Genomic DNA, 49,357 nt, shown 5'->3' on the forward strand with positions numbered 1-49,357 from the left:
GCGACGATGTTCGCGGCGAGGTCGGTGTGGGCGACGTAGCCGGTGTCGATGACGGCGACGGTGACGCCGGAGCCGGTGGTGGTGCTCCAGGCGCCGGGGACGTTCATGCCGGCCGTGGACTCGAACAGGTCCCACTGCTTGGCGTACTCGGTGTCGTTCGGGTCGGCCTGCGGCGTGTTCAGACGGTCCGGTACGACGTAGGCGACCTGCGGGTCGGCCTTGTACTCGGCGACCACGTCGGCGACATCGGTGCGGGTCAGGTCCGCGCCGAGGTCGACGAGGGCGGCACCGGTGCCGAGACGGCGCTGGAAGTCGACGTCCTCGCCGGCCTCCTTGCCCTTGGCGGCGGCGTCGGCCTCGGCGGCCTTGTTCGACTTGGCCTCGGTGGCACCGGACTTGTAGCCGACGATGAGGCGCTCGGCCGCGATGCCGGGGGCGGCCTCGGTCTGCGCGGTGGGGACCGCGGCGGCCTGCGGGGCGGCCGACTCCTGGGCCACGGCGACAGTGGTGCCGGCCGCCGAGAACAGCGCGGCGGAGACCGCGGCGACGGAGACCAGCTTCCGTCGCAGGGAGGGGGAGGTACGCAAGGGCTTGCCTTTCGTAGCCGTCTCCGGGCAGCGCGGAGCGGCGGTCTGATCGCTTCGTCGGTGAAGCGGCGGGGGGTAGATCGAAAAGCGGCGCGGTGGCCGGCCAAGCGCGTGAGCCGAATCGTTGAAGGGGTTACCTGTGGTTCGGCTGTGGTCGAACGATAGGCAAAGGGAAGGTCATGTGAATACAGGGGAAACCCTCGATCCGGCGGGAAACCCACCCTCGCCGTCAAGGAGTTGAGAGGGAATGAACACTTTCGCCCCCTGCTGTCCCGCACTGAACGCGCCGGGCCGGATTTCCGTACTGCACGGGAGCAAACCGTTCCCGCGTCGGCCGAGGAGACGTCCCGGATGCCCCGGATGACCGCATACCGCACCGTTCTGGCGGCCACCGCCGCCGCCCCGCTGCTGCTCACCGTCTGGGCGGCGGGTCCGGCACAGGCGCACGGAGCGCCGACGAATCCGGTGAGCCGTGCCTACGCCTGCTCCCCCGAGGGCGGCGAGCGGGCGGCTACGGCGGCCTGCCGTGCCGCCGTCGCCGCGAACGGCAGTTCCTTCGCGGCCTGGGACAACCTGCGGATCGCGAACGTGAACGGCCGCGACCGGCAGACCGTTCCCGACGGCGAGCTGTGCAGCGGCGGCCTGCCGGCCTACAAGGGCCTCGACCTGACCCGCACCGACTGGCCGTCGACACGTCTCACTCCGGGCGCGTCGATGACGATGACGTACGCCTCGACGATCCCGCACACCGGCACGTTCAAGATGTTCCTGACCAAGCCCGGCTACGACCCGTCGAAGCCGCTCACCTGGTCCGACCTGCCGTCGCAGCCCTTCGCCGAGGTCAAGGACCCGGCGTTGACGGGCGGCGCGTACCGCCTGCCGGCGAAGCTGCCCTCCGACCGGACCGGTCGCCATGTGCTCTACACGATCTGGCAGAACAGCAGCACGCCGGACACCTACTACTCGTGTTCCGACGTGATGTTCCCGGCGGCTGCGAAAGAGAACGCCAAAGAGAAGACGAAGGAGCCGGGCACGGCGTCGCCCTCGCCGTCCGTGACCGCTGGCGCGAAGGCCGCCGCGAGTGCCTCGCCGAGCGCCGAGCCCCGGACGGCGACACCTTCACCGACGCCGTCGGAGGCGAGCCCCGACACCACTCCCGTGGCCTCCACACCCACCGCGGACTCCGGCCCTTCGGCCCCGCTCGTGGCGGGCGGCGCCGCCGCGGTGCTGGTGATCACCGGGGGCGCCGCCCTGGCGCTGCGTCTGCGTCGACGCTGAACGCCGTGTGCGCGAAGGTCAGTTGACGAAGACCGCCGCACCGTCGGAGGTGGCGACCGGGGCGTACTTCGCGGTCCAGAAGCCGCTGCTCGGGCAGAGCGAGGAGCCGGAGCTCCTGGTGAACTGCTGGTTGGCGAACTGGATGCTGTTGTCGGTGTTGGAGGCCGCGCCGGTGAGGCTGCCGTTCGTCGCCTGGTAGACGCAGGTGACGCTGCCCAGCAGGGTCCTGAGCACGACGGTGGTCTGGATGGCCCCGGCGGTCCCCGGCGCCACGGTGACGGTGCCGTCGGAGGCCACGGTGGTGGTGTACCCCAGGTTGTTGACCGTGACGCTGGTGACGCCGAGCACGCCCACGTTGTTCGAGGTGCAGTTGCTGAAGGTGTGCGCGGTGAGGGACTCGGAGGCCGTGCCGGGAGCGGCCGGGTTGCTGTCGACCGTCGCGGTGAACTGCGAGGTGGTGCAGGTGATGCCCGTGGTGCCGGTCGCGCTGGAGTAGAGCGTGGCCGTGGTGCCGCTCGCCAGGGGTGCGGTGAGCGTGGTGCCGTCGGCGACGGCGTCGCCGCCCGCGGATCCGGTGGTGAGGACGTTGTCGGCGGCCGACGCCGGGGAGATCGCCGGGAGGGTGAAGGCGGCGAGGGCGGCGGTGAGGGTGAGCAGGGTTCGCGTACGCATGCGGGGGTGCCTCTTTTCCGAGGTGGGGGGGCTGAAAGGGGTGCGGGGACGCGACGCGGCGTCCACCGTCACCGGCTCGTCACGCCTTCTCCGTACGTGACGGACCGGCAACGGCAGCCGGCCGGTGACCGGCCGGAGAACCGTGGGGTGGCCTCCGGCCGGGCCGGGCGGAAAGGCACTCGGCACGGACCGAGGGGGGAAGCGACCGTGTGGGTGCCTGGGAGGAGGCGGGCACAGGAGGTGCCCGGTACGGACAGGACGTCCGGGAGACGCGGGCAGTGCCGCGTGACGGATCCGGCGCCACGGATCCGGGTGAACCAGTGAGAGTTGTAGACCTGATGCTCAGTCAACGTCAAGGAGAAACAAGCGAGTTGACGATCGTTCAATGGTTTTGCCGGGACACTGGAATTCCTTGACGCACAGGCGGGGCACAACCGGCACCCTTTTTTCACAACTCCCTTGACCCTCGAAAGTAACCCCGGGTAACTTCCTCAGCGGCTACTGCGGAGTAGCGAGAAAGCCCTTGCGTCCGCCGGGAGTTGTGAGGGGTCGCACACCGCATGCGCTGTCCGCGCCAGGACAACGTGCCAGTGAGATGCCAGACCGCACTTTCTATGCACCTGGGAGCAGACATGGCCTCGTCCTCGGACGTCTCGTCGTCCGCCGACAACACCCCCGAGAACCCGGAAAGCGGTTCCTCGCCCGACCCCGTCAGACGCGGACGGGTCCGGGCCCGCCGGGCCGCCGTGATGGCGGTGCCGGCCACGCTGGTCGCCGCGACGCTCGCGGTTCTCACCGCGGAGGGCGCGCTGGGCGTGCAGTTCGCGATCTCCGGGATGCCGTTCACGGTCACCGCCAAGGAGCTGAACGGCACCGGGTTCGAGCAGTTCGGCGGGCTCGACAACATGGCGCCGGGCAGCCCCAACGAGGGTGACACCGGGGGGCAGGTGCTGGTCGTGACCTCCGCGATCAAGAGCGCGACCCTCGACAGCCTGTGCCAGAGCGTCGACCTCGGCGGCACCAACCTGCTCATCAAGGCGGGCAGCGGGTCGCAGAAGGTGCAGGCGACCGACCTGACCACCGACTCGACCGAGCTGTCGGGCGACGCGTCCTTCACCAACATCGAGATCGGCAACGACGCCAGCACGCTCACCAAGGCCGGGGTCAAGGGTCCGATCGGTGTGTTCAGCCAGCAGTCCGACACCGTGCGCATCGCCAACCTGCGGCAGACCAACTACGCGACCACGGCCGCGGTGTTCAAGCTTCCTGGTCTCAAGCTCAGCTTCAGCAGCACGGGTTGCTGATGTCGGACACTCCAACTCCACGTAGGGGAGTGCGGTCGGCCTTCCGTGCCTGGCGGGCCGACCGTCCGTTCTGGGGTGGGCTGTTGCTCACCCTGGGCGGGGCCTGGATCCTGCTCACCGAGAAGGCGTCGCTGAAGGTCATCCTGCACATCGGCATGCAGGGGCTGGCCGGCTATCTTCTGCCGGCGCTGATGGTGGTGCTGGGGCTGCTCATCCTGTTCAACCCCACCCAGCGCCTCTTCTACTCGATCACCGGGGTACTGCTCACCCTGGGCACCTGGCTCACCTCCAACCTGGGCGGCTTCTTCATCGGGCTCCTGCTCGGTGTCGTCGGCAGCTGCATGACCTTCGGCTGGCTGCCGGACCAGGAGCCGCGCGTGAGCCGCCGCAAGCGGCGCAAGGCCGCGCGGGCGGCGGCGCCGCAGGGCTCCGCCAAAGAGCAGCCCGCCTGACCCCGCCCCACCACCGACTCCCTCTGAGCCACCGGCTGCCCACCCCGACCCACCTGACGTGCGCGGGATGAACAGCCGGTGTTTCAGGGGGAGTTCGTGCATGGAGAGAGGGTCAGCGGAACGTCCCGTGGCGGGGGTGCGTCGCATCCACGGCACGCCGAGGCCGGCCGTCGCCGTACGGACCGGAAGGGCTGAGCCGCTCCGCGCAGGCGAGGCCCGATCCTGGCGGCACACCGCAGGCCGCCGCTGGGAACAGCGCACCATCGCGGGTCGCTCACCGACGCACCACGGCAAGGGCATGCCGAACCGGCACCGGACATGCCGGGAAGACCGGAGGGGCCGGACCGGTCTGTGCGGGGACACCACCGCGGACCGCGATCCGGAGCGGCACGCCGTTGCGGCCGCTCCGCGCAGGCGAGGCGATCCTGGGCCGGCACGTCGGCGTAGGCCGCGGCCCGCCCGGTGCGCCGCCGCAGGTGCGGGTCGGTGTCGGTGTCGGTGGGCGGCCGGTCGGGGCGCCCGGAGTCAGGTCGTGGGGCCCGCCGCCTGGGTGGTGGCCGGTGGCTCCGTGACCGTGGCCGTGGTGTCGTCGTCCTTCAGCGCCTTCGCCTCGCTCTTGAGGATGCGCATGGACCTGCCGAGCGCTCGTGCGGTGTCGGGCAGCTTCTTCGAGCCGAACAGCACGATGACGACTATCGCCACGATCAGCAGGTGCCAGGGTTCCAGTCCGTTACGGAGCACGGCCGCGACCTCCTTCTTCGGAGTTCTTCTCAACTCACTCTTACGTCGGTCGGAAACACTTGCCCCGGCCGCCCGTCGGATGACGTTGCTTCGGTGCGCAACTGTACAACTCAGGGCGAACATGACAAACCCCCGCAATACGCAAGAGGGCGCGCATGACGATCACCAGCACGCGAAGGCCCGCGCCCCCGCGGCACAGGCAGAGCGGCCGCCGCCGGGCCGGACGTCGCCGGGGCCGCCGGATACGCCTCGCGCTGCTGATCTGCCTCTCCGTACTGGTGCTCGCGACCGCCGGTGCCGGCTGGCTCTATCTCAAGCTGGACGGCAACATCAGCACCTTCGACGCGGGCGGCCTCTCCGACCACCGCCCCGACGCGGCCTCCCAGAAGGGCGAGAACGTCCTGCTGATCGGCTCCGACGCCCGCACCGGAGGCAACGACAAGCTCGGCGGCGGCGACAAGGACGACATCGGGCGCTCCGACACCACGTTCCTGCTGCACATCTACGCCGACCACCAGCACGCCCTCGCGGTCTCCGTCCCCCGCGACACCCTGGTGAGCATCCCGCCGTGCAAGCTCCCCGACGGCAGCTGGACGAAGACACGGACCGACACGATGTTCAACGCCGCCTACTCCGTCGGCGACACCGCCAAGGGCAACCCGGCCTGCACCCAGAACACCGTCGAGCAGCTCACCGGGCTGCGCGTGGACCACACCGTCGTCGTCGACTTCAAGGGCTTCGCCCGGCTGACCGAGGTGGTGGGCGGCGTGAAGGTGTGCCTCCCCAAGGACGTCTACCAGAACGACCTCAACCCCAACCGCACGACCCCGGGCAAGCGGCTCTTCAAGAAGGGCGAGCAGACCGTCTCGGGGCAGAAGGCGCTGGACTACGTCCGGATCCGGCACGGCATCGGGGACGGCTCCGACATCGGCCGTATCAAGCGCCAGCAGGCGTTCGTGGCCAGCCTGCTCAAGGAGGTGAAGAGCAGGGGTCTCACCCCGACCAGGCTGCTGCCGCTCGCCGACGCGGCCACGAAGTCACTGACCGTCGACTCGGGTCTGGGCACGGCCGACAAGCTCATCTCCTTCGCCATGGCCCTGAAGGACATCGACCTGCACAACACCAAGTTCGTGACCGTGCCCTGGCGGTACGAGGGGTCACGCGTCGCGATCGTGCAGCCGGACGCGAGCGAGCTGTTCGCCACGCTGAAGGCGGACCGGACGATCGACGGCAAGAACGCGGGTGGAAAGAAGAAGGCGGTGCCGACCGCCTCCGCCTCGCCCGTCTCCGGGGCCGGGATCGACGTCTCCGTCTACAACGGCACCACGGTGACCGGCCTGGCCGCGCGGGCCGCCGCGACGCTCACGTCGGACGGGTTCACGGTCATCGGTACGTCGACGGCGGCCGCGCAGGACCACACCGGCACGTCGGTCGAGTACGGTCCCGGCGAGCTGTCCCGGGCCCGTACCGTCGCCGAGGCGTTCCCGGGTGCCGAGCTGGAGTCCGTCACGGGGGCCGGGATCAGCGTCGTACTCGGCCGGTCGTACGCCGCCACCCCCACCGCGACACCGACGGCCGTACCCACCGAGGTCGCGGACGGCGCGCGGTCCGCGGATGACGATCCCTGCTCGAACCTGACGTACGGATGATGTCGCCGGGAGGCCGGACACGTGCTCGATGACCTGGACCGTGGTCTGATCCACGCGCTGCACGTCGACGGGCGTGCGTCCTTCACGCGTGTCGCCGGTGTGCTCGGGGTCTCCACGCAGACCGTGTCCCGGCGCTACGGGCGGCTGCGTACCCAGGCCTCGTTACGGGTCGTCGGGCTGACGGACCCTCATCAGGCGGGGCGTACCCAGTGGTTGGTGCGGATCACCGCCACGGCCCGGTCCGCCCAGGACATCGCCCGCGCCCTGGTGCGCCGGCCGGACACGTCCTGGGTGAAGCTCGCCTCCGGGGGCACCGAGATCGTCGCGGTCGTCCACGCCCCGACCGAGGCGGCCGGGGACAACTCCCTCCTGCTGCACGACATTCCGCGCACCGGCGGCATCACCGCGGTGTCCGCCCACTGTCTGCTCCACACCTACCTGGGCGGTCCGGCGAACTGGCGTCGCAGCGCCGACGTACTGGACGAGGAGCAGCAGCGGGCCGTACGGGCCCGGACCACCCCTGTGGCCGCGCCCCGCAGGCCGGGGCCGGAGGACGCCGGGCTGCTGGCGGCGTTGCAGAAGGACGGGCGGGTCACCCTCAACGAGCTGGCCGCGGCCACCGGTTGGACTCCTGGCACCGTGGCGCGGCGGCTGGCGGAGTTGCGAGCGGGCGGTGCGCTCTTCTTCGATGTCGAGGTCGACGCCGGCGCCTTCGGCGTCACCACCCGGGCGCTGCTGTGGATGTCGGTGCGGCCCGCCCGGCTGGAGCGGGTGGCGACGGCCCTGGCCGGCCATGACGAGCTGGCGTTCGTGGCCGCGACGACCGGCCCCGCCAACCTGGTCGCACAGGCCCTCTGCCGCGACCCGGCGGAGCTGCACCGCTATCTCACCCGCAGACTCGGCCCGTTGGACGGAATCCGCTCACTGGAGTCCAGCCCGGTACTGCGCAACCTGAAGGCGGCCAGCCCTGCCCTCACCGATCTGCCACGGCCGAGGCGCCGGTAACGGCCCCGGCCCTCAGCGAGCCGCGCGACGGACACAGCCCCCACCGACCCACGCGACTGAAGTAGCCACGACCGCCCGGGCATCCGGTGACCCGCACGACCGAAGTGCCGGCGCCGATCCCGCCCCCACCAACCCGCACGACCGAAGCACCCGCGACAACCCACGCACCCAGCGACCCGCACGACCGAAGCACCCGCGACGGCCCCGCCCCCCATTACCGTCTTCGTAGCCCCGCGACGGAACCTGCTACGAGCCCCGGCCGGCCTCAGCTGGCTGACCCTCAGCGGTCTCGCCGCACACGGGGCAGTCCCGCTCGTCGACCGAGTCCATCACGACCGGATGACCACAGAAGTCGCACGGCCGCATGCTCTCGCCCGCCAACTCTCGAACAGGCATGTCATCACTCACGACAGCCACGCTGCCACCCGACCATCTTGACCAAAGACATAGGGGCACCCCCCCACGACCGAGACCTCCGTGACACCCAGGCGCTCAGCGTTCACCCTCGGCGGAGACATCCGCGACCGCCATCACCCTGCTCGTCACAAGGCTCACCCCCACCAGACACACGGCCACCCGGAACGCGGTCTGCGGTGCGCCGCCGTCGAGGTAGACGCTCCCCAGCACCGCGACACCGAGCGTGGCGCCCAGTTGTTGGACGGCGTTGAGCAGTCCGGCCGCCGAGCCGATCTCGCGTGGTGCCAGCGGTGCCAGGGCGGCGGTGAAGAACGTGGGGCTGAAGAGTCCGGCGCCGAGTCCGATCACGGCCAGCGCCGGTAGCAGGAGACGGGGGTGGGAGGCGTGGTACGTGGCGATCGCGCCCAGCATTCCGGCGAGGAGGACGCCGAGCCCGATGGGCATCAGGCGGTGTCCGTGGCGTCGTACGAGATGCGCGCCCGCCGCCCAGGACGCCACGGCGAGCCCGGCCGACCACGGGGTGAGGCTCAGCCCTGCCGCCAGCACGCCCTCACCCTGGTCGAGTTGGAGATCCAGTACGACGACCGTGGACAGCCCCGTGGTCACCGCGAAGAAGCACAGGGAGGTCACCAGGGCGGCCGGGAAGGCGCGGTGGCGGAAGAGGCTCGGTTCGATCAGCGGAGTGCGGCCGGTGCGGCGCTGCTGAAGTGCGAAGGCGGCCGTCAGGGCCACTCCCGCGGCCAGGGACGCCCAGCCCGGGGCCGGCAGTGCGGCTAGGTCGGTACCGATCAGCGGGAGGACCAGGAGGCCGGTACCGGCCGCCACGAGGGCCGTGCCGGTGAGGTCGAGGGTGGGGCGGTGCGGGGCGCGGTTCTCGGGGAGAGCGGTCGCGAGGGCGAGGACGGCCGACGAGAGGGGGACGTTGACCAGGAAGGCCGCGCGCCAGGACGAGCCGAAGAGGTCGGCGTGGGTCAGGACCCCACCGAGCACCGGTCCGCAGACGGCGGCGAGGCCCATCACGGGGCCGATGCTGCCTAGGGCGCGGGAGAGTTCCGGTCCCGAGAACATCGCCTTGATCAGCCCGATGGTCTGCGGGACTACCAGGGCCGCCGCCGCGCCCTGCACCGCGCGGAAGCCGATCAGCACGCCGGGCGTGGGCGCCAGGGCGCAGGCGATCGAGGCGAGCGTGAACCCGATGACGCCCAGGACGAAGACGCGGCGCCGGCCGGCGATGTCCCCCAGCCGCCCGCCGGTGATGAGCAGCACCGCGAACGGCAGGGTGTACGCGGTGCCGAACCACTGGACGTCGGAGACCGGCCCGCCGAGGTCCGCATGGACGGCGGGGGCGGCCACCTGGACGACGGTCGTGTCCAGCAGGTTCATGGCCTCGCCGAGCAGCAGGGCGATCAGGGCGGATCGGCGTCGGGGGTGGGGGTGGGGGTGGGGGTGGCCTGGCAGGACGGTTTCGGCCGTGGTCATCGGGGGCTTCATCGTGGGTCCTCTCCCTCGCCGGATGACGTCAGCGTGGGAGCGCGGGCGGAGCCGCTCCAGCGAGCGGCCGGGGATCGGGGATTCGTTCCGTCGAAGGCACCGGGGATCGTGATTTCTCACGTGGGCGCACAACTGCCCCGCGTTTGATGGGAAGTTGAACCTTGAACTCGTATTCCACGCGACGGGAGGGGCACATTGCCCGCCAACGGACGGCCCACCGACCGCATCGACACCGAGACCGCGCACGCCGCCCGGATCTACGACTACATCCTCGGCGGCAAGGACCACTACCCCGCCGACCGGGAGGCGGGCGACGCCATGTGCCGCGAGTGGCCCGCGCTGCCCGTGCACATGCGGGCCAACCGCGACTGGATGAACCGGGCCGTGCGGTGGCTCGCCGCGGAGGCGGGGATACGGCAGTTCCTGGACATCGGCTCCGGCATCCCCACCTCGCCGAACATCCATGAGATCGCCCAGTCGGCGGCCCCTGACGCACGTGTCGTGTACGTCGACAACGACCCCCTGGTCCTCGCGCTCTCCGAGGGCCTGCTGAACAGCACACCGGAGGGCAGGACGTCGTACGTCGAGGCGGACATGCGCGACCCGGCGGCCATTCTCGACTCCCCGCAGTTCCGCGAGACCCTCGATCCCGGCGAGCCGGTCGCGCTGACGGTCATCGCGATCGTGCACTTCATGCTGGACGAGCACGACGCCGTGGGCATCGTCCGCCGGCTCCTCGAACCGCTGCCCCCCGGCAGCTATCTGGCGATGTCCATCGGCACCGCCGAGTTCGCCCCCGAGGAGGTCGGTCGCGTCGCCCGTGAGTACGCGGCCCGGGACATGCCGATGCGGCTGCGCACCCACCCGGAGGCCGCCGAGTTCTTCGCGGGCCTCGATCTCGTCGCCCCCGGGATCGTCCAGGTCCACAAGTGGCACCCGGACGGCACGGACACGGAGCCGATCCGGGACGAGGACATCGCGATGTACGGGGCGGTGGGGCGCAAGCCGTGACCCCTTCCACGAACAAGCCGTGGCCGTTCACCACAGAGTCCCCACGCTTTACGGCTGGTCCGCACCTGAACATCACGAAGCGGCACCGACAACTCACATAAAGTCGCTGCTCACTTGACTATCGACGGCCTCACGCGATTGGCTCCGCGAGCGAGAGTCACCCGGACGGCGTACGACGCATCGGACGTCTGCCGGGTGCTCCCTCTCGTCGTTCCTCCAGCTCGGCCGCACAGCGAGGTGCCGCACCATCATGATCACTCCTCCCCCACCTCCCGTCTCTCCCAGACGCGTTGCCGCCCTGGCCGCCGCCGTCTGTCTGCTCGCGGCCGGCTGCTCCGCATCCGGTGACTCGTCGGACTCCGCCGCCTCCGCCGGCAAGGCGGGCGGAGCCGGGCTCAGGATCGCGCTGATCACGCACGCCCCCGAGGGCGACACCTTCTGGGACCTGGTGCAGAAGGGCGCCGAGGCGGCCGCGGCCAAGGACGGCATCGAGCTGACGTACGCCGGCGACCCCGACGCCACCGGACAGGCCGAGCTGGTGCGTGACGCGATCCGCGAGAAGGTGGACGGCATCGCGGTGACCCTCGCCAAACCGCAGGCGATGCGGGGACCCGTCGCCGCCGCCAAGGCGGCCGGCATCCCCGTGGTCGGCCTCAACTCCGGTATCGACTCCTGGCAGTCCGGCGGGCTGCTGGAGTTCTTCGGCCAGGACGAGAGCGTGGCCGGGCAGGCCGTCGGCGACAAGCTGGACGACCTCGACGCCGAACACGCGCTCTGTGTGATCCACGAGCGCGGCAACGTCGCCCTGGAGGCCCGTTGTGCCGGGGTGAAGAAGACCTTCACCGGCGAGACGGAGAACCTCTATGTCGAGGGCACCGACACCAAGGCCGTCGCCGCCGCGATCACGGCCCAGCTGCGGCAGGACCCGACGGTCGACGAAGTCGTCACGAACGGCGCGCAGTTCGCGCTCACCGCGGTCGCGTCCGTGAAGGACGCGGGCAGCAAGGCGCGCGTCGCCACGTTCGATCTCAACAAGGATCTGGTGAAGGCGGTCAAGAGCGGTGCCGTGGAGTTCGCCGTGGACCAACAGCCCTACCTCCAGGGATACCTCGCGGTCGACTCGCTGTGGCTGTACCGGACCAACGGCAACATCAGCGGTGGCGGGGTGGCTCCCGTCCTCACCGGTCCGGCGTTCGTGACGAAGGCGAACGTGGACGCGGTGGAGAGGTTCGCGGCCAACGGAACGCGCTGACCGGCCGGATCACGCCCCTCCCCTCGCTCTCCCACGGTATCGCCCACCCGCTCACCCCCCTTTTTTCCCACCCCCTCCCCGCTTTCCCACCCCCCTCCCTGCTCATCGCCTAGGACGACGAATGTCTCCACGGACAGGTGCCCGGCGCCGTCTCGGCTCCATACGTCTCTCCCTGATCCTGCTGGCCCTGGTGCCCAGCGTCGCGCTCAGCGCCCTGTGGGGTGTGACGACGACGCAGATGTTCACCGAGGGCCTGCGGCTGCGCGGACAGACCGAGTTGAGCCGGTCGACCGGTGCCATGGGCACCGACGCGACGCTCGCCCTGCAGCGCGAACGCAGCCTGTCTGCGGCCCTGCTGGCCTCACCGCGCGGTTCCCGGGTCGCGCTGGACGCGCAGCGCGCGGAGACGGACCGGGCGGTCGCCAAGCTGGTCGGGCAGTCCGACGCGATCGCCAAGGCGCCGTCGCGGATCTCGGACCAGCTGTACTCGGTGCTCGGCTCGGTGGGCAGCCTGGAGTACTACCGGGACCAGGTGGACGACCCGACCGACATCACCCCCGCCCAGGTGCTGGACCAGTACAGCTCGATCATCGACGACCAGGTCCACGCCTTCCAGGAGCTCTCCCAGGTCGACGACGGCGACCTCACCTCACAGGCCGGACCGCTGGTCGCGCTGGAGCACGCGGCGGAGCTGGTCTCGCAGGAGGACGCACGGCTCACCCTGGCCTGGCCGACCGGGCATCTCGGCGAGAAGGAGTGGATCGCGTTCGCGCAGCTGGTCGACGCCCACCGGTGGCTCGTCGAGGACCAGATCGTCCCGCAGTTGAGCGGCAGCGCGAAGACACAGACCGAACGGATCCTGCAGAGCCCCGAGTGGCGGACCCTGACGGACATCGAGGACCAGGTGCTCGCCGCGCGGACGAGGGCCACCGACGGCAAGGTCGTGCTGCCCGACGCGCAGAAGAAGTGGACCGCCGCGCTGGACAAGGTCGCCGCCGCGTACACCCGGCTGATCCAGGACCAGACGTCCGGGCTGCTCGACCGGAGCGCGGACAAGGCGGACAGTCTGCTGCTCACCGCCGCCTCGCTGAGTGCGGGCGGGCTGTTCGGGCTGCTGCTGTGCGTGGGCATGTCCTGGCGGATCACCCGCTCCCTGTCCCGGCGGCTGCACGGCCTCCGGGAGGCCACGCTGAGCCTCGCCGAGGAGCGGCTGCCCGACGTGGTGTCGCGGCTGGAGCGCGGCGAGACGGTCGACGCGGATCTCGCGGCGCCGCCGCTGGACTACGGCGGTGACGAACTCGGCGCGGTGGCGCGGGCGTTCAACAAGGCGCAGCGTACGGCGGTGCACACGGCGATCGAACTCGCCGACACCCGGCGCGGCTTCCAGAAGGTGATCCTCGGCATCGCCCGGCAGAGCCAGAACCTGGTCAACCTCCAGCTCACCAAGCTCGATGCGCTGGAGCGTCGGCACACCGATCCCGAGGTCCTCAAGGGTCTGTACGAACTGGACTCCACGGCCAGCCAGTTGCGGCGGTACGAGGAGAACCTCGTCGTCATCAGCGGTGAGCGGCCGGGACGCAGCTGGCAGGAGCCGGTCGCGCTGATCGACATCCTGCGGAGTGCCGTGGGCGAGGTCGCCGAGTACCAGCGGGTGGAGGTGCACACCGAGGAGGACGTGTATCTCGCGCCGCCCGCGGTGGCCGACGTGATCCATCTGCTGGCCGAGCTCATCGACAACGCGACCGTGTACTCGCCCGCCCCGGCGCCGGTCACGGTGCAGGCCTCGTCGGTCGCCAAGGGCCTGGCCGTAGAGGTCGAGGACCGTGGCCTCGGCATGTCGGAGGAGGACTACGCCTCCCTCAACTCCCAGTTGGCGGTGCCCCCGAAGTTCGACGTGGTCGCCCTCGCCGACGACCTCCGCCTCGGCATGTTCGTCATCGGCCGCCTCGCCACCCGCCACGGCATCGCGGTCACCCTGCGTCCGTCGCCGTACGGCGGCACGACGGCGATCGTGCTGCTGCCGCAGGAGATCGTCGTACGGGACGTCGCGGACACCGATGTGCCGGGTACGCGGGAGGCGACCGGACCGGGCACGACCTGGGGTACGACCGCGAGCCGGGCCCGCATCGGAACGGGAGGCCCGGTCCGGCACACCGACGAACCCGCTGCGGCGGGGGGCACCCCTGAACTGACCCACGCCGCCAGGGGAGTCACTGCCCGGAGCGGCACCACGGACATCGACGAGTCCGGTACGCGGCGGGGCGCGCCCACGGGGGCTGTCGAACAGACGAACGCCGGAGCCCTCGGCCGGCCCGGAAGCACGGAAGCCGACGGACCCGGCGTGGAGCAGGCCGCCCCCGAACCGGCACGCAGCAACGCCGAAGGACTCCTCCGACACGGCGACTCGGGGACCGACGGAGCCGATGGGGCGCGGAGTGCGACCACGGGGGCGGCTGAACTGACCGGCTCCGACACCGCAGTCGCTACCCGGCACGGCAGCACGGACGCCGGCGCACCCGGGGTGAAGCAGAGTGCGACCAAGGGAGCTCCTGGACACACGGACGTCGAGGACCGAGTTCCCGCCCGGCAGCGGCGTCCGGAGGCCACGGGACCCGACAGGCAGGCGCGGGACGCCGAGACCCCCGTCCCGCCTCTGCCCGCGCGCCGACGAGGCGCACAGGGCGACTCGGAGCACTCCCGCGCGGGTGAGACCGACCGGCCTGGAGGACTCAGGGTCCCTGGTGACGTGGATCGTGCGGGCGAGGTCGGACACCCGGGGCGCCGCCCGGGCATGGCCCCGCTCCCCCGCCGCGTCCCCCAGACCAGCCTCGCCGTCGAGCTTCGCGAGGACGCCGCGCCCGCCGAACAGGACGGCTCGGACGAGGAGTTCACCGCGGAGCGCGCCGCCTCCTCACTCGCCTGCTTCCAGCGCGGCACGTTCCTCGCGCGGGGCGAGGACGCCGAGGCGTCTGACGGCCAGGAACCGGAAAACCTCCACCCCCAACCCTCCACCCCCACCGATGCGCCGTACGGTCAGGAGGAAGCAACCACACCGGACAGCCCCGGCCCCCAGCCCCCGGCCACCGGCACGGACACCCCAGCCGACCGCTGACCTTCCCGCCCCTCTCTCCGACCGCCGCCTCTCCCACCCCCCGCCGCCGCCCGCCGACGAAGGACGCCCTCATGACACGCCCCACCCCCGCCACCCACACCCAGCTCGACCAGCTGCTGACCGGACTCGTGGAGCGGGTCGCCGAGGTGAACCATGCCGTCGTGCTGTCCGAGGACGGGCTGGTCGTGAGTAAGTCGACCGGGTTCCTGCGTGATGACGCCGAGCGGCTGGCGGCGACCGCGTCCGGGCTCATGAGTCTCAGCAAGGGCGTCAGCATGGACTTCCGCGGTGGCCCGGTGCGGCAGGCACTGATCGAGATGGCGCACAGCTATCTGATCCTCACCTCCGCCGGCCCCGGCGCCCACCTCGTCGTCCTCACCAACCAGGGCGCCGACGTCGGTGTGGTCGCGTACCAGATGAACATGCTCGTGAAGAAGATCGGCGAGCACCTCAGCGCCGCACCGCGGGCAGGCGTCGGCCCCACCGCCGACTCCGGCGCGTGAGGTGAGCGGAGGCGACACGGCGGGCCGTCTCGTACGGCCGTTCGCCCTGACCGGCGGACGTACCCGCCCCAGCCGCGCCGACTTCACCCTCATCTCGACGGTGACCGCGGTGGACCCGCCGCCGACCCGGGCGCCCCGCCCGCAGCCGGAGCATCAGCGCATCCTGCGCCGGTGTGCCGAGCCGATCGCCGTCGCGGAACTCGCCGCTCTGCTCGACCTTCCGATGAGCGTGATCGTCATCATGCTCTGCGACCTGCTGGAAGCGGGCCGCATCACGGTCCGCCCGCCGCATCCGGTCGCCGCCAGCGTCGACCTGGACCTGCTGCAGAAAGTGAGGGACGGCCTTGGCCGACTCTGACACCATCACCCGGCCGGCACCCGACACGGTCAAGATCCTGATCGCCGGAGGGTTCGGCGTCGGCAAGACCACCATGGTCGGCTCGGTCAGCGAGATCGCCCCGCTGCGCACCGAGGAGTCGCTGACCGCGGCGGGCCTGGGCATCGACGACCTGAACGGCATCGAGGAGAAGAAGGCCACCACCGTGGCCCTGGACTTCGGCCGCATCACCATCAGCCGGGAGCTGATCCTCTATCTCTTCGGGACCCCCGGCCAGCAGCGGTTCTGGTTCATGTGGAACGACCTGGCCCTGGGCGCCCTGGGTGCCGTCGTCCTCGTCGACGTCCGCCGCCCGGAGTCCAGCTTCGCCGCGATCGACTTCTTCGAACGCCGGGGCATCCCCTTCGTCGTCGGCGTCAACGGCTTCCACGGTGACCACCCCTACCCGCCCGACGAGATCCGCGACGCGCTCGCCCTGCCGGACCATGTCCAGGTCCTGCTCTGCGACGCCCGCGACCGCGAGTCCTCCCGGGACGTACTGATCGCTCTCATCGACCAGTTGATCGCCACCGCGGTCCGGTAGCGGGCCACCGCTCCGCCGACAGACGACGCGGGTGCCCTCCGTGTCGGAGGGCACCCGCGTCGGTCGGCCCGTGGTGTCCGGGGTGGGGCGTCAGGACAGTCCGGCCGACTTCAGCCAGGCCTGGGCGACGTCCAGCGGGTCCTTGTTGTCGAGCTGCACCTGGGAGTCGAGGTCCAGGAGCGTCTCCGTGTCCAGCTTGGCGGAGACCGCGTCGAGCGCGTCCACGCCCTCCTGGGAGAGGCCGGACTTGTAGGCCAGCGGGGTCACGTTCGCGAAGCCGAAGAGGTTCTCCGGGTCCTTCAGGACGACGAACTTCTCCTTGGTGATGGTCGGGTCGGTGGTGAAGATGTCCGCGGCCTGCACGGTGTTCTTCGTCAGCGCCGCCTGGGTCAGCGGGCCGCCCGCGTCGAGCGCCTTGAAGGACTTGAACTCCAGGCCGTACACGGACTTCAGGCCGAGCAGGCCCTGCTGCCGGGTCTGGAACTCGGGCGAGCCGCCGATGACCAGCTCGGGAGCGACGTCCTTGAGGTCGGCGAGTGTGGACTCCGCGGTGAGGTTGTACTTCTTCGCGGTCGCCGCGTTGACGCTGACGGAGTCCTTGTCCTCGGCGGGCGACGACTCCAGCAGCGTCAGCGTGCTGTCGAGCTTCGTCTTCACCGCGGCGTTCACCGCCTCGGCCGTCTTCTGCTCGGCCTTGGGGTCGAGGTAGGACAGCAGCGAGCCGTTGTACTCGGGCAGGACGGTGATGGAGCCGTTCTTCAGCAGGCCGTACGTGGTCTCGCGGCTGCCGATGTTGGGCTTGTAGGTGACCTTGATGCCCTTGGCCTTGAGGGCCTCGCCGTAGATGTCGGCGAGGAGGATGCTCTCGGCGAAGTTGTTGGAGCCGACGACGACGGTGTCACCGCTGCCGCTCCCCTTGTCCTCCTGGAGCGGGTCGGAGGTGTCGTCGGAGGAGCCGCATCCCGCCAGCAGGGCCGCGGTGGCGGCGACCGCGACGGCGGCTACGCCGGGATGCTTCCGGATGGACCTGCTGCGTGGGGCGTTGGAAGTCACGATTCCCGTTCCGGGCTGTGTGGGCTGATGAGAAACAAGCTCTGACACTGATCCAATCCAGCCAGTTCTCGGTCAGTCAAGTGCACCCTGGTCACCAATTGGCGTCAATGCGCGACCGGTTGTGAAAAGGCGCCAAGGTCCCGTCATCCAGGTGCCGTCCCGTTGTAACGGATTCTTGACTCAGGGTGGCATGATCGATCTTCCGAAGAGACGGTAGTCTCCGGGTCGTTGGCGTTCGGACACACTGGCGTGCCGGTGCCCCATTGGTGCATTTCGGCACCATCCGACACGATCAGAATCGGTCACGTGAGGTCTTCGCGCGCCGTCATCCCCCATGAAGGAGGCCTGGTGTCCACGAGCGAGTCGGCTCCGCCTTCGGCCCCGGGTGGCGTACGAGGCTTCGCCGATCGTCGGCCGTTCCGGCACAAGCTCAACGTGCTGGTCGGCGTACCGCTGACAGTGGTCGCGGTCCTGCTCGCCTACCTCATCACCGACCAGGTCCAGCAGTCCTCGGAGGCGGCCGACGCGGCACGGCTCGTGCGCACCAGCACCGAGGTCGCCACGCTGGTGGACCGGCTGGAGGCCGAGCACCAGCAGGCCATCCTGCTCTCCGTGCGCCACGAGGCCACCAACGACGGCGGCACCCCCTCCCAGACCCCGTACCGCAAGACGCAGTTGGCGGTGGACAACCAGGTCAAGGAGGTCCGCAGGGCCTTCGGTGACCGGCTCCCCGCGGACGAGGCCCGGGCCCTGCGGGAGATCGAGGGCCTGGAGAGCCTGCGCAACACCATCGAGCAGGCGTATCTGCCCGCCGACAACATCGACCCCGCCTACACCAGTGCCGCAAAGGGCCTGATCGACGGCCTCGGCCTGGACCGCAACACGGCCCTGGCGACCACCTTCACCGGCAACCTGCTCGACTCCCTGCTGCGCGCCGACGCCGCCCACAGCTCCTTCGAGACCGGTGTGTTCTCCGCGACGACCGGTGACTCGAACGCGCTCATCGAGTTCATCGGCGCGATCGGCTCCTACGACGAGTACACCCACCAGGCCGACCGGTTCGCGCGGTTCGCCACCGAGGAGCAGACGGAGCAGCTCGCCGGGATCGAGCACAACACCCCGCAGGCCGCGATCAACCGGCAGTTCGCCGAGCTCCAGATCGACCCCAGCTCCCTGCAGGCCGACTCCCCCGCCGAGATCCGCCGGATGTTCGGGGCGGCGCTCGACGCGTACCCCTCCTACCGCAAGCAGGCCGCGATCCGGCTGGGGATCACCACCGCACTGATCGACCAGATCGCCGACCGCGCCGACCGCGCCTCCGACGAGGCCCTGCGCAACGCCGTCCTGCTGCTGGGCCTCGCCCTGCTCGGCTTCGTCATCTGGCTCGCGTTCTCGGTGGTCGTACGCCGCTCCGTGGTCCGGCCGGTCCAGGCCCTGACCCATGCCGCGCAGCAGGTCGCCGAGGACGCCGAGCGCGAGCTCGCCCGGGTGGCCGACGACGACGCCGAGGACGACCGTCCGGCGCAGCTGCGGGAGATGCCGGCCACGGCACGCGACGAGATCGGCGATCTCGCCGAGGCCTTCAACCATGTGCAGACCACCGCTGTCGCGCTCCTGGAGCGTCAGGTGCTCAGCCGCCGCAACGTCGCCGAGATGTTCGGCAACGTCGGCCGCCGGGTCAGCAACCTGACCACCCGGCAGCTGGCCCTGATCGACGCGGTGGAGCGCGGCGAGACCGACCCCGAGCTCCTCGAACGCCTCTACAGCATCGACCACATCGCCGTCCGCCTGCGCCGCAACGCCGACAGCCTGATGCTGCTCGCCGGCATCCGCGAGACCGTCCTGGACGCCGGGCCGATCGCGCTGACCAACGTCGTACGGGCCGCGCTCGGCCAGATCGAGGGCTTCCGGCGGGTCCAGCTGCTCGCGCGGACCGAGGTCGCGGTGGCGCCCGACATCATCGGCGACCTGACCCTGATGGTGGCCGAACTCGTGGAGAACGCCGTGTCGTTCTCGCCCGCGGACAGTCCCGTCGAGGTGTTCGTGCAGAACTCGGCCGAGGGCGCGGCGATCGTGGTCGCCGACCACGGCCTGGGCATGGACCCCGAGCGGCTCGACGAGGAGAACGCCCGTATCGTCCGCCGTGAACGTCTCGACCTGGTGCCTTCGAAGGTGCTCGGCCTCTTCGTGGTCGGCTCGCTGGCGCGTCGCTGGGACATCGATGTCGCCCTGTCCCGCACCCCGGGCGGCGGTGTCACGGCCGAGGTGACCCTCCCGCAGTCGCTGCTGCTGACGGCGGCCGCGGTGCAGCCGGCGGCACCGACCACACCGGCGGCGGCCACGGACGACTCGGGCCCCCGGCCACCGGTCCCCACCGACGAACACGACGGACCCCTCCCCCGCCGGGTACGCCGCGAGGAGGACCCGGCCGCTCCGGACGGCCTGCCCTTCATCCCCAAGGCCCGCGCCGAGGAACCGGCACCCTCCGACGACGCCCCCGGCACCGCCCGCCCTCTGCGCCGCCGCGTCCGCGGAGCCACCCTGCGCACCACGGCCGACGCCGCCCCCGCGAGCACCCGCCAGGCACCCCGCCCCGCCGACGCGGAGGCCGTCCGCAGCGCCCTCGATGAGTTCGAGGCCGCGGTGGAACGCGCCCATCGCGACAGCGACACGGAACAGACCCCGCACCAGACCCCCCGCAAGCACGACCAGAACCACCTCCCGGAAGGAGCGGATCAGTGAGTACGTCGACAGGTGATACTCCGACGGGAAACACACCGGCCGAACTGAAGGCCGCGGCAGCCGACTTCACCTGGCTGTTGAATCGTTTCGCCACCGAGACCGCGGGCGTCGTGGACGCCATCGCCGTCTCCTCGGACGGACTGCTCATCGCGGTCTCCGAACTGCGTGAGCAAGCCGACTCCGAGCGCCTCGCGGCGATCGTCTCCGGCATCACCAGCCTGGCCGCCGGCGCGTCCGGCAACTACGGCCTGGGCGGCCTCAACAAGGTCATCATCGACCTGGAGGGCGGCCACGTCCTGGTCTCCGCCATCGGCAGCGGCGCCGTCCTCGGCGTGGTCACCGACAAGGAGGCCAAGCTGGGCAACATCGCCTACGAGATGACGCTGTTCGCCAATCGGGCGGGCAGCGCGCTCAGTCCCCAACTGGTGCTGGCGCTGAAGAACAGCGTCGGCTCCCCGTCGGCGCTCTGACCGGGACCGGGACGGACACGCCATGGCGGACGGCTCCTCAGCCCCGGGGCAGGACCCGGTCGGGCCCGCCTCCGCCGTGCGGCCGTTCCTGGTCACCGCCGGCCGGGTGGCGCCCAGCGCAGCCGGCCGGCCGATGCCCGTGGAGACCCAGGTGGTGGCCACCGTCGAGGGTCTCGACGCGCTCGGCGGGCTCTCCTTCGAGCAGCACGACATCGTCGCCGCCTGCCGCCGGCCGCAGTCCATCGCGGAACTCGCGGCCCGGCTGCGGCTGCACCTCAACGTGGTCCGGGTGCTCGCCGAGGACCTGCGCGCGGAGGGGCAGCTGACGGTGCACGTGCCCGACTCCGACGACACGCACGACGCTTCCGTCCTGCGAAGAGTGATCGATGGCCTGCGTGCCATCCCCGACTCCCGAGGGGTACTCCGTGACTCCGACTGAACCGGCCACCCTCCACGGGTCCGGTCCGGCAGCCGCCGTGCGGCCACCGCTCCCGGTCAAGATGGTGATCGCGGGCGGCTTCGGCGTGGGCAAGACCACCGCCGTCGGCGCCATCTCCGAGATCGAGCCGCTGACCACCGAGGCGGCCATCACGGAGGTCGCGGCGGGCGTGGACGACCTCACGCACACCCCGCGCAAGACCACGACGACGGTCGCGATGGACTTCGGCTGCATCACCATCGACCCGACCCTGAAGCTGTATCTGTTCGGCACGCCCGGGCAGGAGCGGTTCGGCTTCATGTGGGACGACATCGTCGAGGGCGCGCTGGGCGGCCTGGTCATCGTGGACACCCGCCGTCTCGACGACTGCTACGCCGCGGTCGACTACTTCGAGCACCGGCAGATCCCGTTCGCGGTGGCCGCGAACGCGTTCGACGGCAAGGTCGAGCACACGCTGGAGGAGGTCCGCTGGGCCCTCGACGTCGCGGACCACGTCCCGGTCGTCATCTTCGACGCCCGCGAGCGCGGCTCGGTCCGGGACGCCCTGCTCGTCGTACTCGAACTGGCCCTGGCCCGTACGGAGAGCTGACGCGGGGCCCCGGAACGGGCGGGCCGGCACGGGGGTTGTCCCCCTGACCTGAGCCACGACGAGCGCACCATCACCAACCCGCCCGCCCTGCACGACCCGACGCCCTTCGGCTACAGCCACGCCGTCTCGGCGCCCGGCGAACTCGTCTTCGTCGCGGGGCAGTACGCCTCCGACGCCACCGGCACCCCGGTGCCGGGCGACTTCGCGGCGCAGGTGGAGCTCGCCTTCGACCGGCTGCGCGCGGCCCTGGAGGGCGTCGGTCCCGGTTTCGAACACGTCGTCCGGCTGGGCTCGTTCGTCGTCGAGCACGACCTCGCCAAGCTGGGGACTCTCGGCAAGGCCTGCACGCCCTCCCCCCTCTCGGCTTCGCTCGAGCGGGAGGTGCCCCCATCGGCGACCTGCTCCCGGCCCAGACCCTCAGCGGGGTCGCCGCCCTCGCACCGCCGGGCATGGTCTTCGAGGTGGACGCGGTGGCCGTCCGGCCGGTCCGCCAAGTGCTCCGCTGGAAGTGCCGCGATGGGTTTGCGGTTCGCCTGCGGCGGCGTCGTGGCCGGTCGCGCGGTTCCCCGCGCCCCTTCCGGGCGCTGCCGAACCGTGGTCGACTCCGCCCGGACTGCTCAAGCGCTCCGGCGCACTCCCCTGGACACGGTGGCCCTTCCCACCGCCCAGAACACCGCCAGTGTGAGCAGCGCCAGTCCCGCGACGAGCGTGGCGCCGCCGACGACCTTCTCGTAGTTGCGTTGGTAGAGCCCGTCCACGATGTAACGGCCGAGGCCGCCGAGGCTGACGTAGGCCGCGATGGTCGCCGTGGAGACGATCTGGATGGCTCCGGAGCGCAGGCCGCTGAGGATCAGCGGGAGCGCGGCCGGGAGTTCGACGTGGAAGAGGACCCCGGCCTCGCTCATGCCCATGCCCCGCGCGGCGTCCACCGAGGAGGGGTCGACGGTGCGCATCGCCTCGTACGTGGTGACCAGGATCGGCGGGATGGCGAGAATGACGAGCGGGGTCATCACGTTGACCAGGCCGAAGCCCACCAGCAGGGTGAGCAGTACCAGCAGGCCGAAGGTGGGCAGGGCCCGCCCCGCGGTGGCGATCAGGGAGAGGACGGTCCCGCCGCGCCCGTAGTGGCCGGTGACCAGTCCGACCGGCATGGCGATCGCGGCGGCGATGAGCAGCGCCTCCAGCGTGTACTGGAGGTGCTCCGCCACCCGCGTGGGGATGCCGTCGTAGCCCTGCCACTGGGCGCTGTCGTTGAAGAAGTTGCCGATGTGGGTGAGCAGGTTCACCGTGCTGCCTCTTCCAGGACGGGGGCGGCCTTGCGCTTCCCGCGCTGCGGGCGCGGCATCCACGGCGTCAGCAGACGGCGCAGGAGCACCAGCGCGGCGTCGGCGAGGATCGCGAGGGCGGCCATGGACAGCACGGCGTTCACGGCGAGTTCCGGCCGGTTGTAGATGGTGGCGTCGTTCAGCAGGTTGCCGAGGGCGCCCTGGTTGCCGATGAGGGTGCCGACGCTGACGAGGCTGACGCTGGACACGGTGGCGACCCGCAGCCCCGCGATGATCGCGGGCACGGCGATGGGCAACTGGACCTGGACGTACCGGCGTACGGGTCCGAAGCCCATGGCCTTGGCGGCGGCGAGGGTCTCCTGCGGGACCGAGCGGACGGCGTCGACGACGGCCGGGACCAGGACCACGAGGCTGTAGACGGTGAGCGGGATCATCACCGTCAGCTCGGTCATGCCGGTGTAGTCGATGAGCAGCACGAAGAAGGCCAGCGAGGGGATGGCGTAGAGCACGGTCGTCACCCACAGCACCGGCGGGTACAGCCAGCGGAAGCGCACGCACAGCTGGGCCAGCGGCAAGGAGATCAGCAGTCCGGCGAGCACCGGCAGCAGGGCCTCGCGCAGATGCAGCCCGACCAGGCCCAGCCAGCTGTGCTGGAGGTCGCTGGGGATGTCGAACATACGGTCCCAGTTCATCCGGCGACCTTCGCGTCCGTACGACCCTGCGCGTGCGCACCGCGGATGGCCTCCGCGATGGTCTGCTGGGAGACGACCCCGGCGACCTTCCCGTCGGCGTCCACGGCGACCGCCCACCCGGTGGGCGACAGCACCGCGCAGTCCAGCGCGGCCCGCAGCGAGTCGGTGCCGGCGACGAACGGCCGCCCGTGCGACAGCAGTCGGCCGACCTCGACCTCGCCCGCCGTCAGGTGCTGCGGCTCGCTCCAGCCGAGGGGCTTGCCGTCGGTGTCGGTGACGAGGAGATAGGGGGCGTCCGCGATGTCGCGCGCCCGCTCGGCGATCTGCTCGGCGGTGGCGTCGACCGCGACGACCGGCCCGGTCGACAACTCCAGCCCCGCGGACGGGAAGAAGGAGAGGCGCCGGATGCCGCGGTCGGCGCCGAGGAAGTCCTCGACGAACGCGTCGGCCGGGCTCGTCAGCAGCTCGGCGGGCGGCGCGTACTGGGCGAGCCTGCCGCCGGTGCGCATCACGGCGACCATCGTGCCGATCTTGACGGCCTCGTCGATGTCATGGGTGACGAAGACGATCGTCTTTCCCAACTCCTCCTGGATACGGAGGAGTTCGTCCTGGAGTCCCTTGCGCACCACGGGGTCGACGGCGGAGAACGGCTCGTCCATGAGCAGTACCGGCGGGTCGGCGGCGAGCGCCCGGGCCACGCCGACGCGCTGCTGCTGGCCGCCGGAGAGCTGGTAGGGGTACCGCTTGGCGAGCGCGGCGTCGAGTCCGACCCGCTCCATCAGCACACGGGCCCGTTCCCGGGCCTTGTCCTTGCTCCAGCCGAGCAGCCGGGGCACGGTGGCGATGTTGTCGATGATGGTGCGGTGCTGGAAGAGGCCGGCGTTCTGGATGACGTAACCCATGGACCTGCGCAGGGTGTTCACCGGCTGCCGCAGGATGTCCTGGCCGTCGAGGAGGATGGTGCCCTCGGTGGGTTCGACCATGCGGTTGATCATGCGCAGAGTGGTCGTCTTGCCGCAGCCCGAGGGGCCGACGAGGACGGTGATCGAGCGGTCGGGTATCTCCAACGAGAGCCGGTCGACCGCCACCGTGCCGTCCGGGTACCGCTTGGTGACTGAATCTATCCGTATCAAAACGCCGAATACCCTTCGGGTCTGGCCGAGGTGGACCGCTTTCGGCCGTGGTGGGACGGGCCGTTGCGGGTGAGTCTAGACCGACGGTGTCGACGCACTTCAGCGGGCACAATCCGCCGGAGCGGCCGGAAAGCACTGTTGACCGGGCAGGGCGCGCGTACTGTCATGGAGTTCGCACGCATCCGACCGTCCATGACGAGGAGCGCGACGTGAGTGAGCGGCCCAGCGCCTGTCCGGTGCGGTGCCCCGTCGCGCGTCCGCCGTACGCGAGTGACCGAAACGGTTCGGCTGCGCCCGTCTTCGTCCGCCGGGCCCGGTGAGCGGCCGTGGCCTCCGGCGGAGCGGCCGCGGGCGGCGGTTCCCGAATACCCTCCTCCCTGCCCGGCCGGCCCGGGTTCGATCCGGCGGTGCTGGCCCGGGGGCGGCTGCTGCTGGCGCTCGCCGACGACGCCCGGGGGCGTGACGCGGCCGACGAGGCGCGGACACTGGCGCTGCGGGCGGCGGCGGACTTCGAGAGCGGTGTACGGCTCACCGGCCGGCACAGCGCCCCCTCCGCCGTGCGCTGCCGGGCCCTGCTGGATCTGGCGGAGGCGCGTGCCGTGGCCGCCGGTGACACCGGGCATCCGGGGGTCCTGGAGGCGCTGGAGCGGGCGGTGGAGGCGGTCCGCGACCAGGGCCCCGCGTTACGCGTGCCGGCCCTGCGCCGGCTGGCCGAGGCGCACACGGCCCGCTACCGGCACACCGCCGAGGCCGCCGAACTCGTGGCCGCCGACGGGTACTTCACCCAGGCCGAGGCCCTGCTGGACCGTGACGACCCGGAGCGGGCGGAGCTGCTCGCGGGCCGAGGCGAGGTGCTGGTCGCGCGGGCCGAACGGGGCGGCGAGCTGCCGGTGGCCACCGATGCCGTACGGGTGCTGCGGGCGGCGCTGGCGCTGACGGCCGACAGTGATCCCCATCTGGCCGACCGGCGGCTTCTGTTCGGGCGGGCGCTGCGACATCATCACGGCGCGGGCGGGACGCCGACCGATCTGCACGAGGCCGAGTGGGTGCTGGCCCGCGCGGCCCGGGGCGCGCGCGACGACCGTACGGCGGCGCTGGCGTGGCTGGAGCGCGGCGACGTACTGCTGACGCTGGCCGGGGACGCCGGGGCGCCCGAGTGGCTGGACCTGGCGGCCGATTCGTACCACCACGGCGTACGGAGTGCGGAGCGGGCCGGTGAGCCGCTGCTGGCCGCGCGGGCGCATCACCAGCGCGGCGTGGTGCTGGAGCGGACGGCGGGACCGGAGCACGCGCTGGAGTCGTACCGGACCGCCTGGGCGCTGTGGCAGCGGGCCGGGGCGGCGCAGGGGCCGCAGGCCCGGTCGACGTTCGAGCGCATGACCGCGCTCGCCGGAACAGGCAGACGGTGAAAGGGAGTGTGCAGGGTGACGGAGCCGACCGGACGGGACGGACATGCGGGGACCCCGCTCCCCGAACTCCCCGACCGCACAGCCGTCGATCTGGCCGCGCTCCGCGCCCGGGTCGACCACCCCGTGCTGGGCGCGGTGCTGGCCACACTGCTGGCCCGGTCGTGCGACGCCGACGGCGGCCTCGTGGCGTATCACGAGGACTCCCCGGGGGTAGAACGGTAGCGGCGGCACGGGGCCGCCCAGGGGGAGGCGACGCTGTGCAGACCGCTTCGGACGACAGCTTACGGATCGCCCGGGACCGGGAGTTCGCACCGTGGCCGCACGCCGAGCTGGACGTGGCGGCCCTCAGACGTGCCGGACAACGCCCCTTCCCTTTCCGTCAGTTCGTCCTCAAGGTGCACAGTCGCTGCAATCTCGACTGCACCTACTGCGTCATCTACCAGGGCGAGGACGCCAGTTGGCGCGGCCGGCCGGCACGGGTGTCGCCGGGGGTGATGCGGCAGACGGCCCGGCGGATCGCCGAACACGCCGTCACCCACGGGCTGTCCGAGGTGCGGATCGACCTGCACGGTGGGGAGCCCCTGCTGTCCGGCGCCGACACCGCCCTGCAGTACACGGCCGCCGTACGCCGGGCGCTGCCGGCCGACGTCGCGCTGCGGGCCACCGTGCAGAGCAACGGCACGCTGATCACCGACCGGACCCTGGACCTGCTCGCCGACGCGAACATCCGGGTCGGGCTGAGCCTGGACGGCGGCACCGCGCACCTGAACGCCCGCCGCGTGGACCATGCGGGGCGGCCGTCGTGGCCGGCGGCGGAGCGGGCCGCGCGGCTGCTCGCGGACCGGCCGGAGCTGTACGCCGGGATCCTGTGCGCCATCGACGTCACCAGCGACCCCGGGGAGGTGTACTCCTCGCTCGCCGAGCTGCGCCCGCCCCGTCTCGACCTGCTGCTGCCGCACGCCAACTGGTCGAGCCCGCCGCCGGGCCTGCCCGCCCGCACCCCGGGGGCGTGGCCGGCCGTGCCCACTCCCTACGGCGACTGGCTGGCCGCCGCCTTCGACCTGTGGTGGGACGGCGCGCCCGACGGCTCCCAGCCCCGGGTGCGGCTGTTCACGGAGGTCGTGGCGCTGCTGCTCGGGGTGCCCAGCACCACCGAGTCGATCGGGCTCTCGCCGACCTGCGCGGTGGTCGTGCACACCGACGGCTCGGTGGAGCAGATCGACTCCCTCAATCTCGCCTACGACCACGCGACCGCCACCGGCCTCGACGTCTTCGGGCACGCTTTCGACGAGGCGCTGGACCATCCGGGGATCGTCGCCCGTCAGCTGGGCGTGGCGGGTCTCGCGGACGAGTGCCGGGCCTGCCCGGTGGGCCGGGTCTGCGGGGGCGGCAACTACGGGCATCGCTACTCGCGCGGTACGGGCTTTCGGCACCCGTCCGTGTTCTGTGCCGACCTGGAGCGCCTCGTACGGCACGCGGCCGGGCGGCTGAGCGCGGTGATGCCCCCGGATTGAGCAACGTATCGCTTAAAGTGCACGCGAAACCGACAAAAACGTCATTCTATTGATTTCGGTGTAAGGGGAGACGGTCGGATGGCCGACAGGTCCAAGGGCGCCGAGTCCCACGAGCACTTCACCATCAGCTACGCGGGATTCAACCGGCCCTGGGCGACGTGGATCGCGCACCAGCTGGAGCAGCTGGGCCACGAGACGACCCTGCTGCGCTGGGACCCTCCGCTGCGGATGCCGCTCGCCGAGGCGCTGGGCAATCTGCTCCAGGCACCGGGCCGGGTTCTGCTGGTCCTGGACGACTGGTACTTCTCGCTGGGCCCCCGCTCGGACGCCGAGTGGACTGAGGCGCTGCACGAGGTGGTGCCGGCCCATGTGGACCGGTTCTCCGCGGTCAGCGTGGCGACGAGGGCGCTGCCCGCGACGGCCGCCCCGCTGCGCCCGGTCGACCTGCGCGACCTGGACTCGCGCGAGGCCCGCCGCCGTATCCTGCGCCGCCTGGACTTCGAGGCGTCCGCCGAGCCCGCCGCCCCGTCCGGCACCGCCGCCCCCCGCTTCCCCAACGACCCGCCGTCGGTGTGGAACGTCCCGCGCCGCAACGTCCGCTTCACCGGCCGCGACGCGATCCTGGAGGAGCTGCACACCCGCTTCGAGCGCGGCGGCCGCAGCGGTGCGCGGGTGGCGCTGCGGGGCATCTCCGGCGTCGGCAAGAGCCAGATCGCCAACGAGTACTCGCACCGCTTCGGCAACGACTACGACATCGTGTGGTGGGTCGGCGCCCGTTTCCGCGCGCCCGCGCGCGAGCAGTTCGCGCAGCTCGCCCCGCGGCTCGAACTGCCGGTCGGCCAGGAGCTGGGCGAGCGGATCCGCGCGGTCCACGAGGCGCTGCGGACCGGGACGCCGTACAAGAGGTGGTTGCTGATCCTGGACTCCGCGGACGACATGGAACAGATCGAGGATCTGCTCCCCGAGGGCAACGGCCATGTCCTGATCACCACCCTCACCCAGGACTGGGCGGCCTCCGGCAATGTCACCGAGATCGAGGTGCTGCCCTTCCGGCGGCCCGAGTCCGTGGCCTACGTCCGCCGGCGCGCCCAACGCCTGAACGACACCGAGGCCGACCAGCTCGCCGACGCCGTGCAGGACCTGCCGCTGCTGCTGGCACAGACCGCGGCCTGGCTCGACGCCAACGCGATGCCCGCCAAGGACTACATCTCGATGATCCGGCGCGGCGAGGCCAGCCAGATCGGCATCCGGATCTCCTCCGACTACCCGATGGGCTTCCAGACCAGCTGGTCGATAACTCTCAACACGCTCCAGGAGAACAACCCCGAGGCCGTGGAGCTCCTCCACCTGTTCGCGCTGTTCTCCCCGGACGCCATCCCGGTCCGTCTGATGCAGGCCGCCCACCCCTCCGACCTGCCCGACCACCTCGCGGCCCTGGCGGGCGACCCGATCCGCTGGCACACCGCGCTGCGCCGGCTGTCGGAGTCCACCGCGGTCCGTCTGGACTACGTCGAGTCCTCCGACGCCGAACCGGCCGTGGACCGCGTCTCCATGCACCGCCTCTACCACAGCTTCCTGGTCAGCACCCTGACCGAGGACCGCCGCGACGCACTGTCGACGATCGCCTGCACCCTCCTGGCGGGCGCGGACCCGCGCCGCCCCATCGACACCCGCGAGTGGACGCGCTACGCCGAGCTCATCCCGCACCTGGAGACCGCGGGGGCACTGGACAGCCCCGACCCGGTGGTGCGCCAACTCGTCCTGAACTGCATCGAGTACATGCGGGTCCGAGGCGAGAACCGGGCCGCCCTCAGACTGTGCGAGCAGGCCGTCACCCGCTGGCGGACCCGGCTCGGTCCCGACGACCGGGACATGCTGATCCTGATCCACGACCACGCCAACATGCTGCGCCGCAGCGGCCGTTACCTGGAGGCGGAGGCCGTCGGACGCGCCGTCCTGGACCAGCTCGCGGAGACCCGGGCCGACGACGACCCCGACCTGCTGCGCGCCAAGAACGGCCTCGGCGGCACCCTGGTGTCGCTGGGCCGCTACGACGAGGCGCACGACATGTTCAAGGAGTGCGTGCAGGCGTACACCAGCACCCTGGGCGCGGACGCCCCGCGTGCCCTCCAGGACCGCGGCAACCTCGCCGTGGTCACCAGCCTGCTGGGCCGCTACAAGGAGTCGCTGGAGCTGCACCGCGACATCCTGCTGATCCGTGAGCGGCTGCTGACCCCGCGGCACCATCTCACCCTGCGCTCGGGCATGTTCTACGCCTGGATGCTGCGCCTCCTCGGCCGCTACGACGAGGCGACGTCACGCCAGGAGCTCAACGTCCGTGCCCACCGCAACACGATGGACCGCTACACCCCCCAAACCCTGTTCGCCGAGCACAACCTGGCGCTGTGCATGAGACGCAAGGGCGATCTGCTCGGCGCCGAGTCGCTGATGCGCAGCGTGGTCGAGCGGTTCGTGCAGCGGCAGGGCCCGAACCACCCCGACTCCCTGCTGGTGCAGGCCGACTTCGCCACGTTCAACCGCGAGCACGGCAACCTGGAGCAGGCCCGGGAGTCGGCCGAGGGGGTCGCCGAGCAGTACGCCAAGCTCGTGGGCCCGCACCACCCCTATGCGGTGGGTACGGCGGGCAATGTGGCGCTGGCCCTGTGGGAGTACGGGGAGCGCGACGAGGCGCTCAGGATCGCGGAACGGGCGCTCATGGACATGCGTGCCGCGGTCGGCCCGTCCCATCCCTGGGCCCTGGGTGCCGGACTCAACGCCGGGGGCGCCCGCAGCCTCGCCGGCGACGAGGAAGGCGCGGCCGAACTGACGCGCGCCGTACTGGAGTCGGCGCGCACGACCCTGGGCGAGACCCACCCCCTGACCTTGTCCGTCAAGGCGGCCCTCGCCTCCGACCTGCGGATACTGCGACGCGGGCAGGAGGCGTCCAAGCTGGAGCACGAGGCGCTCCAGCAGCTCTCCGACACCCTGGGCGCCCAGCATCCCCACACCCTCTCGATCCGCCGCCGGGAACGGCCCTACTGGGACTTCGAGCCGCTCCCGACCTAGGTCACAGCTCGGCGCTAGCACCTCGTGGGAACTTGCCTGGTGGGGTCTCAGCCGGGCAGCATGGGCCGGGCCTCTCGTCAAGAGGCTGGTCGGCCGTCCTGAGAGGTGAGTGTGCGGGGTACAGACGAGGACAGGCCGCATGTGGCTGGAGTACGGGAGCCGGGCGCCGAACTGCCCGACCTCACCGATCTCGACCTGCTGGCGCTGTCCCGTGAGTCATCGCATCCGGTGCTTGCGGCGGTCGCCACGGGCCTGCTGCCCCGCAAGCTGCGCGGCGGCCCCGCGATGGCCTTCTACGAGGACGGTCCGTATCAACTGTGACCGCGCGGTGGCCTCTTGAGACACTGGACGTCGCCGGATTACGGCGGTCCGGTGTACGGGCCGTGCCCTTCCGGCAGTTCGTCCTGAAGGTCCACAGCCGCTGCAATCTTGCCTGCGGTTACTGCTACGTCTACGAGGGCGCCGACAGCAGCTGGCGGAAGCGTCCGCTGGCGGTGCCCGCCGGGGTGGTCCGGCGTACCGCGGCACGGATCGCCGAACACACCGCGACCCACGGACTGTCCTCCTTACAGCTCAACCTGCATGGCGGAGAGCCCCTGTTGGCCGGGGTGGACACCCTGGTCGGCTATGTCACCGCCGTGCGGGAGGCCGTCGGCGCGGGCTGCCGGGTGGACGCCAGCGTGCAGACGAACGGCACGCTGCTCACCGAGGACCGGGTGCGCCGGCTGGCCGGCGCCGGGATCGACATCGGGGTGAGCGTGGACGGCGGCACCCCGTGGCTGAACCGGCACCGCGTCGACCACGCCGGGCGCTCGTCCTGGGCGGCGGTCTCGGCCGGGCTCGAGGTGCTGCGGCGGCATCCGGACGCGTACGCCGGGATCCTGAGCGTGATCGACCCGGACTCCGACCCCGTCGAGGTGTACACGTCGCTCACCGCGCTCGACCCGCCGTCCATGGATCTGCTGCTGCCGCACGCCAACTGGGCGCATCCACCGGCCGCGACAGGACCCCACCCCTACGCCGACTGGCTGATCCAGGTCTTCGACCTCTGGTTCGATTCCGCCGAACAAGCCGTCCCGATCCGGCTGTTCCGCGAGATCATCGGGCTGCTGCTCGGCCTGGACGGCGGGGCCGAGGCCGTGGGGAACTCACCGATGGTCGCCGTGGTCGTCGACACCGACGGGGCGATCGAGCAGGTGGACTCGCTGAAGACGGCCTACGAGGGTGCGCCTGCCACCGGACGCGACGTCTTCCGGCACTCCTTCGACGACGTCCTGGACCATCCCGGCGTCGTCGCACGGCAGTTGGGCCGCCGGGCCCTGTCCCCCGAGTGCCTGGTGTGTCCGCTGGCGGCCGTGTGCGGCGGGGGCAACTACGCCCACCGCTACCGCGCCGACGAGGGCTTTCTGAACCCCTCGGTGTACTGCGCCGACCTGGAGCGGCTGATCCGGCACATCGCCGACCGGGTACGCCGTGCCGCCGACCTCGGGACGCCCTCGGGGACGATCGACAACCGCTGAGCACAAGGCTGTTGAGCGAGCCGGGAACGGGGAAGAAAAGCACAGGGATCCGGCTCGCAGGACGGGGGAAGTGCTGCATGACGATCGTGACAGGGGTGGCGGCGGACGGCCGGGACGGGCCGGTGTACGTCGAGGTGGACGGCGTCGTGGCGACGGGCGGCGTCGACGACGTGTACCGGGGGATCGACACCCGGGGCCCCGCCGACCGGGTGCTGGAGGTGGCACGCGACGTCTACGCCGACGGTCTCGACCTGGCCCGGCGGTGCGCGCGGCAGGCGGCGGAACAGCTGCACGACCTCGGTGAGGGGCTGAAGCCCGACGAGGTGGAACTCCAGCTGTCGATCAAGCTGGACGCCGAACTCGGCGCGGTGCTGGTGAAGTCCGGGGCGGAGGCACAGCTCCAGGTCACGTTCCGCTGGAACACGGGTGGAACCTCGTGACCGGTGGGACCGCCGGCTCCGGGATCCACATCCTGCCGTACAGCTATGTGGTCGGACAGGCCGAGCTGAAGCTCGCGCTCGAACTGAACTACATCGCGCCGCGGATCGGGGGCGTCCTCGTCAGCGGGCAGCGCGGGACCGCCAAGTCCACGGTGGTGCGGGCGTTCTCGCTGCTGACCCGGGGAGAGCTGCCGGTCACCCTGCCGATCAACGCCACGGACGACCGGGTGCTGGGCGGGTGGGAGCTCGACGCGCTGATGCAGGGGGTGGCGCGGACGCAGCCGGGGCTGCTCGAGGAGGCCGGCGAGAAGGGGATGCTGTACATAGACGAGGTCAATCTGCTGGACGACCACATCGTCAACATCATCCTCGACGTCGTCTCCACCGGGGTGCTGTCGGTGCAGCGGGAGGCCATCGACACCGTGCGCAGCGTCAGCTTCGGTCTGGTCGGGACGATGAACCCCGAGGAGGGCGGTCTGCGGCCGCAGTTGCTCGACCGGTTCGGGCTGATGGTCGCCGTGTCCGAGCTGGACCAGGAGGCGCGGCGGGCGATGGTGCTGGCCGTGCTGCGCTTCGACGACGAGGCCGGGACGGAGTCCTCCTGGCTGGCGGACGGGCTCGCCTCGGACGACGTGCTGCGCGAGCGGCTGAACGCGGCGCGGGCGGCCGTGCAGGACGTACGGCTGAGCGAGGACATCGCCAAGCTCTGCGCCGACGTCGCCACGCAGTTGCGGGCCGTGGGGCACCGCGGTGAGGTGGTCACCGCCTGGGCCGCCCGAGCGCTGGCGGCCTTCGAGGGCACGGACGAGGTCACCCCCCACCACGTACGCGAGGTGGCTCCCCTCTCCCTCCGCCACCGCCGCCCCGAAGCGGCCCACGGCGGCCCCGTCGAATGGACACCGGAGGAGTCGGACCTGCTCGACGGGCTGCTGGGATGACGACGGCGCCGGCTTCCGCCGGGGTGGCACGGTGTGCCGCGACGATGACGGCCGTACGCGGGTGGGCGACCTCGGCGTGCGGGCCCCTCCTGCGGACGGCGGCATCCTCCGCACCCGAGCGCGGTGCCGCGATGACGGGCCCCGTGTGCCGGCAGGCGGTCGGGGCCCGTGCGCGACTCCCGCGGCTGCCGGTGCACTCCGGGTCGGCGGGCGGCCGGGGCGGGGGGCTGCGGTGACGGCGGAGCTGAACGGGCGGGTGGCCGGGCCGCGGCAGCGGCTGTTGCAGGTGCTGGCGTGTTCCGCGTTGGGGCCCGGGCTGGACGGGGTGCTGTTGTTCGACCTGGAGCCGGAGATGGTGGCGCCGGTGACGGACGCGTTCGCCCGGGTTCTCGGGCTGCGGAACGGGCGGCCGGTGCGGCGGGCGATGCTCGGCTCGGTCACCGGGGACGACGAGCTGTGGCTGCGGCCCACGCTGCGGCACGAGGGCGCCGGGATGAACTTCTCGCTCGCCCCGGGCCCGTTGGTCGACATCGAACCGGAGGCGTCGACGCTGGTCGTGGTCCCCGATCTGGTCCGGCTGAGCCTGCCCGGCATGCGGGCCGCGGTACAGCTCCTGGGCGCCGACGTCGCCGCGGTCGAGCGCTCCGGCTTCCGCGCCCGCTGGCGTCCCCGGGCCCGCTGGCTCGCCGCGTGCCGCGAGTCGGAAGTGGGCCGCCTCTCCCCCCATCTCCTGGACCGCTTCCCGATCCGTCTCAACGCGGCGGGACTGGAACCGGACCGACTGCTCGACGTACTGGACCTGCCGCGGCAGAGCCGTGGACCGGGCGGGTCGACCGCACCACGCGTCGCCCCCCGACGCGCCCCCGACGCGGACGGCGGCCTTCATCCCCACCGCAGCGAGCCCCACACCCTCGACGACTCCAGCCACGGAGAACAGGCCACGTCCGACGGCCCCGAACACGCCGAACTCCCCCCGCGTCCCACGCCGAGCCCCGATCGACAAGTCCCACGCAACGACTCCCCGCTCGCCCCCGACACCCCGACGCCCCACGACCCGGGCCGGCCCGACACCCCACCCTCCCCACCCGGACGCGGCCGACCGGGCTCCCTCCACACTCGGGAGCCCACTCCGAGCCCCGACGACCAAGAACAACCCGGCGACTCGGACACCCCGAAGCCCCACGACCCGGGCACACCCCACACCCCGCACTCCCCACCCCGGCACGGCGAACCCGCCCCGCTCGACACCCCGGCCCCCGCGCCGAGCCCCGGCACCCCGGCCTCTCACCTCACCCCCGATGCCCCCGACCCTCTCGACACCCCCCGCACCGGCCTCGTCCTCGGCGAGCTTCCCGAAGCCTGGCGGGGCGTGCTGGCGGCGGGACGGCCCGGCGGGTGTGCGATGGACGAGGAGGCCGCCGCTCGGGTCGTGGCGTTGTTCGACGGGGACCGGGGCAGTCGGCGGGCCCTGGGGCTCGCGCGGCTGGCTCGGGCGTTGGCCGTGTTCGGGGGCGACGACAGCTGTGGGGCCGAGCGGGTCGACGAGGCCGCTCGGCTGATCGGCGTCGCCGCGCGGCCACCCGTACCGCCCGGTTCCGGGCTGCCCGCCGACCGCGGTCCCGTCGCCCACGACGGCGACGGCGAGCGACGGCCCGTGCCCGAGCCCGCGAAGCCGGACCCGGTCTCCGACGACGGCCCCGCGGACCGGATACCCGGCGCCGCCGTCGCCGTGCCCGCCGGACCAGCCGAGGCCCTGGACACCTTCGCCGCCGATACCGGAGACGGCGTCGGCTCACCCTTCCCCGAGGACGACGCCCGGTTCCTGCGGGAGTTCGCCCCGCTGCGGATCCCCTGGCAACGGCGCCCGGAGCCCAGTTCGGCGCGCGGTCCCGTGATCGGCGTGCGGTCGGCCACCACCCTGCGCGACCTCGCCTTCGTCGCCACCGCCATCGAGGCCGCCAAGCACCAGAACCTCCCCGGCCGCCGCGCCCTGCGCACGGACGGCGACGGCCGCCTCGTGGTGCTGCCCGGCGACTTCCGCAGCTACGCCCGGCTCCCCGTCGCGGAACGCATGCTGGTGCTGCTCCTCGACCACACCTGCCGCCGCGGCTGGGACTGGCAGTCCGCCCTCGCCCCGTACCTTCAGTGGGCCTACACCGGACGGGCCTCCATCTGCGTGGTCGAGGTCGGCAACCGGGACGCGGCACACGAGCTCAAGGCCGACCACTTCGTCGCCCGCAGCGTCCTCGACCCCCGCGTCGGCCGCGCCCTGCACCGCCCGGCCGGACGCAGCAGCCCCCTCGCCCACGGCCTGGCGATGACCGACCAGTTGCTGCGGCGTGCCTTCCAACAGCGCTCCAACCTCGTCGAGGCATGGCTGGTGGTGGTCTCCGACGGTCGTGGCAACGTTCCGCTCGACACCGGCACGGGCGACCGGCTGCCCGGCCCGGTGCGCCGTACCGGCATCGAGGACGCGCTGTCGGCGGCCGGCCGGATCGGCGCGATGGGGCGGATGCGGCTGCACTCCGTGGTCGTGGACGCCGCCCGCCAGCCGTACCCGGACCTGACGTTCCAGCTCGCCGACGCGCTCGGCGGAGTGACCGTCGCCGGACGCACCGCACGGGGGGTGACCGGTGTCCGCTGAACCGTCCGTCCCCCGCGGTCTCGGCGGGGCGATCCCGCTGGGGCCCGGCATGCCCGCCCGGCCGCCTGCGCCCGAGCCGCTGGTCGCCCCGCGCCCCGCCGCCGTACCGGAGCATGTGGCCGAGCCCCAGGAAGCCGTACGGCTGCCCGCCGCGCCCGTCGATCCGGACGCCCGGCTGCCCGCCGGTTTCGCGAAGCTCTCGGTGCAGCGGGCCTACGGTGAGCCGGGGCAGGACGCGTTCTGGCTCACCGGGCACAGCGGTGAGCTGGAGAGCCGCCTCGACTCCGAGTACACCCGGCTGCGCCCGGACGACCTGGTGCTGCACAACCTGCGGCCGGGCAGCTCGATGCCGCCGAGCGAGATCCTCCTGGGGCTGGCCGAATGGTCCCAGGGCCAGGACCCCCTGGTCCGCTGGATCAATGTGCTGCGGGCCCGGCACGGTGCCGAACTGCAGCTGGTGGTCTGGGACGACACGGACTACGACATCCCCTGGGAGCTGCTGCATCTGACGGACCACCAGGAACACGGGCTGGTCTCCGGGATCCTGGGCGCCCTGGTGACGGTGGTGCGCTGGACGACCGTCCGCGAGGCCGGAACGACCCCCTTCGGCACCCCGGCGACCTGCTCGGGCCATGTCCTGGGCTACTACGCCGAGCAGATGAGACGGGACGTCGAGGTGTTCGAGGAGTATGTGCACCGCGCGCACATCGGCACCCCGCGGACCTTCCTCACCGAACTCACCCGGCCCGACCTGGGCGCCGGCCTCGTCTACATGGGGTGCCACGCCGAGTACGGCGCCCGTGCCCACGAGGTCAGGATCGCCTCCGTCAGCTGGAGCGACCTCAACCGGCAGGCCATGCCCGCGCTGCGGGGCGGGTCCACCCTCGTCTGCCTCAACGCCTGTGAGTCCGGGCGCCTGTTCGACAACCGTGGGCGTGGCGAGAACGCCCTGCGGGGCTTCGCCGAGCTGTTCCTGCGCAAGGGGGCCGGCGGCTGCATCGCCACGTCCGGGAAGGTCGGCGACGACATCGCCCATCTGCTGATCAGGGAGCTGGTGGGCCGGGTGTGCGCCGACCCGGACCTGCCCGTCGCCCGTGCCCTGCGCGAGTTCCGGGCCAGTGCCGTGGCCCGATTACCCGACCCGCTGTCATGGCTCGACGTCGCCAGCCCCGCCTACACCGCGCGGCAGCAGGAGATCCTGCTGGTTCTCTACAGCTTCATGTTCCTCTACTTCGGACATCCGCTCACCACGCTCCGGCTGCGGGTGCGCGCCCAGGAGGTGAGGGCATGACCGGCGACGCCTCCTCCTTGCTGGTCGAGCCCCTGGTCGGCTGGCCCCGCAAGGCGCAGGCCGGGCAGAGCTATCTCGTCACCGTCGACCTCAACGGGCCGGCGGGGGACGAGGACTGGCCCTACGAGGAGGAGGAGTTCGACTTCGGGGTGGCCCTGGACGGCGCCCCGCACTTCGTGTGCGAGGCGCTGAGCGAGCCCAGCGTCGTCCTGCACCGCTTCGGCGGCACGTACGGCCCGGCGCGTTTCGTGGTGACCGCAGACCACACGCCCGGGCCCGGCACGATCTGGCTGACCATCACCAACCGCTGGGGGGTGCCGGTCCGTACGGTCGAACTGCCCAGCGCGATCGTCGCCGAGACGGTGCCCGCGGGACCGGGACAGATCGTGGTGCCCTCGGCGAACGGCCGCCCCGCCGCCCTCCCCGGCTCCACCCGCCCCGGCACGCTCCCCACCCCCCGCCCCTCCGACCCCTGGTCCCCCGACCACGTCACCATCAGCTACGCGGGCACCCACCGCGCCTGGGCCACCTGGACCGCGCACCAGCTGGAGCGGCACGGCTGCCGTACCGACCTGCTGCGCTGGGACCCGCCGCCGGGCGTCCCGCTGAACTGGCTGCTGAGCGATCTGCTCGGTGCCCCGGGCCGCGTTCTGCTGCTCCTGGACGAGGGGTATCTGCGGCTCGGCCACCGCACCGAGGCCGAGTGGGCCGGGGCGCTGGCCGACGTGGTCGCCCCGCGTCTCGACCGGTTCGCGGCGGTCGACCTGTCCACCCGTGCGCTGCCCGCCTCGGCCGCCGTACTGGGCCCGCCCGCCCTCAGGGACCTGGACCCGGCGGAGGCGCTGCGCCGGCTGCTGGCCGCGCTCGGTCTGGAGCACACCGAGCCGGACGCCGAGGAGGACGTACCCGCCGCGCCGCGCTTCCCGGACGCACCGCCGGCGGTGTGGAACGTGCCGCGCCGCAACTTCCGCTTCACGGGCCGCGATCCGGTCCTCGAGGAGCTGCGCGCCCTGTTCGAGAGCGGCGGTCCGGCCGGGGCGCGGGTGGCGCTGCGCGGGATCTCGGGGGTGGGCAAGAGCCAGATCGTCATCGAGTACGCGCACCGCTTCGCCAACGAGTACGACGTGGTCTGGTGGATCAGCGCGAGCTTCCGGGCCACCGCCCGCCAGCAGTTCGCCGACCTCGCCGACCGGCTCCAACTCACCGACGCCCGGGCGCTGGGAGAGCGGGTGCGGGCGGTGCGGGAGGCGTTGCGCACCGGCCGCAGGCGCTGGCTGCTCATCGTGGACAGCGCCGACGACATGGAGCAGGTCGACGACCTGCTGCCGGAGAGCGGCGGCCATGTCGCGATCACCACCCTCACCCGCGGCTGGGCGGCCTCGGGCGGGGTCGCGGAGATCCAGGTGGACCGGTTCACCCGGGCGGAGAGCGTCAGTTACGCCCGCCGGCACGTGGAGCGGCTCACCGAGGAGGAGGCCGACCAACTCGCCGAGGCGGTGGAGGACTTCCCGTTGCTGCTCGGGCAGACCGCGGCCTGGCTGGAGGCCAACAGCCCGGTGCCGGCCGCCGACTACATCGCCCGGCTGCGCGGGGCGGACGCGGACGTCATCGGCATCCAGGTCTCCTCCGACTACCCGATCGGCTTCCGGACCAGCTGGGCCATCACCCTCGACTCCCTGGAACAGGACAACCCCAAGACGACGGAACTGCTGCGCCTGTTCGCCATGTTCTCGCCCGGCTCGATCCCGGTGCGCCAGCTCCAGCACGCCCGCCCCGGCGACCTGCCGCCCCATCTGGCGGAACTGGCCGCCGACCCGGTGCGCTGGCAGAACGCGCTGGCCCGGCTGGCCGAGTCCACCGCCGTACGCAGGGACTTCGTGCAGACCTCGGACGGCGACACCTATGTCGACAGCGTGGAGATGCACCGCCTCTACCACCGCTTCCTGCGCCGTACGCTCTCCCCCGCCGACCGGGACGAACTGTCCGCGGTCGCCTGCCGGGTGCTGGTCTCGGCCGATCCGCAGCGCCCCTCCGACGTGCACGCCTGGCCGACGTACGCCGGACTGCTGCCGCATCTGTATTCGTCCGGCGCGCTGGAGAGCGCCGAGGACTCGGTGCGCGAACTCGTCCTGAACTGCATCGAGTACCTGCGGCTGCGGGACGAGGAGAGCACCGGGCTCACGCTGTGCGAACAGGTGCTGGCGCGCTGGCGGGTACGGCTGCCGCCGACCCATCCGTCGATGCTGGTCCTGGTCCACCAGCACGCCAACATGCTGCGGCGCTGCGGGCGTTACCGGGAGGCGGAGGCCGTCGGGCGGGCCGTCGTGGAGCAGCTGGAGTACGAGCGGGCGCCCGACGACACGGACCTGCTGCGGGCCCAGGTCGGGCTCGGCGGGACCTTGATGGCGCTGGGCCTGTTCGAGGAGGCGCACCAGCTCTGTGACCGGGTGTGGCGCGCGTACGACGCCCTGGAGGGGCCGGAGGCACCGCACACCCAGGGGTCGCTGCACAATCTCGGGGTGGCCCTCGGGCTGCTGGGCCGCTATCTGGAGGCGGCCGCCGTCCACCGCGAACTGCTGGCCCTGCGGGAGCGGTTGTTGCCCCGCAACCATCGGCTGACCCTGCTCACCGGTCTCACCTACGCCCGTTCGCTCAGGCTCCTGGGACGCCACCGGGAGGCCGCCGAGCTCCAGGACACCAACACCCGGCTGCACCGCGAGACCATGGGCGAGTACCACACCCAGACCTTGCTGGCCCTGCACAACCAGGCGCTGTGCCTGCGTCGTTCGGGCGACTACGAGAGTGCCGGTGATCTGTTGCGCGGTCTCGTGGAGCGGTGCCGGCAGTTGCAGGGCGCACGGCATCCGATGACGTTGATGATCCAGTCGGACCGGGCGTCCTTCCTGCGCTCCCACGGTGACCCGGTCGAGTCCGCCGATCTCACGCTCCAGGTCTGCGAGGGCTACCGGCATCTGCTCGGTGACGACCATCCGAACACGCTGGGCGTGCTGGGCAATCTGGGCTCGGTGTACTGGCGCCTGGGCAACCACGGCGACGCCCGGAGTCTGATCGAGCAGGCCCTGCGCGGGATGCGGAGCGCGGTGGGCGCCGACCACCCCTGGTCCTTGGCCTGTGCCCTGAACGTGGCGGCGGTGCGCCATCTCTCCGGTCGGCAGGAGGAGGCCGCCGGCCTGCGCGAGGACACCCTGCGGCGGGCCCGGCAGGTCGTGGACGAGGGGCATCCGCTGCTGCTGGCCTGTACGCAGGCCCTGACGACGGCGGCCGGCGATCCGCCGGACTCCGACTTCGAGCCGCAGCCCATCTGAACTGCCCTTCCGGAGCCGAGCCTTGGGCTTGGGCGTGGTCCTTCTATGAGCGACCTGTGAGTCCGCTGATTCTCACTCTTCCCTCAGCGACGGCTCAGGGTTCCCCCAGACACCGCCCCGATCGTCACTGGCATGAACGAAACGAACGCGGGAGGCGCCCGGCGGCGGTCGGTCGAGATCGTGGTGCCGGTCCACAACGAGGCACACGTCCTCGCCGAGTCCATCGGCCGTCTCCACGCCTACCTCGAAGAGTCCTTCCCGTTCCCGTTCCCGTTCCGGATCACGGTCGCGGACAACGCCAGCACCGACGCCACCTGGCAGGAGGCGACGGAGCTGACCCTGCGCCTGCCGCATGTGCACGCGGTGCGTCTGGAGGCCAAGGGCCGCGGTCGTGCCCTCAAGCACGTGTGGTCCCGGTCCACCGCCGACGTCGTCGCCTACATGGACGTGGACCTGTCGACGGGTCTCGAAGGCTTCCTGCCGCTGGTGGCGCCCCTGCTCTCCGGCCACAGCGACCTCGCGATCGGCAGCCGACTGCACCGGCAGGCCGCGGTGGTGCGGGGCGCCAAGCGGGAGTTCGTGTCCCGTTCGTACAACCTGCTGCTGAAGGCGGGGCTCGCGGCCCGGTTCTCGGACGCGCAGTGCGGGTTCAAGGCGATCCGCACCGACGTCTTCCGGGCGCTCGCCCCGCACATCGAGGACACGGCCTGGTTCTTCGACACCGAACTGCTGGTCCTGGCCCAGCGCAACAGGCTCCGTGTCCACGAGGTGCCGGTCGACTGGACCGACGACCCCGACAGCCGTGTCGACATCGTCCGCACCGCCCTGGACGACCTCAAGGGCATGGCCCGCATGCTCCGCACCTGCCGTACCCGCATCGCCGTACCCCGGCGGACCAGCACTCCGCAGGTGCCGGCCGCCCGCCCGACCACCCCTGCCGTCCACCTGGAGTACGCGTCATGACGACTCTCGCCCCGCCGCCCGTCCAGGAGGCCCGGCACCGGGCCGCGCCGCCCGCCGCGCGCGGCCGTGTGCGCAGGCTGTTCACCGGCGCCCCCGAGGACCCCCGCTGGGCCCGCCCGGCCCTGTGGGCGGTCCTGGTCCTGGCCACGGCCCTGTACGCCTGGAACCTGTCCTCGGTCACCGGCAACACCTTCTACAACGCGGCCGTCTACTCCGGCACCAAGAGCTGGAAGGCGTTCTTCTTCGGCGCGTTGGACTCCGGCAGCTTCATCACCGTCGACAAACCGCCGTTCGCCCTGTGGGTGATGGGTCTGTCGGCCAGGGTCCTCGGTTACGGCACCTGGCAGTTGATGCTGCCGATGGTCGCGCTCGGCACCGGCTCGGTGGCCCTGCTGTACCGCATGGTCAAGCGGGACTTCGGTGCGGTGGCGGGAACGATCGCCGCGCTGGCACTGACGTTGACCCCGATCACCGTCGCCATCAACCGGGACACCAACCCGGACCCGGTCCTCGTCTTCCTGATGCTGCTCGGCGCGGCCGCCCTGATGAAGGCCGTGCGCACGGGCCGGCTGATGCCCCTGGTGTGGTCCGGGGTCGCGATCGGCTTCGCGTTCAACACGAAGATGATGCAGGCGTACGTGGTGCTGCCGGCGTTCTTCCTGGTCTATCTGTGGGCCGCGAACGCCTCGCTGGGCCGTCGTGTCCGCAATCTCGCCGTCGGCACGGTCGCCCTGGTGGCCAGTTCGGCGTGGTGGATGGTGGTCGTCGATCTCATCCCCGCGTCCTCCCGCCCCTACATCGGTGGCTCGACGGACAACACGGTCTGGGACCTCGTCATCGGCTACAACGGCTTCGGCCGGATCTTCGGGGCGAGTTCGTCGGTGGGCTCGCAGGGCAACGGGGCGAGCTTCGGCGGCGAGGCGGGTCTGTACCGGATGTTCAACAGCATCATGGGCGGCCAGATCTCCTGGCTGATCCCGTTCGCGCTGATCGCTCTCGTCGGCGGACTGGTGCTGCGGGGCCGGGCTCCGCGCACCGACGCCAAGCGGGCGGCGCTGCTGCTGTGGGGCGGCTGGTTCGTCCTGCACTATCTGACGTTCGCGCTCGCCGAGGGCACGTTCCATCCGTACTACGTCACCGCCATGGCACCCGGTGTCGCGGCGCTTGCCGGTATCGGCGGAGTGCTGCTGTACCGCGCCTTCGTGGAGGGGTCGGCGGCGAAGTGGGGCTGGGTGCTGCCGGCGGCGATCGCGGTGAGCACGGTGTGGGCGGTCGTGCTGCTCCAGCGGGTGTCGGGTTCCGGGACGCTGTACACAGTGGCGGAGGTCGTGGCCGGCGTGGCCGGTGCGGTCGCGGTGATCGGGCTGCTGCTCGGGCGGTTCACCAAGCGGCAGCGGCTGACCGGGATCGCGGCACTGGCGGCCGTGGTCGCCCTGCTGGCCGGTCCTGCGGCGTACTCGGTGTCGGCGGCCGCTTCCAGCACGAACGGCACCAACCCGACGGCCGGACCGAGCACCGGTGGCGGCATGGGCGGTGGCGGCGGCATGGGCGGCGGGCAGCGTCCCAGCGGCGGCCCTGGCGGCAGCACCAGCCAGAGCGGCACCGGTCAGAGCGGTTCGGACGGGCAGTCCACGGGGCAGCCGCCGTCCGGCACGGAAAGCGGCGGCACCGAGTCCGACAGCGAGTCCCGGACCGGTGGATCCGCCGGAGGCATGGGCGGCGGCACCCAGGTCTCGTCCGCGATGATCACGTATCTGAAGAAGAACCAGGACGGAGCCACCTGGCTGGTCGCGGTGGCCACCGACCAGACGGCCTCGTCGATCATCCTGGAGTCCGGTGAGCCGGTCATCTCGATGGGCGGCTGGTCCGGCAGCGACGACGCGATGACGCTCGCCAAGCTCAAGAGCCTGGTGAAGGCGGGCAAGCTGCACTACATCGTGATCAGTGACAGCGGTCAGGGTTCCTCGAACACCGAGATCTCCACCTGGGTGAAGAAGAACGGCACGGCGGTCTCCGACTACAGCGGCCTCTACCGCCTGGACGCCTCCGACGTCAGCTGACCACCCCTCGATCTGGACGGGCCACCGGACTCCCCTGCCGGTGGCCCGTCCCTCGTACGCGCTGAAACCGCTCTGAAACCACGCTGAAGGCGGCCCCCCGCACACTCCCCACCATGACCACGCAGCTCACGCCCGACCTCGTCCAGAACCCCCTCGGCGCCTACGCGGACCTGCGCACCCGCCCCGGCCTCGGCCATGTCGTCCTCCCCGGCCTGAGCACGCCCGTGCGGCTCGTCACCCGCCACAAGGACGTGACGGCCGCGCTCACCGAACCCCGTCTGGTCCGGGACCGGTCGACGATCACCGACTCCGACATGCCGGATCCGCAGGCCGAGTTGCTGGCATCGGGGCTCGAGGGCCTCCCCGAGGAGTACGTGCGCTACCTCTCCGGGCATCTGGCCCTCTTCGACGGCGACGAGCACACCCGTCGCCGTACTCCGCTGACCCGCGCCTTCACCGCCCGCCGGGTCGCCGCGCTGCGCCCCTTCGTGGAGAAGACCGTGCGGGAGCTGGCCGACGCCCTCGCCGGACGCGAACAGGCCGATCTGCTGGGCGAGTTCGCCTATCCGCTCAGCACCGCGCTGATCTGCGAGCTGGTCGGCGTGGACGCGGCCGACCAGGACAGGGTGTGCGGCTGGATCCGGGACTTCGCGTACGGCGACGGCAGCGGCGTCCTGGAAGGGCTCGGCGGGATCGTCGGGTACACGAAGGACCTGGTGGCCCGGCGCCGCGTCGAGCCCGCCGACGACCTGGTGTCGGCGCTGCTGGCGGACGGCGGCATGACCGACGACGAGATCGTCACCGTCTTCTTCCTGCTGATCAACACCGGCATCACCCCGCCCGCCCTGTTCCTCGCCCACGCCGTCCTCGCCCTCCTCGACCACCCCGACCAGCTGAAACGCCTGCGCGCCGAGCCGGAGTTGCTCGGCCGGGCGGTGCCCGAGCTGCTGCGCCACGTCACACTGGTCCGCATGGGCGCCACGCTCTACGCCACCGAGGAGTTCGTGTTCGCCGGCACGCGGCTGAGGAAGGGCGAGGCGGTGACGGTCGCCCTGTTCGCCGCCGACCACGACCCGGCCGCCTACGACTGCCCCGAACGCCTCGACGTGACCCGGGAGTTCGGCCGCGGCGACGGCCATCTGGCCTTCGGCCACGGCCCGCACTACTGCATCGGCGCGGCGCTCGGCCGGCTGGTGACGGGCGTGGTGCTCGAGGAGCTCGTCGTACGACGGTCGGCGGCACCGGAGTTGGCGGTGGACCGCGCCGACGTGCCGTTCGGGCACTGGCCCGGAGACGGCTTCCACCTGCTGGGCCTGCCGGTCAGACTGTGACCCGCACCAGCCCCAGGGCGGCTTCCCGAAGCCCCTGCGGGTCCAGGGCGGCATACCTGGCCACCGCGTCCTCGTAGGCCGCCCTGTCGGCGTTCCGGGCCGCCTCGCGGGCGAGTGCCGAGGACATCGTGGGCTGGAAGTTGCGCAGGACCCGGAAGCGTTCGGCGAGGGCGGTCAGCCGGGCCCCGCGCGCGCCGTCGCCGTCGGCCAGGGCGATGGTGCCCAGGGCGAGCAGCAGAGCGCCGCACACCGGGAAGTCGACGGTCACATAGCGCGGAGTGGCCGCCGGGCGGGTCAGCAGGGCGGTGAGGCGGTCGGGCAGTGCGCCGGCGAGGGGTGCGACGAGGTGGGTGCGGCCGTGCCGGGCGTGGGCGGTGAGGGCGGCGGACTGGAGCTCCAGCACCCAGCCCTGGATGACGAGTTCCTCGCCGGGGGCCGGGCTCGCCGCGTGCTCCAGGCGCTCCACGGCCCGGCGCCACAGCCCGAGCCCGGTCTCGACGTCGCCGCGGGCCAGCGCCATCTCGGCGCGGGCGCCCAGGTCGGGGGTGAAGGCGTCCGGGGCGGTGGACTCCGGCTCGTGCCGCAGCGCCTCCTCCAGCCAGTGCTCGGCCGCGTCGAGGTCGCCGGTCTGGAGGTTGGCGAGCATCAGACCCCACCGCATGCCGATGGTGTCGCTCCACTCGCCGAGGTTCTCCAGGGCGTCGAGCGCGGCCCGCATGTGCACCAGCGCCTCGCCGCCGCGCTCGGTCTGCAGACAGAGTTCGGCGAGCCGGGAGGCGGGCCAGATCCGCAGCACCGGGATGTCCCCGCCGCCGAGCGCCTCGACCATGCGGCGGGCGGCGGCCAGGGCGAGGTCCGGCCGGTGCTCGCTCTCCCACACATAGCTGGCGACGTAGTTGGCGACGCCCGCGAGCAGCGGCTTGTCGCTGTCGCACAGGCCGTCCAGCTCCTTGTGGTCCGCGAGCACGTGCGGGAAGGCGCACAGCACCGCCGCGATGGCCCGCACCATGGTGTCCGGCTCGGCGGGCGGCAGCCGGCGCAGGGTGACCAGGGTGCGGACGGCGCCCGGTCCGACGCCCAGGAACAGGTTGGCGGTCAGCAGGGTGGCCGCGGTGCGGGTGGGTTCGACGTACTCGGCGGTGGGCCGGTAGTGGGACAGGGGCCGGGCGGTGTCCTCCAGGAGGGTGATCATCCGCAGGAAGTTGGTCTCCGTGCTCCACAGGGCGCCGAGGACGGCGGTGACCGTGGCGACGGTGGCGAGGTCCTCGCGGGCGAGCGCGAGCCGCAGCGCCTGGACGAGGTTGTCCTGCTCGGCGCGGATCAGCTGCCAGGACGCGAACGGGTCGGTACCGAAGGGGGCGTCGTGGTGGGCGGCGCCGAACTCCCGCGCCCAGTCCAGGAATCGGTCGGTGGCCGCGTCCTCCCGGTCCACGGCGGCGAACTCGCGGACCGTCTCCAGCATGCTGAAGCGCGCGCCGTACGGTGTGTCGGCGACCTTCAGCAGGGACTGGTCGACGAGGTCCTCCAGGACCTCCCAGGCGTCGTCGACGAGTTGACCGGCCGCCTCGGCCGTGAACCCGGCCGGGAAGACGGACAGCGCGCGGAGCGCCGCCTGTGCCGGTTCCTCCAGGAGGTTCCAGCTCCAGTCGACCACGGCGTGCAGGGTGCGGTGGCGTTGCGGGGCGTCCCGGGGGCCGCCGCGCAGCAGCGTGAACCGGTCCTCCAGGCGCCGGGCTATCTCCGCGACCGACATCACCCGGACCCGGGCGGCGGCGAGTTCGACGGCGAGCGGCAGCCCGTCGAGCCGGCGGCACAGGCCGGCCACGGCGTCGGCGGGCAGGTCGACGCCGGGGCGGGCGGCGCGGGCGCGCTGTGCGAACAGCTCGACGGTGGTGGCGGGGTCCAGCTCGGGCAGCGGGTGGACGGTCTCGGAGGACAGTCCGAGGGGGGCCCGGCTGGTGGTGAGGATCCGCAGGTCCCGGGTGCGTGACACGAGGGCCTGTACGAGGTCGGCGACGCCGCGGACCACCTGTTCGCAGTTGTCCAGGACGAGCAGGGCGGGTCCGGTACCGAGGGCGCCGACTACGGCGGTGACCGGGTCGGGCCCGGCGGCTTCCAGGGCGGAGGCCACCTCGGCGGCGACGTCGGAGTCGTCCCGGACGCCGGCGAGCGGCACCAGGTGCACGATCCGCTGCTCGGCGTCGCGGGCGACGGCGCTCGCGAGGCGGGTCTTGCCGAGGCCGCCGGGGCCGACGACCGAGGTGACCCGGGAGCCGTGCAGCAGCCGGGTCACCTCGGCGACGTCGGCGTCCCGGCCGAGCAGCGGATTCGGCTCGTGCGGTACGCCGCGCCGGACGGCGGGCGCCTCGCCGCGCAGCAGTTCCTGATGGAGTTCCTGGAGGGCGGGGCCGGGGTCGGTGCCGAGTTCGTCGCGGAGCCGGCGGCGGTGGCGGTCGTACGTCGCGAGCGCGTCCGGGGCGCCGGCGGTGGCCGTCTGGCAGCGCATCAGCTCCAGGAGGAGTTCCTCGTCGCGCGGGTGGGCGGCGGCCAGGGCGGTGAGCGGTCCGACGGCTTCCTCGCGGCGGCCGGTGCGGGCCAGGGCGAGGGTCCGGGAGCGGACGAGGGTGTGGTGGGCGGCGGCCCGTTCGGCGCGCAGCGCGCCCAGGGGGTCGCCGGGAACGGCCTCGCCGTCGGGTGCCTCGGCGCCGTCCCAGAGCGCGAGTCCGGCCTCGGCCTCGGCGAGGGCGCCCGCGTGGTCCTGGGCGCGGGACTTCTCGGTGGCGGCCGCGGTGTGCAGGAGGACGGCGCAGGCGTCGACCTGTTCCTCGCGCAGGGTGAGCCGGTATCCGGTGGGTGTGCTGGCGATGGCCTCGGTGCCGAGCTGCCGCCGGGCCCGCGAGACCAGGATCTGCAGCGCCTTCGCCGGATTCTCCGGCCGCTCCTCCGGCCACAGCCCCGCCACGAGCCGCCCGGCACTGCACCCCGTGCGCAACTCCCCCGCCAACAGGGCGAGCAGCCCCCGCAGCCGGGGCGCGGTGATCTCCCGCCCCTGGTGGGACACGGCCGTCAGCAACGTCAACTCGATGGTCACCGCGCCAGGTTAGTCAGCCGATCACACGACCGCCCCTGGTCGGGAACACGAGCGGTTGCCGGGAACACCGAGACAGGCAGGCCGAACTCGCCCGCCCCGCACCCGGTTTCGTCACGTTCTCACGCCGCCGTCGACCGCTCCCGCGCCGTGGGGAACCCCGGCGTCCGCAGCACCCGGCGCTCGGCGTCCACCGCGAAGACCTCGCAGCCCGGCAGTCCCGCCGCCCAGTCGACGCCCTCGGCGCCCATGGCGAAGGCGGCCGTGGCGACCGAGTCGGCCTCGGTCAGGGTGTCGGCCACCACCGTGAGGCTGAGCAGCCCCGTGGCCGGGCGGCCGGTGCGGCCGTCGATGATGTGGTCGCCGCGTTCGTAGCGGGCGGAGGTCGCGACCGCGCCGTCCGTGAGGTCCAGGACCGTGCAGAGTCGGTCGGCGTGTTCGGGGTGGCGTACGCCCACCCGCCAGGGCCCGCCGGCGGCGACCACGTCACCGCCGGCGTTGAGGACGAAGCGCCGGGCGCCGGCCGCCGTCAGGAGCTCGGCGGCGCGCTGCACCGACCAGCCCTTGACCACCGCGCAGGGGTCGAGGCCCCGGCCCGGCAGCCGTATGTCGAACGCGCCGGCCGTCGCGGCCCGGTAGTGCTCGCACAGGTCGAGCACGATCCGCAGATCCGCGCTCACCGCCCCCTCGGTGAGCTCGCCCCGGCCCAGCCGCGACACCTCGCTGTCGGGCTTGAACGGGCTGAACCGGGCGTCGACCTCGCGCAGCCACGCGAAGACGGCGTCCGCGGTCTCCTCGCCCACGTGCTCGTCGTCGACCCGCAGCGAGACCGGGAACCCCATGACGTGTTCGACCCTGTGCATGGTCAGCCCTTCGCGTCGATCGCGGCCTGGAGGGACTCCTTGTAGCCCTCGGTGGTGATCGTCGCACCGGACACCGTGTCGATGTCCGCGCTCTGCGCCTCCAGCG

Annotated in this window: 39 protein-coding genes and 2 pseudogenes (1 of these 41 only partly in view); 30 read left to right on the forward strand and 11 right to left on the reverse strand. The window is 72.0% G+C overall.

Going from position 1 to position 49,357, the window contains the following annotated elements; all coding sequences use genetic code 11:
• Positions 1–587, reverse strand: partial view of a S8 family peptidase gene (locus tag ACWD3I_RS34195; protein ID WP_365397637.1) — the 5' portion only. Its footprint begins 1,216 nt before the window's first position; only the first 587 of its 1,803 coding nucleotides appear in the window; it begins with the start codon at positions 585–587; its stop codon lies beyond the left edge, outside the window.
• 351 nt (positions 588–938) lie between these two features.
• Between ACWD3I_RS34195 and ACWD3I_RS34200 the strand changes: the two genes are divergently transcribed.
• Entirely contained in the window at positions 939–1,865 is a 927-nt protein-coding gene (locus ACWD3I_RS34200; RefSeq protein ID WP_365397634.1) for a lytic polysaccharide monooxygenase, read from the forward strand.
• A gap of 18 nt (positions 1,866–1,883) precedes the next feature.
• On the opposite strand, the gene ACWD3I_RS34205 is transcribed toward ACWD3I_RS34200, so the two are convergent.
• A complete protein-coding gene (locus ACWD3I_RS34205; protein WP_365397631.1) occupies positions 1,884–2,537 on the reverse strand; it encodes a Tat pathway signal sequence domain protein in 654 nt (217 codons plus the stop codon).
• Positions 2,538–3,169: 632 nt separating this feature from the next.
• Between ACWD3I_RS34205 and ACWD3I_RS34210 the strand changes: the two genes are divergently transcribed.
• Both ACWD3I_RS34210 and ACWD3I_RS34215 read left to right on the forward strand, forming a co-directional pair.
• Entirely contained in the window at positions 3,170–3,841 is a 672-nt protein-coding gene (locus ACWD3I_RS34210; RefSeq protein WP_365397628.1) for a DUF6230 family protein, read from the forward strand.
• The gene (locus ACWD3I_RS34215) at positions 3,841–4,293 is read left to right on the forward strand and encodes a DUF6114 domain-containing protein (protein ID WP_365397625.1); all 453 of its coding nucleotides are present in this window, start codon (positions 3,841–3,843) and stop codon (positions 4,291–4,293) included. Before ACWD3I_RS34210 ends, ACWD3I_RS34215 begins: the two co-directional genes overlap by 1 nt.
• A 525-nt stretch (positions 4,294–4,818) precedes the next feature.
• Here ACWD3I_RS34215 and tatA read toward each other — a convergent pair.
• Positions 4,819–5,034 (reverse strand): Sec-independent protein translocase subunit TatA, encoded by a 216-nt coding sequence (gene tatA, locus ACWD3I_RS34220; protein WP_365397622.1) that lies wholly within the window; start codon positions 5,032–5,034, stop codon positions 4,819–4,821.
• 155 nt (positions 5,035–5,189) lie between these two features.
• Between tatA and ACWD3I_RS34225 the strand changes: the two genes are divergently transcribed.
• Together ACWD3I_RS34225 and ACWD3I_RS34230 are read left to right on the forward strand one after the other, a co-directional pair.
• On the forward strand, positions 5,190–6,683 hold the full coding sequence (locus ACWD3I_RS34225; protein WP_365397619.1) for an LCP family protein: 1,494 nt from the start codon (positions 5,190–5,192) through the stop codon (positions 6,681–6,683).
• 21 nt (positions 6,684–6,704) lie between these two features.
• Positions 6,705–7,688 (forward strand): Lrp/AsnC family transcriptional regulator, encoded by a 984-nt coding sequence (locus tag ACWD3I_RS34230; protein ID WP_365397616.1) that lies wholly within the window; start codon positions 6,705–6,707, stop codon positions 7,686–7,688.
• 492 nt (positions 7,689–8,180) lie between these two features.
• On the opposite strand, the gene ACWD3I_RS34235 is transcribed toward ACWD3I_RS34230, so the two are convergent.
• The gene (locus tag ACWD3I_RS34235; RefSeq protein WP_365397613.1) at positions 8,181–9,584 is read right to left on the reverse strand and encodes an MFS transporter; all 1,404 of its coding nucleotides are present in this window, start codon (positions 9,582–9,584) and stop codon (positions 8,181–8,183) included.
• A 207-nt stretch (positions 9,585–9,791) separates the two neighbouring features.
• Here ACWD3I_RS34235 and ACWD3I_RS34240 point away from each other — a divergent pair, with 207 nt between their 5' ends.
• The 6 genes and pseudogenes from ACWD3I_RS34240 to ACWD3I_RS34265 all read left to right on the forward strand — a co-directional run bounded on the left by ACWD3I_RS34240 (position 9,792) and on the right by ACWD3I_RS34265 (position 16,394).
• Entirely contained in the window at positions 9,792–10,607 is an 816-nt protein-coding gene (locus tag ACWD3I_RS34240; RefSeq protein WP_365397610.1) for an SAM-dependent methyltransferase, read from the forward strand.
• 250 nt (positions 10,608–10,857) lie between these two features.
• A complete protein-coding gene (locus ACWD3I_RS34245) occupies positions 10,858–11,859 on the forward strand; it encodes a substrate-binding domain-containing protein (RefSeq protein ID WP_365397607.1) in 1,002 nt (333 codons plus the stop codon).
• 121 nt (positions 11,860–11,980) lie between these two features.
• Positions 11,981–13,918: pseudogene (locus ACWD3I_RS34250) on the forward strand (sensor histidine kinase); the annotation flags it as partial.
• Between the two features lie 1,124 nt (positions 13,919–15,042).
• The gene (locus ACWD3I_RS34255) at positions 15,043–15,474 is read left to right on the forward strand and encodes a roadblock/LC7 domain-containing protein (RefSeq protein ID WP_046263356.1); all 432 of its coding nucleotides are present in this window, start codon (positions 15,043–15,045) and stop codon (positions 15,472–15,474) included.
• A 1-nt stretch (position 15,475) separates the two neighbouring features.
• On the forward strand, positions 15,476–15,832 hold the full coding sequence (locus tag ACWD3I_RS34260) for a DUF742 domain-containing protein (RefSeq protein ID WP_266886716.1): 357 nt from the start codon (positions 15,476–15,478) through the stop codon (positions 15,830–15,832).
• The gene (locus ACWD3I_RS34265; RefSeq protein WP_365397599.1) at positions 15,819–16,394 is read left to right on the forward strand and encodes a GTP-binding protein; all 576 of its coding nucleotides are present in this window, start codon (positions 15,819–15,821) and stop codon (positions 16,392–16,394) included. Before ACWD3I_RS34260 ends, ACWD3I_RS34265 begins: the two co-directional genes overlap by 14 nt.
• A 90-nt stretch (positions 16,395–16,484) precedes the next feature.
• Here ACWD3I_RS34265 and ACWD3I_RS34270 read toward each other — a convergent pair whose 3' ends face one another.
• Positions 16,485–17,447 (reverse strand): ABC transporter substrate-binding protein, encoded by a 963-nt coding sequence (locus tag ACWD3I_RS34270; RefSeq protein ID WP_365397596.1) that lies wholly within the window; start codon positions 17,445–17,447, stop codon positions 16,485–16,487.
• 348 nt (positions 17,448–17,795) lie between these two features.
• On the opposite strand from ACWD3I_RS34270, the gene ACWD3I_RS34275 reads away from it, so the two are divergent.
• From ACWD3I_RS34275 to ACWD3I_RS34295, 5 genes and pseudogenes are all read left to right on the forward strand, one after another.
• On the forward strand, positions 17,796–20,189 hold the full coding sequence (locus ACWD3I_RS34275) for a sensor histidine kinase (RefSeq protein ID WP_365397593.1): 2,394 nt from the start codon (positions 17,796–17,798) through the stop codon (positions 20,187–20,189).
• Entirely contained in the window at positions 20,186–20,659 is a 474-nt protein-coding gene (locus ACWD3I_RS34280; protein WP_365397591.1) for a roadblock/LC7 domain-containing protein, read from the forward strand. The genes ACWD3I_RS34275 and ACWD3I_RS34280 overlap by 4 nt, the downstream gene beginning before the upstream one ends.
• Positions 20,660–20,681: 22 nt before the next feature.
• Positions 20,682–21,098 carry a DUF742 domain-containing protein gene (locus tag ACWD3I_RS34285; protein WP_365397589.1) on the forward strand — a complete coding sequence of 139 codons (417 nt, stop codon included), beginning with the start codon at positions 20,682–20,684 and terminating at the stop codon, positions 21,096–21,098.
• Positions 21,085–21,687, forward strand: a complete 603-nt coding sequence (locus tag ACWD3I_RS34290; protein WP_451084257.1) for a GTP-binding protein — start codon at positions 21,085–21,087, stop codon at positions 21,685–21,687. The genes ACWD3I_RS34285 and ACWD3I_RS34290 overlap by 14 nt, the downstream gene beginning before the upstream one ends.
• A 48-nt stretch (positions 21,688–21,735) precedes the next feature.
• A pseudogene (locus tag ACWD3I_RS34295) lies at positions 21,736–22,172 on the forward strand (RidA family protein); the annotation flags it as partial.
• Between the two features lie 132 nt (positions 22,173–22,304).
• Here the strand turns inward: ACWD3I_RS34295 and ACWD3I_RS34300 are convergent.
• From ACWD3I_RS34300 to ACWD3I_RS34310, 3 genes are read right to left on the reverse strand one after another with little or no spacing between them, the layout of a single operon-like run.
• On the reverse strand, positions 22,305–22,973 hold the full coding sequence (locus tag ACWD3I_RS34300) for an ABC transporter permease (protein WP_365397587.1): 669 nt from the start codon (positions 22,971–22,973) through the stop codon (positions 22,305–22,307).
• Positions 22,970–23,665 (reverse strand): ABC transporter permease, encoded by a 696-nt coding sequence (locus ACWD3I_RS34305; protein WP_365397584.1) that lies wholly within the window; start codon positions 23,663–23,665, stop codon positions 22,970–22,972. The genes ACWD3I_RS34300 and ACWD3I_RS34305 overlap by 4 nt, the downstream gene beginning before the upstream one ends.
• On the reverse strand, positions 23,662–24,798 hold the full coding sequence (locus tag ACWD3I_RS34310) for an ABC transporter ATP-binding protein (RefSeq protein ID WP_365397581.1): 1,137 nt from the start codon (positions 24,796–24,798) through the stop codon (positions 23,662–23,664). The genes ACWD3I_RS34305 and ACWD3I_RS34310 overlap by 4 nt, the downstream gene beginning before the upstream one ends.
• Positions 24,799–25,124: 326 nt before the next feature.
• Here ACWD3I_RS34310 and ACWD3I_RS34315 point away from each other — a divergent pair, with 326 nt between their 5' ends.
• The 14 genes from ACWD3I_RS34315 to ACWD3I_RS34380 all read left to right on the forward strand — a co-directional run bounded on the left by ACWD3I_RS34315 (position 25,125) and on the right by ACWD3I_RS34380 (position 45,300).
• Positions 25,125–26,207 (forward strand): hypothetical protein, encoded by a 1,083-nt coding sequence (locus ACWD3I_RS34315; protein ID WP_365397578.1) that lies wholly within the window; start codon positions 25,125–25,127, stop codon positions 26,205–26,207.
• 15 nt (positions 26,208–26,222) lie between these two features.
• Positions 26,223–26,429 (forward strand): YxD-tail cyclophane-containing RiPP peptide, encoded by a 207-nt coding sequence (locus tag ACWD3I_RS34320; RefSeq protein WP_365397575.1) that lies wholly within the window; start codon positions 26,223–26,225, stop codon positions 26,427–26,429.
• 35 nt (positions 26,430–26,464) lie between these two features.
• Positions 26,465–27,721: an FxsB family cyclophane-forming radical SAM/SPASM peptide maturase gene (locus ACWD3I_RS34325; RefSeq protein WP_365397572.1), complete on the forward strand. Its 1,257-nt coding sequence runs from the start codon at positions 26,465–26,467 to the stop codon at positions 27,719–27,721.
• Between the two features lie 78 nt (positions 27,722–27,799).
• On the forward strand, positions 27,800–30,787 hold the full coding sequence (gene fxsT / locus ACWD3I_RS34330; protein ID WP_365397569.1) for an FxSxx-COOH system tetratricopeptide repeat protein: 2,988 nt from the start codon (positions 27,800–27,802) through the stop codon (positions 30,785–30,787).
• 141 nt (positions 30,788–30,928) lie between these two features.
• Positions 30,929–31,108, forward strand: a complete 180-nt coding sequence (locus ACWD3I_RS34335; protein WP_171147017.1) for a YxD-tail cyclophane-containing RiPP peptide — start codon at positions 30,929–30,931, stop codon at positions 31,106–31,108.
• Between the two features lie 62 nt (positions 31,109–31,170).
• Positions 31,171–32,307, forward strand: a complete 1,137-nt coding sequence (locus ACWD3I_RS34340) for an FxsB family cyclophane-forming radical SAM/SPASM peptide maturase (RefSeq protein ID WP_365397565.1) — start codon at positions 31,171–31,173, stop codon at positions 32,305–32,307.
• Positions 32,308–32,384: 77 nt separating this feature from the next.
• Positions 32,385–32,747, forward strand: a complete 363-nt coding sequence (locus ACWD3I_RS34345; RefSeq protein WP_365397562.1) for a CU044_2847 family protein — start codon at positions 32,385–32,387, stop codon at positions 32,745–32,747.
• Positions 32,744–33,685, forward strand: a complete 942-nt coding sequence (locus ACWD3I_RS34350; protein ID WP_365397559.1) for an AAA family ATPase — start codon at positions 32,744–32,746, stop codon at positions 33,683–33,685. Before ACWD3I_RS34345 ends, ACWD3I_RS34350 begins: the two co-directional genes overlap by 4 nt.
• Positions 33,686–33,917: 232 nt before the next feature.
• Positions 33,918–36,329, forward strand: a complete 2,412-nt coding sequence (locus tag ACWD3I_RS34355) for a hypothetical protein (RefSeq protein ID WP_451084258.1) — start codon at positions 33,918–33,920, stop codon at positions 36,327–36,329.
• Positions 36,319–37,620, forward strand: a complete 1,302-nt coding sequence (locus ACWD3I_RS34360) for a CHAT domain-containing protein (protein WP_365413153.1) — start codon at positions 36,319–36,321, stop codon at positions 37,618–37,620. Before ACWD3I_RS34355 ends, ACWD3I_RS34360 begins: the two co-directional genes overlap by 11 nt.
• Positions 37,617–40,946 carry an FxSxx-COOH system tetratricopeptide repeat protein gene (gene fxsT, locus ACWD3I_RS34365; protein ID WP_365413151.1) on the forward strand — a complete coding sequence of 1,110 codons (3,330 nt, stop codon included), beginning with the start codon at positions 37,617–37,619 and terminating at the stop codon, positions 40,944–40,946. The genes ACWD3I_RS34360 and fxsT (ACWD3I_RS34365) overlap by 4 nt, the downstream gene beginning before the upstream one ends.
• Before the next feature lie 132 nt (positions 40,947–41,078).
• On the forward strand, positions 41,079–41,909 hold the full coding sequence (locus ACWD3I_RS34370; RefSeq protein WP_365413149.1) for a glycosyltransferase: 831 nt from the start codon (positions 41,079–41,081) through the stop codon (positions 41,907–41,909).
• Positions 41,906–43,969 (forward strand): glycosyltransferase family 39 protein, encoded by a 2,064-nt coding sequence (locus ACWD3I_RS34375; protein WP_365413147.1) that lies wholly within the window; start codon positions 41,906–41,908, stop codon positions 43,967–43,969. Before ACWD3I_RS34370 ends, ACWD3I_RS34375 begins: the two co-directional genes overlap by 4 nt.
• A 113-nt stretch (positions 43,970–44,082) precedes the next feature.
• A complete protein-coding gene (locus ACWD3I_RS34380) occupies positions 44,083–45,300 on the forward strand; it encodes a cytochrome P450 (RefSeq protein ID WP_365413145.1) in 1,218 nt (405 codons plus the stop codon).
• On the opposite strand, the gene ACWD3I_RS34385 is transcribed toward ACWD3I_RS34380, so the two are convergent.
• The 3 genes from ACWD3I_RS34385 to ACWD3I_RS34395 form a co-directional block, all read right to left on the reverse strand.
• A complete protein-coding gene (locus ACWD3I_RS34385; protein WP_451084259.1) occupies positions 45,290–48,391 on the reverse strand; it encodes an ATP-binding protein in 3,102 nt (1,033 codons plus the stop codon). The two genes, ACWD3I_RS34380 and ACWD3I_RS34385, sit on opposite strands and share 11 nt — an antisense overlap.
• Before the next feature lie 119 nt (positions 48,392–48,510).
• Positions 48,511–49,251 (reverse strand): FAD:protein FMN transferase, encoded by a 741-nt coding sequence (locus tag ACWD3I_RS34390; RefSeq protein ID WP_365404057.1) that lies wholly within the window; start codon positions 49,249–49,251, stop codon positions 48,511–48,513.
• A 2-nt stretch (positions 49,252–49,253) separates the two neighbouring features.
• A partial coding sequence (locus tag ACWD3I_RS34395) for an FMN-binding protein (RefSeq protein ID WP_451084266.1) occupies positions 49,254–49,357 on the reverse strand: 104 nt, incomplete at its 5' end.

The sequence above is a fragment of the Streptomyces sp. NPDC002817 genome (assembly GCF_053592055.1).

Bases quoted from the DNA above. Each gene is read 5' to 3' on its own strand.
- ACWD3I_RS34205 (WP_365397631.1), bottom strand. From the start codon at position 2,537: ATGCGTACGCGAACCCTGCTCACCCTCACCGCCGCCCTCGCCGCCTTC.
- ACWD3I_RS34235 (WP_365397613.1), bottom strand. From the start codon at position 9,584: ATGACCACGGCCGAAACCGTCCTGCCAGGCCACCCCCACCCCCACCCC.
- ACWD3I_RS34255 (WP_046263356.1), top strand. From the start codon at position 15,043: ATGACACGCCCCACCCCCGCCACCCACACCCAGCTCGACCAGCTGCTG.
- ACWD3I_RS34370 (WP_365413149.1), top strand. From the start codon at position 41,079: ATGAACGAAACGAACGCGGGAGGCGCCCGGCGGCGGTCGGTCGAGATC.
- ACWD3I_RS34215 (WP_365397625.1), top strand. From the start codon at position 3,841: ATGTCGGACACTCCAACTCCACGTAGGGGAGTGCGGTCGGCCTTCCGT.
- ACWD3I_RS34390 (WP_365404057.1), bottom strand. From the start codon at position 49,251: ATGCACAGGGTCGAACACGTCATGGGGTTCCCGGTCTCGCTGCGGGTC.
- fxsT (WP_365413151.1), top strand. From the start codon at position 37,617: ATGACCGGCGACGCCTCCTCCTTGCTGGTCGAGCCCCTGGTCGGCTGG.
- ACWD3I_RS34245 (WP_365397607.1), top strand. From the start codon at position 10,858: ATGATCACTCCTCCCCCACCTCCCGTCTCTCCCAGACGCGTTGCCGCC.
- ACWD3I_RS34200 (WP_365397634.1), top strand. From the start codon at position 939: ATGCCCCGGATGACCGCATACCGCACCGTTCTGGCGGCCACCGCCGCC.
- ACWD3I_RS34375 (WP_365413147.1), top strand. From the start codon at position 41,906: ATGACGACTCTCGCCCCGCCGCCCGTCCAGGAGGCCCGGCACCGGGCC.
- ACWD3I_RS34210 (WP_365397628.1), top strand. From the start codon at position 3,170: ATGGCCTCGTCCTCGGACGTCTCGTCGTCCGCCGACAACACCCCCGAG.
- ACWD3I_RS34285 (WP_365397589.1), top strand. From the start codon at position 20,682: ATGGCGGACGGCTCCTCAGCCCCGGGGCAGGACCCGGTCGGGCCCGCC.
- ACWD3I_RS34345 (WP_365397562.1), top strand. From the start codon at position 32,385: ATGACGATCGTGACAGGGGTGGCGGCGGACGGCCGGGACGGGCCGGTG.
- ACWD3I_RS34305 (WP_365397584.1), bottom strand. From the start codon at position 23,665: ATGAACTGGGACCGTATGTTCGACATCCCCAGCGACCTCCAGCACAGC.
- ACWD3I_RS34225 (WP_365397619.1), top strand. From the start codon at position 5,190: ATGACGATCACCAGCACGCGAAGGCCCGCGCCCCCGCGGCACAGGCAG.
- fxsT (WP_365397569.1), top strand. From the start codon at position 27,800: ATGGCCGACAGGTCCAAGGGCGCCGAGTCCCACGAGCACTTCACCATC.
- ACWD3I_RS34380 (WP_365413145.1), top strand. From the start codon at position 44,083: ATGACCACGCAGCTCACGCCCGACCTCGTCCAGAACCCCCTCGGCGCC.